The organism is Pseudonocardia zijingensis (assembly GCF_042657305.1).
In the GTDB taxonomy this organism is placed as follows: domain Bacteria; phylum Actinomycetota; class Actinomycetes; order Mycobacteriales; family Pseudonocardiaceae; genus Pseudonocardia; species Pseudonocardia zijingensis.
In genome coordinates this window covers 164,958-218,165 of sequence record NZ_JBHSKO010000001.1, presented here as the reverse complement: position 1 = coordinate 218,165, position 53,208 = coordinate 164,958, and the positions used below count along the sequence as shown (strand labels likewise).

Genomic DNA, 53,208 nt, shown 5'->3' with positions numbered 1-53,208 from the left:
TCGCGGTAGAGCCGGATGCCCGAGCTGTCGAAGATCAGTCGGTCGGGACCGGTGCCGGTCTGGAACGTCCCGGACAGGGTGACCGTGGCGGTCATCGTGCCGGCCGTCAGCTTGCCGACCTCGAGCTCTTCGACCTTCGCGCTGTTGATCGCGGCGTCGGCGATCTTGGCGCGGACGATCTCGCCGTCGATGATCTGGGCGCGGTCGATCGCGTCCGGCCCGATGTCGATGTTGACGAGCTGCTGCGCGGTGACCGGCCCGGCGATCGGGGACAGCGGGCTCGGGTTCTTCGTGCGGTCGACCGCGCGGAACGCGACGTACCAGCCGACGCCGACGGGGATGTTCGGCTGGTTCCAGGTGCCGCCGGTAGGTTGCAGGTTCGCGACGTGCTGGGGCGTGGTGAGGGCCGGGTCGAACTCGACCGGGTCCGACACCGTCGCCGGTACGGAGAACGCGGCAGTCTGGGAGAACCAGACTTCGATCGCCTCGGTGTCCTCCGGCATCGTCTCGCCGGCCGAGCCGAGGCCATCGTAGTGGGCGTCGATCGTGCGGAACCACACCGACAGCTGCGGGATCGACGGGGCCGGCGGGGCCTGGTTGTCGCCCTGTGTGGTGATGTCGACCCGGGTGGACCACTCCGACTGCAGCCCGGACCGGTCGACGGCGGCGACCTGCACGCCGATGTCCCGGCCGCCCTCGGCGTTGCCCCACAGGAGCTGCAGCTCGGTGGTCGGTGAGCCTTCCGGCTCGTACCAGGCGAGAGGTTCGCCTCCGGGGTTCGAGGAGGGGATGCCGCCGACCTGGTCGAACCCGAGGTACGCCCACCGGATCCGGTAGCCGCTGATGTCGGTGGCGGGGGTGCCGTCTGCGTTGGTGGTGACGGCCTGCCACTGCGCGGACACCTCGGCGTAGGTGAGCGGGTCGCCGGGCACCTGGTAGGCGACGTCGGAGGCGACGACGAGCCCGGTCGGCGCGGCCGGGGGCTTCCCGTCGTCGGGGTTCTCCGGGGCGGAGGTGCCGATGACGGTCGAGCCGCTCTTGAGCCGGTCGATCTGCTGCTGCAGCGACACGTCCCGCTCGTCGATCAGGTCCCGCAGGACCACTCCGCCCGAGTAGTGGTCGCTGCGCCCGGAGATGGTGAGCTGGCTGATGCGTTCCCGGTTGGCCTCGGTGAACCCGCCGCCGGTGTCGGAGTACACCCAGTCCAGGGGGTATAGCTCGATCAGCGGTGTCGGGTGGTCCGGGTCGAACGTCAGGGAGTGGGTGATCTCGTCGACGCCCCAGACGCGGCGGGCGAGCTCGACGGTGCCATACGCGGTCGCGGAGGCCTGGTCGGCGAGGCTTCCCTCCGAGACGACCTGGCCGACGTTGCGGCCGCGGCGGGCGCGCGCGGAGTCGTCGTGCAGGGTGACGTAGACGCCGTCCTTGCCGATGACGAGGAGGTCGGTGGCGGCGTCGGCGACGTTGGTGCGGCGCGGGGACTCGACGAGGTCCCGGCCCGCCCGGAGCACGATCGGCGGGTCCTTCTGGGTGTGGTCGACGCCGACGGTGTCCGGGACGTACAGGCGCACCGCGAGGTCGGTGGTGACCTCGAACTCGACGGTGCCCCACTGGCGGAGCAGCTGGGCGATCGAGTGCGGGGTCTCCCCTGGGGAGAACGTCGGGGACATCCGGTGGTCGGCCGGCCAGGGCACGCCGCGGGAGTCGACCTCGTCGGTGAACGTCCAGTGCAGGTCGGTGCAGAACCCGGCCTGCTGGGCGGCGTTGAGGACCCAGCCGAGGATCGCGCCGGCGGTGGCGGCCGTGAAGTGGGTTTCGCCGCGCTCGTCGGCCTCGTTGTAGGGCAGCCAGCCCTCGCGGAGCAGGGCGGTGAGGAAGGTGCCGGTGAACGTCCACGTCCCGGCTTCGCTGACCTCGTCGCCCTGGCGGGCGGTGAGGATCGCGCCGAGCGCGTTCTGGGCGCGGCCGTCGGTGCGGATGTGGATGAACAGGTCGCGGCTGCGGTTGATCCTGCTGTCGAGGACGTCGAAGTTGATGCCGTCGGCCGGGTACTCCAGCTGCACGGCGCCGTCCTCGCCGGGGATGAGCGAGAGGTCCCATCCGGTCGGCTGCGGCAGGGGGCACAGGATGCTGCGGTCGTCGTCGAGCGCCCAGAAGTCCACACGGAGCGGGGGGCGGATCCCGACCTCGACGGTGGGCTCGTAGACCGACGAGCCGTCCGGGACGGGCTGCGGCCGGACGATGTGCCGGATCATCGGCCCGGTCGGCGGCGGCGGAGCAGCGATCGCTGTCGGCTGCACGAACACCGGCCCAGGCACGACCGTCGAGGGCGGCGGATCGGCCGGTGCGGGGATCGCGTCGGGCGCGACCCGGAACCCGACCTCGACCTCCGGTTGCGGAGGCGCCGGAAGTGGGGGCACCGCGGTCGGGCTCACCGTCCGCGGCGGTTCGCTCGCATCGGCGGCCCGCACTCGGAGGGCGAACCCGACACCGGTGGCCGAGACGGACGTCGTGCCGGTGATCGTCGGACCGGTGCTCGACGAGCCGGCGGTGACAGGAACGTCCCATGCGGCGACGGCGAGGTCGTTCCCGGTCGCGGAGACCGCGGTGACGTCGGGACTCCTGGTGATCGCACCGAGCTCCGCGCCGCTGGCGGCGACGGCGGTGACAGACAGATCCAGCGGCGGGGTCGTCGGGCCGTCCGTCGGGCTGCCTGCGACCACCAGGACCCGGTCCTTCGCCGCGAGCTCGAGGGCAGGGCTGACCGTGCCCCCGATGGACGACGATGCGCTCGAGATCGAGTAGGAGCCGAAGTCCTCCGAGTAGGCGAGGCCCGGGCCGGGGTCGACCGCGCGGTAGGCGCGGATCTGCGCGAGGGCGACGCTGTTGCCTGAGAAGTTGATCGTTTGCGTGCCGGCGAGTCCACCTGATGGCGCGATCCGGCGGAACACCGTGACCCTCGTCGGACCGGTGTCCGCGCCGACCGCGCCACCGCCGCCGGTAGCGGTCCCGACGAGCGTCCAGTCCGCCGGGGTCGACGGCGTGATGGTGTCCGGCTTGTTGTGGACGACCGCGTAGACGACGTCGTTCTCCTCGATCCCACCGGGGTAGGCGGGCGCGGGCGCGTTCGCGCCGCTCGCCCACGCGCCCGCGCCGACGAGGAGGAGGTCGAGGTCCGCCACGGTTCCGCCCTCACCCGCTCCGGAGGGCGGCGGCGCGCCAGGAGCTGCTGCGCATCAGAGCGTCCCGATACCGGCGTCGTCCCAGTCGATGCTGATGTCGCCGCCGTTCGGGGTGACGGGCAGCCCGGTGGCCTGGTCGACGAACACCAGCAGCGGCGAGGTGGCGTCGGAGCCGGTGTTCTTCGAGACGATCAGGGCCTCGGCCTGGTCGCCCGTCACCGTGGGCAGCGTGACGTCGTCGGCGCTGAGGACCCCGTCGAGGGCATCGAGCCCCGTGAGCGTGCCGGTGGCGATCCGGGCCCCGGCGGGGATCTCGGACCGGAACTGGAACGTGGACAGGGAGAACGTCGGGACGTCGTTCATGTCGACGAGGTCGACGATGATCGTGTCGGCAGGCCAGTTCACCTGGGCGGTCGCGAAGGCCTGGCGGCCCTTCGGGAAGAACGCGTTGGCCATGGCTCACGCCTCCGGCTGGTCGAACGCCGGCCACGGCCGGGCGGTGGTGTCGCTGGTGTCGAGGTAGGCGCGCTCGCGCGGCTGGTAGTCCTGCTCGCGGCCGACGACGACGAACGCGGCGTGGCGGCGGCGTTCCTGCTCGGCGACCGCGGCAGCGATCGACGCCGGCGCGTGCCCCTCCCCCGCGTGGCGGGCAAGCCAGTCCCGGACCTGCGGCTCGACGAGCTGCACCGGGTCCTTCTGCCGCCAGATCCGGCCGCACGAACAGACGAGCTCGACGTAGACCCACTGGTCGAGGTCGGTGTGCACCGCGGGGTCGTAGAACGGCGGCCGCTCGTCGGCAGCCTGCTTCGTCGTGGCCACAGGCCCTCCTAGGCGATCTTGTACTTGCGTCGTCCGGTCACGGTCACCGAGCCGCCCGCGCCGCCGGTGTTGGTCAGCTCGACGACGGGGGTGCCGCCGCCGGGTTCGGGGCGCAGCGCGAACCACCTCGAGGTGCCGCGGCCTCCGTAGGCGAGGTCCTCGTAGAGCCCGCCCGCGACGCCGGCGGAGCCGTACACCTGCCACTCCGTGGTGTCGACGGTGATCGTCTGCCCAGCGGTGATGACCCGGTTGAGCTGCACGAAGATCTCGGTCGAGGGCTGCGCGAGCCGCGGGTTGTTCTGCGGCCCGAAGACCAGGAGCAGGTCCTCCATCGGCGCGGTCGCCCCGGCGAACTCGGCGAGCGTCACCGGGTCCCCGGCGGGCACGACCTGCGAGACCGGGTCGACGTCGGTCCAGAACGGGGACGCGCACCGCAGCGCGACGGAGAGCCGGCCGACGGTGTCGCGGCCGCGGCCGTCGACGTCCGGGGCGATCGCGTCGATGACCTCCCCGACGATCTGTCGGGCGGTGCCGTCCTCGAGGGTGAGGCGCAGGGTGACCTGCTCATCGACGGTGAACCAGGTCAGCAGCTGCCGCAGATTGCGGTGGAAGACGAGGCGCCCGTCCCCGGCCTCGGGGATGGTGCCGTCCGGGTTGACGCCGCGCACCCACGGCCGAAGCACGACGTTCGATGCGGCGTACTTCTTGCCGGGCAGGTGCAGCTCGCCGTGGGCCTGCGGGATCACGAGGTCGCGGCCGCGCTTCTCCGGCACGGCGAGCATCCCGGCGATGCCGTCGACGCTCCAGGCGACGCACTCGTCGAGGTCGTGGGCGACCCCGTCGGCGGTGATGAGCTCGATCGTGATCATCGGCGGGCGAACACCCCCAGCGCGGACAGCGTGCGGAGATCGGCGTTGACCTCGTCCGCGGTCCGCTCCGCGGTCGTGTCGATCTGCTGGTTGATGACGACGTCGCCGCCGGGCCGGGCGGCGAGCTCGGTGTGGATGGCGCGCAGCTCGGCGAGCACCGCGGCCTCGCTGGCCGAGGTGGCCGTGGGCTGCCCGGCGGTGGCTGCGGTCGCTGCGGCCGCGGTGCGCGGGTCGACCGCGGGCGCGGTGAGGTTGATGTCGCCGAGCTGGGCCGACACGACCCGGGCGATGTAGTCGCCGAGGGCGGAGCCGTCGCCGCCGCGGATGTTCGCGGGGTCGATGCTCTGGATGACGGCGTTCGCGGCGTTCACCGCGCCGGAGATGTCGACCGCGTCGACCGCCTGCTTCGACATCCGCCGGGTCGCCGCGGTGACCGTGGGGGTGATGCGGTCAACGCCCTGCACGAGGCCGCGGCCGAGGTCCCGCCCGATCGACGCGAACTCCCTCGACGGGGACGCGATGCCGAAGAAGTTCTTCACGGCGTTGAGCGCGTCGCGGGCCATGCCGAGCAGGAAGTCGGTGACGGCGCCGGCTGCGGCGCGCAGGCCTCGGACGATGCCGTCGATGACGTCGCGGCCCATCTGCACCATGTCGCCGACCCACCCGGACAGCGCGCTGATCGTGCGGGCGGGCAGCTCGACGAAGAAGTTGATCACGTCGACGATGAAGTTGTTCACCGCGGTGACGACCTGCGTGCCGAGGTCGAGGAAGAACGACACGACCTGGCTGACGAACCCGCCGACGGCGCCGACCACGGTGGACACCAGCCCGGCGAAGAACCCGACCACCGACCCAACGAACGACCCGACAGTGGCGATCACGGTCGCGGCGAGGTTCCCGAAGAACGCCACCACGGACGCGACGAGGTTCCCGACAAACGCGATCACCTGGCCGACGAAGGTCGCGACCGAGGTGACCATCCCCGTGAAGGCCGCGACCACCGTCGCGATCGCCGTGATGATCGGGGCCGCGATCGCCACGAACGCAGCGACCAGCGACGCGACGATGTTGACGATCGTCGTGATCACGGTGACCACGACCGTCGCAAGGCTCGTGAAGATCGGGATCAGGATCTGGATCGCCGCACCGATCAGCGGGAGCACCGCGGACGCGAGCTGCAGCAGCGGCGGCACCAGCGGGAGCACCGCCTGCACCAGCGCCATGAACGCGTTGACGATCAGCGGGATGAGCGGGGCAAGCGCAGTCACCGCGGTCAGCAGGACCTGACCGATCATCGTCGCCAGCTGAGTGAAGATCGGCGTCAGCTGCTGGATGATCGGCACGAGCTGCGCGAACAGCGGCGTCAGCATGCCGATGGCCTGCACGAGGACGCCGGCGATGATCGTCGCGACCTGCTGGATCACCGGCACGAGCGGCGTGATGACGGCGAGCATCGCCGCCAGCCCGGCCTGCACCAGCTGAACGATCACCGGCAGGAGCGGGGTGAGCGCCGCTACGACCTGCGCGAAGATCTGCGCGAAGGTCGTGAGGAGCGGAGCGAGCGCGGCAACGGCCTGCACGAGCGCACCGCCGAGCACCGTGGCGAGCTGCCCGAAGACGGGGGCGAGCGCGGTGATCGCCGGGGTGATCGCGGCGAAGGCCTGCACGAGGACGCCGGACAGGATCTGAGCGAGCTGCCCGATCACGGGGGCCAGCGCCTGGATCACCGGTGTGAGCACGGCAGCGAAGGCCGAGACGACTGGCCCGATCGCCGAGGCGACCGCTTGCAGGGCGGACCCGATCACCGGCAGGACCGGCGCCAGCGCACCGCCGAACGCCTGAACAAGGGCCGTGACCGCGGGGGCCACCGCAGCCATCGCCGTGCCGAGGGTGGTGCCGATGACCGAGGCGAGCTGTCCGATCAGCGGCAGCAGCGGCGCCAGGGCCTCGACGACCGTGAGGAACCCGGTCGCGAACGCGGTGATCCCAGGCGCGGCGGCCTGCAGCCCGGCGACCAGCTCGTTGAGGACCTGCCCGAGGACCGGGCCGACGGCCATGCCGATCTGCTGCAGGACCGGCCCGACTACGCCGAGGACCTGCACGAGACCGCCGACTACGGGGAGAAGAGCCTGAATCGCGGCCTGCGCTCCCTGGAAGAACGCGACGAGCGCTTGCTGGCCAGCGACGGAGTTCACGACGTTCGCGATCTCGGTCGTGACCGAGATCAGCCCGGACATCAGGCCACCGGTCGCGGTGCTCGCCGCACTGAAGACGCCGGAGACGATCGAGCCGAGGTTGCCGAGGACGAGGCCGAGCTGTTGGGCGGCGGCGACCGCGTTCTCGATCCAGACGGCGACCTGCCCGGTCTGGGCGGCGTTCGAGAGGAACGCGGCGAAGTTCCGGCCAGCGGCACCGATGGCCTCGCCAAGCCGGACGACGTACGGGGAGCCGGCGACGAACACCTCGGCGAAGGCGCGGCCGAGCGGGGCCAGCGCGGACGTGGCCGCGGTGACGCCGGCGGAAAGGTTCCCGAACGCGGATCGGACGTTGGAGACGGTGGAGGCGTCGTTAAGGAACCTGCCGAGGTCGGTGCTGGCACGGTTGAACGCGTCAGCGACGGACCCGAGGCTGGTCTGCAGGATCGGCAGGTAGTTGCTGCCGAGTTGTGAGATGACAGGGCCGAGCCCGGCGAACAGGCGCTGTTGCACGTCGAGGCGCAGCCCTTCCCATGCCGGGCGCAGACCCATGACGGCACGGGCGGCTTCCTGCGCCGCGGGAGCGAGGTCGCGGATCGCCTCGGCGAATGCCGCCGCGTCCCCTTCGGCGACCGCGGACATGGCCTCGCCGAAACCCTGGGTGCCGACGCGGAGGGCCCCGATCGCGAGCTGGACGGCGCCGATCGCGGCGGGCAGCACCGCGATGCCGCCGGCTAGCTGGGCGGCGCCAGCGGCGATGCCTGCGAGGCCGATCCCGAGCCCACCGGCAGCGGCTTGCGCGGCGACGGCGGCAAGGCCGAGCTGGGAGAGGCTGGCGCCGAGACGACCGATGCCGCTGAGCGCACCCGCGGCGCTCTGACCGATGCTCGCCAACCCGCGGCTCAGCCCGCGGTCCACGTCGACGTTCACATCGACGGTCGCGGTGCCGCGGGCGGCAGCGATCGCTGCCTGGATTCGTGCGGTGAGCCCTGCGGTGTCGACGTCGATGCCGACGTCGAACGGGGATGCGGCGGCGAGCGCCGCGCGGATCCGGTTGGCGATCTGCGAGACGTCGGCCTCGAGGTCGATGTTGAACGGCCCGGCTGAGGCGAGCGCGGCCCGGATGCGGGTGCTGATGCTGGCCGGGTCGGTGTCGAGCTGGACGTCGACCTGCCCGATCCGGCCGGCGGTAGCGCGGACGGCGTTGGCGAAGCGCCGCCCGACCCGCTCGCCGGCGCGGGCAGCGTCGGATTCCGCGCCGGCGGAGTCGAGCTCGACGCGCACGGATGCGGTGTCCAGGACGCGCGCTATGGCACGTCGTCACCTCGCATCCGGGGTCGGTGTCGCTGGGGGCGCGCCCACCATGCGCGGGCCCACGCCGGGCTCGCGACTGCCGCGAGTCCGCGACTCCACCCGCCGTCGGCTCCGCTCAGGTCGAGCGGTTGAGGCCGGCGGCCTTCGCCATCTGCGCCTGCTGGTCGGGCCGCAGCCCCCAGCTCTCCCGGTCGGGTGGCCGGATCTTCCAGATGAGCGGGTCGAACTTGCGGCGCCACTTCTCGAGCGCGTCGCTCGGGGTGTCGATGACGATCGTCATGAGGACGTCGAGGACCGTGCCGACCGGTGTGTCGGCGTCGACACCAGCGATGTGCAGGCGGCCGCGGAAGTATCCGGCGAGGTCGGACTCGCCGGTGGTCGTCGCTAGGAGCGCGACGACCTCGACGTAGGGCGCCCGTTGGCCGCCTCCGAGGTGAGGTACTCGAAGACCTGCATGATCTGCTCGAACTCGATCTCGACGTCGTCGTCGGCCTCCATCAGGTGCGCCCAGCGGCGGCGCGACGACCCGGCCTCAAACGCGGCGAACTTCTGGGCCTCGGCAAGCTCCACTTCGGTGCCGTCCGGGGCGACGACCTGCCCGTCGACGAGCTCGAGCTGCCACTTCGCCGGGGTGCCGTCGCTGTCGACAAGGCTGCGCCGGATCATGCGGTCGAGGAACGGCAGCGCGGACGCGTCCTTCTGGTTCTTGACCAGGCCGAGAGTGTCGGAGTAGGTGAAGCGGGGGCGGGCGGTGAACTCGTGGGTCTCCTCGACGCCGTCCCGGACGAACCCGACGGAGAACTCGACGGTGGGGGCCTGGGCGACCTTGCGGCTCGGCCCGATGTGCTTCTTCGATGCGCTCACGGCCGGAGAGCGTCGCGCCACCGGTGCCTGGGGCGCGATGCCCGCGAGTCCGCAAGTCGGCGACGTCGTGCTTCGTCTGCGCGAAGTAACGAGCTCGATCACCGCGTCGAGCACCGCGAGGTGATCAATGACTTCGTTGCCCAGCCGTTCCCGCTCTTCGCGATCGTCGTGGAACCAGATCGTGATGGCACTCAATCATTGATCGGGCGCGTCGTGGGATGGGAACGAACCGATGACAGCCATCACACGAGCGGTGTACTCGCTCCAGTCGTCACCGTTGGCTCGCGGACGTACGTGCCAGGGCTGCTCGACCACGTCACCTACGAGGAGTCCTGCGCGGAAGCAGAACGGCGCGCTCCCATCTTCGCCCAGGCCGTCCGCGATACCGAGAAGAAGCAGCGCAGGCGCCGCTGGTAACGCCTAACGGGCGGCGTCGAGGGCGCGGGTGAGGAAGTGCGAGCCGCGGGTGCCGGGGTGCTGCACACGGCTCGCGAAGCGGACCTGGCCGCCCGCGATGAACCGCAGCGCACGCCGGCGCCGAGGCCGGATGATGTGCGGGACGGTGCCGTCGTGCTCGTACCCGAGGTAGTCGGTGAGGCCGGGGACACCGGCGACGATGTCGATGTAGCGGCCGAGCGGGCCATAGCCCTCCTCGCGGCGGATCGACGTGAGCAGCGTGCCGGTGCGCACCCGCACGTAGGTGCGGGCTGCGGCGAGCACGCGGCGGGACCGGGCGTCGAGGTCCCGGTCCAGACCGCCGCTGCCGCGGCCGCCGACGATGTCCCGCACGATGCGGCGGGACGGGTTGTGCCCGAGGTAGCGGGCGTCGACCCGGGTGCTCACACCAGCTGCCCGACGGTGACGGCGAGGGAGCCCTCGTTGGCGGCGAACGCGCCCTCGGGGCCGAGTGTTTCGACCGCGCCGGGCGTCACCCGGGACCCGCCGGGCAGCCCGTCCTTGACCTTCGTGCAGATGTTGACCAGCGCCTGCGACAGCAGCCCGGCCTCGCGCATGAACACCAGACCGGCGTTCGTCAGGACGTCGTCGGGGGGTGGGCTGGTGCCGTCGCTGCTCTCCGGGACGCACCGCACGATCTGCACGGCGAACACGGCGTGCCGCATCCCGGTCGCGGAGATGGGGTTGCCTCGGCTGGCTGGGAGCCCTCCCTCGCCTGGGGCGGTGCCGATGCCGATGCCGGACATGGTGACGACGAGCTGCTCGCAGTCCCAGGCGATCAGCCGGGGGTTGCCGGGGGCGATGACGCGCCGCCGCGGCAGGGCGACCCGGTCGGCCGCCGCGCAGGCGGCGTTCACGGCGTCGAAGTGGTCGATGATGCCGTCGAGGATCGTGCGGGCGATGTCGGCGACGGCGAGCCCGAGCCCGTCCGCGGCCATCAGCCGGCCTCACGGATGCGGCCGATGAGGTCGGCGCGGGTCCCGCTGGTGTCGAGGCCGCGCTGCTCGGCGAGCGCGACGAGCTCGGGCTTCCGCATGGTGTCGAGCCCGGACGGCAGCCCCGCGCCGTCCTGCCGCGGGGCAGCCGCGTGGTGGTTCGGCCGGGAGTGCGGGGCGAAGGGGTCCCAGGCGCGCCGGTCGACGGTCACGGGGTCGTCCTCCTCGCTCGCGGGAGATCCGGGGACCAGACGCTCCCGGCGGCCGGGCGCGCGTACGGGTTCACCGACCGGATCCACAGGTCGACGGTGTAGAGGCCGGTCAGGCCCTCGGACAGGAACTCCATGTCGTCGAGCGCTGCGAAGGTGAGGCCCTGTCTGGTGACCGACTGGACGCGCTGCGGGAGGCGGCATGGCCGGTCGGGGTTGCTGGCGCTGGCGCGCCCGAACTCGACCGCGAGCTCGACGCAGGCCAGCCGGCCCGCCGATGGCGGGGTGCGCCCGTACAGGTAGGTGACGAGCGTCCGGTCGCGGCACGTCGGCCAGCCGCAGCCGTCAGTGCGGGTCAACCAGGACCCGTCGAGCCGCCACGCGTGGAACGCGACGTCGTCGACGGTGACGGCGACAACCTCGGTGACGTCCGGGTGCGGGAGCCGGATCCCGGTCGGCTCGACGTGGCCGCCGATCGGGTCGCGCCAGAGCAGCCCGGCGAGACCGGGGCCGCCGTAGCAGCGGCACGTCCCCCACGACCGGTGCCATGGCCACCCGCCGGCCTCCCCCGCGCGGGGAGGCTCCGGGCGCAGCAGGACCTCCGCGGCGAGGGACTGGCCTCGCCACCGACGGCCGGTGAGCGCCCAGAGGACGTCGGTGGCGAGCTCGAGGTAGGTGCACCACTCCGGTGGGGAGTGCATGCCGACTGCCGACGTGGGGATGTCGTCGACATCGGCCCACGCCGAGCAGCCGGCCGGGGTGGTCACGTCAGGACGCGTCCGCCGTCACGGGCACAAGTCCCTGGGTGAGGTCGGGGATCGCCGCGGCCCGCACGTACTGCCAGATGCGGTTGGTGGGGAAGTCGATGTCCCCGACCGGGCCGTCACCGAACATGGGGTTCTGCTCGAGGGTGGCGGTGAACGTGGGGGTGAGCGCGTCCTCGCCGTTCATCGTCATCGACTCCGACGGCCGCACCTTCGCCCGGGGCATGACCCAGTGGAAGTAGGGCAGCGTGGAGGCGAACGCGTTGTCGAGCACGGCGCGGGTCCACGCCTCGATGGCGACCCCGTTGGGGGTGGGGTCGACGTTGACCTCGGGGGCCTGGTACCCGATCACGTCCTCACCGTTCATGATCAGGTCGCCGCCGACGAGGAACTGCAGGATGTACGGGTCCGGGGTGCAGACCTGCATGTCCTCGATCGTGCCGCCGAGCAGCGTGGGCGGGGGCGCGTAGTAGACGCAGGTGACGCCGGCGCCGTTGCGCAGCTCGATCGGGTCCGGCTCCGAGTAGGTGTTGCCGAGGCCGAGGGTGACGAGGGCCTCGGTGGTGTAGCAGTTGTCGGGTCCGACGAGCGGGGCGCCGGACGGGTCGAGCTTGGTGAGGCGGAGGCCGAGCGCGAACAGCGACCCCGCACCGTCGTAAGCCATGATGTGTTTCTCCTGGTCAGAGGGTGATCTCGGTGGCGAGGTGCACGCACGGGTCGAACGTGGCGGCGAACAGGCGGGAGGCCCAGACGGTGCGGGTGTTCGTCGCGTGGTCCACCGCGGCTGCGCCGTCGATGAACGTGAGCGGCGAGGTGAGCACCGCGACCGGCGCGGTGGCGTACGCCCACACCGTCGCGCCCGCTGGCTGCCCGGCCGGGCCGCTGCCCGGGTAGCCGGCGTCGGCGACGACGACGTTCCCGGCTGCGGTGAGGAGCTGCTGCCCGACGCGGAACAGCGACGGGGCGAGCTGCCACGACACCGCGACGGGGACGTGCAGCATCACGGGCTGCCCGTGGGATGCCTCGAGCGCGGCCTGCTCGAGCTGGCCGAGCGCGACCAGCGCGGCCGCCGCACCGGTGTCGACGACCTCGGCGTCGGGGGACGCGAGGTAGGCGTTGGACTGCGGCGTACCGCCGGGTGGGGTGTACTGGTCGGTCTGGGTGAGCTCGCCGTCCCACAGCTCCCGCGCGATCACGTACGGGGTCTGCGCCTCCGCGACCCGCCGGACCCGGTCGAGGTCGACGGGGCCGTTGAGGGTGGAGCACTCGTCGGCGAACTGGGCCCCGACCGGCTGGTAGTACGCCGCCCCCGGCCGCGGGCCCGAGTAGCCGACCTCGGGCTCGTCGCACACCGGCACGAGGCGGTACTCGGTGCCGCACCGTTCGGGGATCCAGGCCAGCCCGGTTTCCCAGCGGTCCAGGTTCGGGCGCACCGCGGACGCCACCAGCCCGGAGGCCGGTGGCGCCGCGGGCACACCCGCTACGGGGGTGAACACCGTTCAGCCGTCCTGGGCCGTCAGGAGCAGGCGACTTCGACGGTGCCGGACGAGGAACCCGTCGGGCAGACGTCGAACACCGGCCGCAGCGCCTCGACCCCGCGGAACGCGACGCCCTCGAACGTCTCCGAGAACTGCTGGTAGCGGTTCCGCGAGTTGAGCTCGCTGTCGCGGACGAGGCCCAGGTCCAGGCTGCCGCCGTCGAGGAACAGGAAGGCGCCGGTGGTGAACAGCAGGCTGTCGAACGGCGTCGGGAACTGCGGGATCGTCCCGCCCGCCGCCACGTCCGCGTACACCTGCGACGGGATCGCCACCCCGTTCACGGTCTGCGCGGTCGGGTTCCCGTCGAGGAACCACACCGGGGCGATGCTGCGGCGGGAGAACCAGCCCGACAGCGTGGAGTCGGCGACGGCGAGCGCCTCGATCCAGTCGCCGGCCGCCATCTGGTAGGCGATGTCGGCGCGCATCAGGTCCCGCACCCACTGGGGGGCCAGCCAGGTCAGGGACACGTTGTCGTCGAGGCGGTGCCGGTCGCGGTAGTAGGCGATCAGCTTGTCCATCTCGCCGAGGATGTGGCGGGTGGCGCCGACGACCTGGTCGTTGGCCTGCACCAGCTTCGACAGGGCGGCCATCTGCGAGTACAGCTCGCGCTCCGCGAGGCGGGCGTGGGCGATCATGCCCTCGCGGACGTTCGCCGCGGTGGTCTCCGGGTCGAACCGCGACGAGATGTTCGAGAACTCCAGGCAGGAGTAGATCGCCTGGATCGTCGCGTCCTCGACGCCGGGGCAGTCGACGATGTAGCAGTCCTTCACGGCGCCACCCGAGCCGTCCGCGGCCTCGTCGTCGGCGACCGTCCACACCCCGGCACCGTTCACCGCCGAGGCGGCGGACAGGCCCGGACGGAACTGGATCCCGCCGCGCTCGACGGCGAACCGGGCCAGCGCGTCGCGGATCGGGCGCGCCGTGGAGCCGATGACCTCGACGTCGTACAGCGTCTCCAGCGGGGCGCACAGGCCACCGGCGGCGACGAGCGCGTTCGGCGACGTGACTTCGCGGATCTTCTCGAAGTTCGCCTCGATCGACGAGCCGAGGACCCGTGCCTCCGGGTACTCCACGTCGACCGTGAGGACCGGCATCCGCGTCCCGGGCCGGGCGGCCTGGTAGGCGCCCCGGAACTTGTCGTGGACCGCGCGGGCGACCTCGAGCTCGCTGGTCATCGGCCGGCCCTGCTCGGAGTGCGAGCCGAGGTAGACCTTCGCGGTGGCGACGTCGCGGCCCGGCTGGACAGCGGCCGGGGACACCCCCGGGCGGCCCGTTCGGCCGACCGGCTGCGCGGCGGGGGCCGGCGCGGTGGCCTGGGCGCGCAGGCCGTCGGCGATGCCGCGGGCGATCGCGTCGGCGAGACCAGACGCGGCGAGCGCCGGCTCCAGGACCTGCTCGGCCACCGGGGCCTCCTCCGTGGTGGCGGTGTCGGTGACCGCGTTGACGCCGGGACCACCGTCGGTGCCCTCGACGTTGTCGGTGTCGGTCTGCTCCGGCTCGGGGATGTCGAGGCCGTCGATCAGGTCGCGGGCCCGGTCGGCGTTCTGGGCGGCGGCCTGGACGCGGGTGTCCCGCTCGCCGACGACGACGTTGCGGACCTCGGCCAGCTCCTCGAGCTGGGCGACCAGCTCGGGGGTGGGGGCCTGCTCGCGGGCCTGGGCGACGTGCTCGCGGATCGCGGCGACGGCGCCCTGGATCTCCTCGTCGGGGACCTGGTCGGCGTTGTTCTGGAGCTTCTCGCGCAGCTGGCGGAGCTCGTCGAGCGTCATGCTCATCGCTGTGGTGCCTTCCGGCTCTCGTGGTGCGTGTCGGGGCGGGTGGGGACCCCGGCTAGGCCGGAAGACGACCGGGTGCGCTAGGCGCTGGGGCCGTTCCCCGTTCTCCTGATCACGCACATTCGGGGAGCCGGTCGAGCAGGAGGCGGGAGTCGCGTGTCGCAGATGAGCCGCTGGAAGGATCACCGTCGTGGAGAGCAGGTGGGAGTCCGACCAGCGCGTCCTGGCCGCAGTCGTGGAACGGTTCGAGCAGGACGGCCGGTTCGTGTCCCGCGAGGAGGTCCACGCCGCGGTCGATGACCTCGACCCACACACGGTCGACCAGGCGCTCCGGCGGCTTTCCACCACCGGCTACATCGCCGGGCGAGGGACGGCCCGCTCGGCCGTCGTCGCCATCGTGGGTGTGCCGGAGAAGGGGTTGCGCGCCGCTGGGTTCTGGCCCTCGCGGGACGAGGCGATCGACCGCATGCTGCGTGCACTCGAGGAGCAGGCCGAGAGCGAGACCGATCCTGCCCGGCGAACCAAGCTGCGGACGGTCCTGGCTTCGCTGCGAGAGGGAGGCCGAGAGGTCGTCATCGACGTCGCATCGGCCATGATCCAAGCTGGCGTCGGTCTCGGGTAACGGCCTCACGCCGCGACGTTCCGTGCTCCGATCCGGACGACCGGCCCGTCCCATGAGGCCGGCGCGCCGGTGCGCCAGGCGACACGGGGGACGGTGCGGGCTCGGCCAGCGAGGAGAGACGGCCCGTCGGCGTGGTCGACGAGGGACGGCCACGTGTACCGCACGGGCCGCTGCTGGTTGCGGTACCAGGCGCCGATGCGCTGGTCGTAGGGCAGCGTGCAGCGGCGCCCCCAGGCGAGCAGCGCCAGCAGGTCGGCTGCCGGGAGCACAGTGGCGACACCCCACAGGAGGGTGTTCGCCTCAAGCCAGGAGGCGCCTACCTCGTCGGCCTGGGCGACAGCGCGGGCAACCTGCTCGGGCCTCGGGCGGGTGCGGCCGACGTATAGCCCGATCGGCCCGTCCGGGTGGGCGTCGGTTGCGGCGGCGACGTGCTCGAGCAGCCCGGGCACGGGCACGGCGTCGTCCTGCACCACGAGGGCGTGCGAGGCGTCCTGCTCGGCAGCCCAGGCGAGCGCGCGGGCGTGGGTGGGCCACTCCCCCTGCTGGTGCTCGTCGACGACGAGGTGGGCGCCGAGGGTGGCGGCGAGCAGCTCGGCCGCCGCGAGGCGGGCCGGGTGGGCGACCACGGCGACGGCGAGGCTCACGCGAGGGCCTCGACCGCGCGGACGAACGCGTCGAGCTCGGGTCTCGGGTCGAGCTCGGCCGCGCGCTGCCGGGCGACGGCGGAGGCGGCCTCGTCGTCGTAGAGCTGGCGGATAGCCGCGGCCCAGGCGTCGACGTCGTCCCGGTCGAGGAAGGTGCCGGCGCCGGCGAGGGACTCGCGCAGCCCGGGTGTCGGGTGTGCGATGACGGGGATGCCGGAGTGCATGGCCTCGACGCCGACCATGCCCCACGACTCGTAGTCGGACGGCATGAGCAGCACGCGGGTGCGGGCCCACACGTCCCGGCGCATGTCCGCGGTGTGCGGCTGCCAGATGACGTTCGGGAGGTCGGGGCGGCGGATCTGCTCGTCGCGCTGGTATCCGCCCTCGACCGCGAGGAACTGGCTGTCGGGCATGCGCTCGGCGAGCGCGTAGAACGTAGCGGCGCCCTTCGCCGGGATCGGGTTGACCAGGGTGATCGCGTCGCCCCGCTGGGTGCGGTGCTGGTCGCCCCAGACGGGCGGGTGCACGACGAGGGAGCGGGCTCGGCGGCCGAGCTTCCGGTGCAGCCAATGCGTGTTGTAGACGACCAGCGCCGACCGGCTGGCTAGGAACCGGGTGGTGAGCCGGTTGGTGTTGTGCACGACCTGCACTGCGGGTCGGCGGTTGCGGTTGGCCCAGTCGAGGATCCGGCCGGTCTCCTTGTGGTGGCCGATGCCGACGTCGTAGGCCTCGGTGCGGAGCCGGTCGAGGTTCACGGCGCCCTGGTGCACGAGCACGCCGTCGAGCTGCACGGTGGGGCCGTCCTGCTCGGTGACGATCAGCTCCGCCGTGTGACCGGCGCGGGCGAGGGCGGCGAGCAGCTCGTGCAGCATCAGCTCCGACCCGCCCCGGTTGGTCGGGAGCCCGTAGTGGGCGACGGCGACGACCCGCACGTCAGCGCTCCGCGATGAGCTGCCGCATCCCGCGCGGGTTGCGGCGCAGGCCGCGATAGCGGTTCTGCCGGGCGATGTTCGTCCGGTACTGGCCGCTCCTGCGGTCCATCTCCGACGGGTGCCACAACCCGAAGAGCGTGCCGTCGTGCCGGACCGTCGGGCCGAGGAGCGCGTCGCAGGCGTGCCGGAACGCGACGTCCTCGCCGCCCCACCCGTGGAAGCCCTCGTCCTGGCCGCCGGCCTCCCAGTAGGCGTCGTGGTCGATGACGAGCACCCCGCCGACGCTGTTCGTGGTGACGAGGTCGGGCCTCCCGACGTCGTCCGGTGGCAGGTCCTGCAGCAGCACACGGAGCGTCTGCTCCCGGGTGAGCCCGGAGAAGATCGTGTAGGGCAGGTGCAGCAGCCCGTCGGCGGCCGCCTCGATCGCCGCCTCGACCGGTTCCCGCTCGGGCAGCGAGTCGGCGTCGCAGACCACGACGATCCCCTCGCCAGCCTCGCGGAGGCCGGCGTTGCGGGCGGCGGACCGGTTGAACGGCTGGTGGTCGGTGTCGGCCACGACGAGCCGAGCGGCAGGGAGGATGCGCTGCAGGTGCGCGTGGGTGTAGTCGAACGCGACGTCTCGGTCGACCTGGCCACCGCGGAACGGGACGACGACCGTCACGCGCATGCGGCGACGCTCCACAGGTAGTAGCCGAGGACGTCACCCTGCACGCTGTCGACGACACCGCGGCCGAGCTCCCGGAGCATCTCGTCGTGCTGCCAGTGGTCGCGGTGGATCTCGAACCAGTTCCCGCCGACTGCGTCCTGCGCGTGGTGCGCGAGCGGGATCGAGACCAGCAGGTTGTCGGTCCACGCCTGCAGGAGCCGCAGCACCGATCGGGCCTCCGGCTTGGCCATGTGCTCGAGGACGTCGCCGATGATGACGAGGTCGGGGGCGTACGCGATGGAGTGCAGGTCGATGTGTCGGACGTCGGCGACGATCACGTGGTCGTACTTCTGCCAGAGCCCGTGCTCGGTGATGTACGGGGCCCACGCCTCGACGGCCTTCCACGTCGCGCCCGGCGTGTGCGCGTGGGCGAGGTCGCTGTAGGTGCCGGCGCCGGGGCCGATGTCGACGACCATCTGCGGCCGTAGCTCGCGGATCTTGTCCAGGGCCCACTGCTTGTTCTCGGCGTCGGAGATCGGCACGGCGAGCAGGGTGATCGCGGTGAGCCGGTGGGCGCGCGGTAGACGCGAGTCACCGACCCTGGTGATCACCCCGTAACGCCCTTCGACTGCCCTTCGAGATCACCGGACGTGGCTTCTGGCTGTCGAGACTGCAACGCCTGCACCCGCCCTGGGATCTGGAAGTTGATGATCCTCATGTTCTGGACGTGGTGGGGGTGGATGTTCACCATGTGGCTGCGCCGCTGCCCCCAGTGCCGGCATGGCCTCGGCCGTCATGAGCGGCGCCGCGACGGCTCGTTCAAGGACTGAGCCGCGAAGTGAACAGTCCGGAGGAATGGGCGGCGATCGCCGCATGGGTGGGTGTGCTCGTAGCGGCGGTCGCAGCCGTCTACGCCGGCCTGCAGGCACGTCGAGCGAAGGAATCACTCCGATTCACCCGAGAATCGGCAGAGGCGGCGAAGGATCAAGCCCACCACGCGCGGATCAGCGCCGACGCCTCGAACAAGTCGGCACTCGCCGCCGTCGATCAAGCGGCGAGCGCCCGGGCTGCACTCGAGCTTGCTCGGCAGGAGCGTCTCCGCGCGGATCAGCCGAGCTTCGAGATCAAGTTGTCCGGGCCGAAGAACGACCGATGCCACGTCGTGGTTCGAATGGCCGACGGGCCTCCGGGGGTACACGCAACGCTCACGTGGATCAGCGAGTACTCGTGGCCCGTGAACTCCCGGGTTGCCCAGACGGAGATCGGCTTCGGTAATGGGCAAGGCCAATACGAGATGTTCAAGAACGCCGAGGTCGGCTTCGACGTCGACGTGAAGCCGAACGTCAAGAAGGTGTCCGTCCGGGTGATCGTCGAGTCGATCGATATGGCTGATCCCGAACGAACCTGGGAGTACGTCGAGATCGCGCGTTGGGAGGCTCTCCCCCCGCCACAGGTCTGGTAGCCACCCGAGGACGGAACGACCCAGCCGCTGAGGGGATAGCCGCCGGGTCGTCCCTACCTCGCGGCGCGTGTTGAAAGGGGCGTGCTCGCGCCGTGTCCGCGACGGTACGCACGAAGTGAGATCAGCGGAACGCGTTCTGTAACAGGATGCGCCGTTTGGACGAACCGTGTGTCGGCTCCGCGCGACGCGTGGAGCATCGCCGAGCAGGTCGGCGAGCGGCGGAGGACCGGCACTTCGGTCGCCCCCCGCGGGGGCCGGCCTCCGCCGCGCGACCAGCGATCAGGCGTCGGCGCCGTACGCGGAATCCCGGGCTCGACGCAGCGCCCGGATCATGCGGTTGATACCGGCCCGATCGAGGTGCACGAACCACCCCTCGAACGGCAGCGCGCTCTCACCCTCGGGCAGCGAGTCGTCGAGCTGCAGCGTGCTGTTCTCATTCACCGTGGCGACCTGCACGTAGCCGCAGTCATCGCCCGCGATGCCGCCCCACCCGACCTGCACGCGGAAACCGTCGGTGACCGCGTCGCGGATCAGCTCCTTGGGCATCACGCCCACCTCCATCACGGAGTCCAGCCGTCCCCTCGCGGGACGGACGAGACGACGCTGCACCCGGCAAGAGGTCGACAGCTGCGAGTCGCGAGTCGAGGTGTGCGCAGCTCGGTCCACAGCGACTTGAGTTGTACCTTCCTGCCATCGCCCGCTCGAGAGGGTGCGCCTTCCGCATGGCGCGCTCGCCAGGTAACGAACTCGCCCCCAGAACGACTGGGGAGATGACAGAGGTGACCCAGCCTTGGAGGCCCATTGTCTGGTCCGACGGATTCCGATTCGAACGACGATCCTGAGCAGGTCGAGAATGATGACAGTGATACCACCGACGCCGAAGCTCCCGAGGAACAGGCGATCCCGGTCGTAATCTCACCGGAATTCGCAGAGAGCGCGCGCCGAGCCTCCGAGCAGCTGGAGCGTCAACTACAGGACACGTTTGGCCGAATCGGACGGCAACTCAATCTCGATCTCCTCGATCAGCAGCTGAAGTTTCTACGCACCTCTGTCATGCCGCAGGTGGACCAGGTTTGGAAGCAGCAGGCTGAATTCGCGCGACGGTGGCATGACCAGATATTTACACGGGAATTTCAGCAAACCCTAGAGGGCCTGAGCCGCCTCCGCCGCTCCCTGCCAAAAGTCGATCTTGAGTTCTATCGTCAGGCCTACCTGAGAGCCTGCCCGCCGAACTGGATCGACCTCGGCGATGGGGCCGAGTTCGATCTCCTCCGACTCGCCGAGGCAGGACTGCCGACCGCTTGGGTTCCACGGGCCGACGTACTGCAGGAACTCCTGAAGGCACCCGAGGCCGAACGCGTGGCCATCTTCGCCGAGCGCCGGGCCGAGATCCTGACGGACTGCCGTGACGTGCTCAGCGGCGTTACCTCCACAGAGCTAACGGAGCAGGTTGAACTGCTCGAAGAGGCGCTCTTGGTCGCAGAGCAGAACAAGCTCGCGGCGGCACAGGCCCTCGCCGCGGCCATCGTGGACACCGTCATGCGGATCTCGATTGTCCCTGAGAAAATTCGGGGGTACTACAAGAAGGTCCAAGAGGAGATCGAGTCTCGACACGAGAACGCCACACTCCTTGAGTTGCGCTGGTGCGCAGTGCATCTGCCATTGACAAGAGCATTGGAGTACTTCGACCCAACCCAAGGGATCCCGATTCCTGAGAGGTTCAATCGTCACGCAAGCATTCACGCCGTTGGCCGCGTTCAGTACACGCCAGCGAACGCAATAATTGCGATCGCATTGGCCACGTCGCTCGTCAGAGAGGTCCACGAGCTAATCATCGATCAGCTCGACGAATGAGCTAGTTTCGATCACCGGGCCATAGCCCGGTCGCCGCGTGGTGGAGTTCGGCGCACATGCCGTCCCGCATCCGCGCCGGCACGCCGTGGGCGGTCGCCTGGGCGACGCACCGGCGGAAGTCCCCGGGGGTTCCCCACCGGATGCGGGCGGCAACCTCGCCGCGCAGGTAGGACTCGCGCAGCTGCGCCGGCATCTGGGAGGCGTAGTCGTCGTCCTCGTCGTCGAGGGCGACGAGCAGCTGGGCGGCGCGCTGCGGGGAGTCGTCGAGCTCGGCCAGGAGCGCGGCTGCCCGGTCGGGGCTGTCGTCGAGCTGCGCGAGGAGGGCGGCGTGGCGCGTGGACAGCTGCCCGGCCTGCTGCCGCTGCTCGAGTCTCTCGGCGATCGCGTCGGCGAGCGACGTGAGGTCGACCCGGCCGGGGTCGACTGCGGCGAGGCCCTGCATCTTGCCGACGTCGATGCTCTGGATCAGCTCGTTGCCGATCACGAGGCCGTGCGCCGCGGTCGTGGCCGACCTGAGTGCGCCGGCGGCGACCAGCGCGAGCGGTTCCCCTGATGCGACGCGGGCGCGCGGGATCGGGAAGCCGGGCACGTTCACCGCGAGGAGCGCGACGAGCTCGAGGCCGCCTCGGACGCGGCGCCAGTCCCCCGACAGCGCGGAGGCGCGGAGCCGGGCGGCGGTCTGCTCGTCGACGCTGGCGCGGAGTGCGCCGGCAACCCAGATGCCGTGGGCGTCCTCGCCGACCGCGACGTCGGCGACGACTGCACCGGTGTGGTCGTAGTGCGCGGCCGCGGCCTGGCGGGACATGCTCGTCGGGGCGTGGCCGGTGTCCATGGTGATGGACCCGACCGGCACCTGCTGGCCGTCGTCGGTGAGGACGGCGCCGGTGGTGAAGTAGGCGTAGCCGGACGTCGAGCGGGGCGCGGTGACGCACTGCTGCGGGAACCCGATGTGGCAGGCGCCCCAGGTGGCGGCGTGGCCACGGATGCGGCCGTCCTCGTCGATCGTGAGCGGGGTTGGGCCGTCGAGCTGCGGGTCGGTGAACCAGGCGGCGGGCGGTCGTGCCGCGGCGGCAGCGACGACGACCTCCTCGTCGAGGTCCTCGCCGTCGGGCTGCTCGATGTCGACGACCGCGGTGACCTCGTCGCCGTCGGCCGCGAGCCGGTCACGGGCGTCCTGCTCGTGCTCGTCGCACACCGGGGCGTAGGCGTCGCCGCCGCGGAACAGCAGCGACCGGACGGCAGGGTGGTCCCCCAGCTCGCAGGGCTGCGGCACGTCGGGCAGCCCGACCTCGTCGTCGGACTCGACCACCTGGTCGGGTATCGCGGCGGCCGCGACGATCGGTTCGTCGGGCTCGTCCTCGCCCGGCTCGTCATCGTCGGGGTCGTCGGCGCGGGGGTCGCCGAGGGGGAAGTCGTGGACCTCGTCGGCGAGCGCGACGCGGAGCCTGTCGAACTGCACCGGCCCGACGTACGACAGGTCGGCCGGGTCGAGCCCGTACCCGGCGGTGACGTGCGGGAGGAACACGGGGTGCTCGGACACGTCGAACGCGGCCGCCTCGCCCTTGAGCGCGGGCAACATGTCGCCGGTGACGAGGTAGACCGCGCACGGCTCGAAGTCGTTGGCGTCGCCGGGGTTGAACGCGGCGTGGCCCATCACCTCGGCCTCGACCCGCGGGGTGACGGCGGCGATCTGGCGGGCGCCGTCGAGCACGGCGGCGATCTGCTCGGCAGGCCAGCCGGTGACGTCGTCGCCGAGGTAGGCGAGGGTGAGGTGCAGCTCCTCGGCCGGGTCGCCGCCCTCGACGACCAGCGCGCCCGGGTCGGCGGGGACGAGCGCGATCATCCCGCCGGTGTGCGGCTCGTCGGCGGCCGCGGTGACGGCGGCGTCCGGCTCGTAACCGGGTGCAAGGACGTCGTCGGGATCTTCCTCGAGGTCGGCGGCCCAGTTGTCGGCGATGTGCTGCACGAGCGCGGTCGCGAGCTCTACGGCGTCGCGCTCCTCACCGGAGTCGATGACCTCCGTGAACTGCTCGACCGCGTCCTCCGGGATCCGGGCGACCATCCGCTCGCCGACGGCCGCGGCGAGGAGCCCGGCGAGGCACAGCCCGCATTCGTCGCCCACCTCGCTCGACCGCCAGGCGGGCACCGCGGCGGCGAGCAGCTCGTCGGGGAGGTCCTCGGGGGCGAGCGGCTCCCGCGGGCCGTCCTCGTCCTCCAGCTCCATGTAGGCGTCCCCGAACGCCGGGATGGGCACGAGGGTGGCGGCGGCGACCTCGGCGCCGTAGGTGACGAGCTGCCGCCGCGGGTTCGCCGGGGCGACGTCGAAGCCGTCCTCGCCGGCGATCTCGTAGTCCATGCCGGCCAGGTCGACGGAGACGCCGCGCAGGTAGCGGGGGCGCACGAGGTCACCGATGGTGGTGCCGCGCTCGTTGACGACGATCGTCGGGTTGAGCGCGCCGGTCGCTTGCCACACGAACGTGCCCTCGGGGAACGGCTCGCCGGTGCGGCGGGAGATCACCTCGGGGCCCGGGACGCGCTCCATGGTGTCGATGCGGCCGACCAGGATCGCGGGGCCCGGCTCGTCGCCGCCGTGCGCGGCCTCGGGCTGCGCGAGCAGCGACAGCGGCAGTGCCCGGTGGGTGAGCGCACCGGCCTCGATGAACCGTCCGTCCGAGGTGTCGAGGCCTTCGATGACGAGGACGGGGAAGCGGACGCGCATCTCCCCCGCCTGCTCGTCGACGACCTCCATGGTGGGCTCGTCCGTGACCGCCTCGACGACGGTCTCGATCGGTGCGGTCATGCCAGCGGCTCCTCTTCGACGCGCTCGGGCCAGTGCCAGGTGCCGCCGACGTTCTCGGTCTCGTCCTGCATGCACAGCTGGTTGAAGAACATCCCGGTCGGGTTCAGGACGACGAGCGACGCGAACACCTCGCCGGGCTCGTTGTCCTCCGGGTGCTCGTCAAGGCCTGCGATGATCGCCGCGCGGCACTGGGAGATGTACTCGCCGCCCGGCGTGCCATAGCTGACGTAGTGCACGATCCGGCCGATGCTCGGCTTCACGAGTCGTCCCCGTTCCTGTCGATGTACTCGCGTTCGAGGCGTTGCACGGCGTCGTGGATGCGGTCGCGGACCTCGACCTCCTGCTGCAGCGACGTTCCGACCCGGCCGGCCGCGTCGTCGTCGGCGGCGACCTGGGCGGCGAGCACGTTGCGCGGGTCGCCCTGCGCCTCGCGCAGCCGGCGGGCGACGATGCCGTCTTCCATGTCGGGGACGGCGTAGATCGGGACGGTGCGGCAGCGGCAGCCGTGGTGGTCGCCCGGGAAGTAGTACGGCCCGATCCACGCCGTCTCCGGGGCGGTGTCGAGCTTCGGGTCGGTGAAGGTGGCGAACCGGACCTTGTCCAGGCCGGTGTGCCACGGCGCGAACCGGTCCCCACGCTGGATGCCGAACCGGTACTGCCACTCCCAGCCGAGCAGCACCCCGCCCTCTTCGCCGACCAGCGCGGTGACGTCGGGGCCGGCGCCGAACCCGCCCGGCCCGGGGGTCTCCTCCAGCCGCGGCGCCCGGGTGTGGGAGGACTCCCGCCCGGGCTCGCGGATCGGCTGAGCACCACCGGCGACGCGGAGGACGTCCTCGACGTCCTGCGGGCGCAGAAGGGTGTCGACAGGCTCGCCTGGTGTCTCCTCGGGGACGAGCGGGTCGGGCCGGAACAGCGCCTCCTCCGCGGCGGCGTCGAGCCGCTCGGCGAGGGTCTGCCACGCCTGCCCGGTGCGGGCGGTGAGGCGGGTGCGGACGCGGGCGCGGAGTTCGTCGGCGCGGGGGCTGCGCGTCGGGATGCCGAGGAGGTCGAGGAGGATCTCCGCGACCTGGGCGGCGGCGTCGCCGAGCCACCGCTCGAACTGGCCCCGCAGGCGGGCGTAGCCGTCGGCGAGGAGGTCGGAGATCGAGACGAGCGCCTCGACCCGGGCCCGGCCGATCGTGGCCGGGACGAGGTGCGCGTCCAGGCCCTTGATGCTGGCGGCCAGCGCGCGGTCCTTCTGGGCCTGCGACCGGACGCGGGCGCCGGCGCGTTCGAGAACGCGGGCGAGCGCGGCGTCGGCGGCGACGAGGATGCGGTCGGCGAGCTCGGCGTCGACGTCGGCGAGTCGGCGAGGGGCGTCGATGTCGACGTGCAGCCCGTACGGGTCGGGCTCGGTGGCGGCGGCGACGATCGGCCCGGCCGGAGCGGGCGATGTGGCCGGCGCGGCACGCTCGGCGGCTGGCTGCTCCGGCGTGCCCCGGGCAGGTGTGGCCTCCCCATCCTGGATGACCGGCCGTTCCTGCTCGGCGGAGGGCAGCTCACGCGGCTCGGCGGGCTGGGCGTCGATCGTGACCGGCTGCGGCTGCTGCTGGGGGGCGAGGCCGAGCAGCGCGGCCGTCGCGTCGACGGGGAGCCGCCCGGAGAGGGCGAGGCGCCGCACGAGCTCGTCGTCGTCGGGGGCGTCTTCCTCTCCGAACCCGAGGGCCTCCCGCAGCGTCTCGTCCTTGATCGCGAACGCGGCGTGCGCGTCCCTCGCGTCCTGGCCGCGGTTGGGGTTCTCGGCGAGCGGGGACGGGTCGACGGCGATGGTGAGCTGGTCGATGTCCTCGGGCTTGTGGCCGAGGGACTCGAGCACGGGCCGCATGTAGGCCTGCATCATCGCGGCGGCGATGGTCTCCGCCGCGGGCTCGACCTGGTCCCTGATGGAGCGGGCGTCGATGATCCAGGCGCCCCAGTGGTTCATGCCGCCGACGCCTTCGACCTGCTCGGGCTGGATGTCGAGGCCCTTGAGCAGGCGCAGCAGTGCGGCGGACTGGCGGGCGATGAGCTCCTCGGAGTCGGCGCGCTGCACCGACAGATGCCGCACCTTGTCGAGGTCGTCGGGGTCGCCGCGGAGCACGATCGGGACGACGGCCTGCGCGTCTCCGTCGTCGCGGATCGGGGCGAGCATCGCCGCGGTCAGGTCGGCCATGAACGTGTCGGACATGACGGAGTCGTCGTGCTCGTCGTCCTGCCGCTGCGCGAGCATCGACAGGCCCGCGGGGATCAGCAGGAACCCGTTCGCGGCGACCCTGCTCCGGGCGGCGGCGCGCTGCTCCCGACCGGCGAGCACGACGTCCTCGCACACGTCGAGGCTGGTGCGCAGCGCCGAGTCGGCCAGCTGCCCCCACTCGGGGTGAGGCACCCAGCAGCGCAGCAGGTCCTCCCGCGCGGGGTCGATCACGCGGGTGGTGCCGGCGGTCGCGGTCGGCAGGGTCTGCAGGGTGACCCGGCCGTCCGGGGAGACAGCGATCTCGCTGACCGACCGCACGTGAAACTGCTCGGCGCCGTCGATGTGGACCCACACCTCGCCGGCGATCCCGAGGTTCTCGTCGAGGCGGGCGGTGAACCCGTCGGGCTCGTGGTCGAACGGGATGCGCTCGAAGTTGACGAGGGCGTCCGCGGCGAGCTGCGCGTCGAAGTCGTGGTCGTCGCCGTCGAGCGGGACCGGGTCCTCCGGCCACGGGCGGGCCTGGGCGATGTAGAAGCGGCAGCGGGCCACGGACTGGGCGCGCAGCCGCAGCGCGTACCGGAGCTCGCCGATCAGGTCGCGGTAGGCGTAGGCCTGGGACTGCCAGCCCTGCCTCGTTGCGACGAGCAGGGCGCCGGCGTCGCGCTTGGACAGATCGATGCGCTGCCCGTCGGCGCGGAGGACCTTGAGCTGGGCGCGCGGCGGCCGTTCGTCGGTGGTGGTGGACGCGCGACGACCCAGCACAGCCACGCGCGCACCCCTGTCCTCGGTTGACCTCGTCTGGCCAGTGACTGAGGTTCAGGGCGCCCCGGCGGCTAAGCCGACAAGTCGCGTGTCTCACGGCGCGTGGTTGACAGCTTCGGCCGACCACGCTTCGTTCCCCGCTGGGCCATGTATTCCTCGACGTTCGTTCGCGTGCTGAGCCACTGCCCAACCGGATCCTGAACAGCCTTCAACGCGCCACGCTGCGCTGCCGACCTCAGGGCAGAGTGGCTGATCTCGTCGTTGGCCAACGTCGCGATCGGAACAAGGCGAGCAGGCCCTGCCAGCTTGGGCAGCATCAGCCGGTTGAGGTTGTTCAGCACCGCTCTGGCAAGGAGCTCTGCGAGCGCACCAACATCCCCACCGTCGGCACGGCTGAGCGCGACAAGGTACCGATCCCTGTCCCTGTTGTAGATGATCGCCGGGGGCATCCCCAAGCGCACAAGGACGAGGTTCAGCAGCAGCCGCCCCGTCCTGCCGTTGCCGTCGATGAAGGGGTGGATGCGCTCGAACTCCGCATGAGAACTGGCGATCGCCTCGATGGGGTACCGGGCGTCGCACCGCAACGCGTTCACGCGGTCGAGCCAGTCCCTCATCTCGCCGTCTACGACGGTCCAGGTGGGTGGCTGCATGCCGCTGCTGAACCGCTCGATTTCCCGGCGGCGGAACTGACCTGGTCCCTCGCGCTCTGTGGCCTGTGGATGCGGGGCGACGGCCCACACCAGCGACATCGTCATGTCGTGCACGTGCCTGACGTCGGTCAAGGTCAACAGCTCACCGGTCGACCAGTCCCCGGCAGGGTCGATCCCCGTCTCGTACACCCAGTCGGCCGCGTTCGCGTAGCCCTGCACGATCAGGTACTCCGCGAGGTCCTTCCTCCGGGCGCCTGTCATACGGCGATCAAGCAGCTCGTCGACTTCACGTTGGACGAGCGTGTTCCCCTCGATGGCCGTGCTGTTGTGGACCTCTTCCCGCCAGATGTCACGCCAGATAGCCTCGGCCTCAAGGCGCGTCGGGAGGCCACCGAACCTGGCTTGCATGTCGTCGAGCGAGTGCCGGAGACGTTGATAGACCTCGGCCCTGGACGGCCGGCCTCGTCCACGCGGTGGCATGACATGAGTGTAACTAGATATCGAGCGGAGCAATTAGGTATGGCCTCTGCGCTCGACTTTCTGTTGACAAACCACCGTGCGCGTCGCCCTGACCTGCACAGACAGCACGGTGAGACCGGCTGCGTAGTCGAAGACCGCGGCGATGCAGGACGCGGGACGAGCGCACACGGGAAGACCCAGCCCGGGTCGCCGACCAAGATCGCGCCAAGCTCGGCGACGGCGCGCTGACGGATCCGGCCGCTCGAATGAGCGGGTCGATCAGCCCGGGACGCGGTCGATGCACTCCCCGCCCAGATGGTCGGCCGGTTGCCGTCTCAGGTGCGCGCCCGCGAGAGGTTGCACCGTCGGTGCGTGAGCCGCAGCTGTGCCGTCTGCCGGTGGTAGGTCTGCCAAACATCGCCGTGGTCGCGGTTCTGCAGCCGGCGTCCGGTTGCGCCGACCCACTCGATGACGAGCCGGTCCCAGCCTCCCAGGACCTCGGCGAAGCGCGAGGCGAGCTCGTCGAAGGTCGGCTCGTGGTGGTCGACGTGGACGTTGTCCGGAGTCATCAGCTGCTGACAGAGGCCGCAGGTCACGGTCCCGCCGGCGAGGTCGGCGGCGTGTACGTCGCGGAACGCGAGGATCTGGTCGTTGACCTCCCAACGCAGCGCCGCGCGCGCCTCCGCCTCGACGCTGGACTGACCGTCGAGGGCGGTGAGGTACGAGAAGTCGACGATGCTCCCGTCCCGTCGGACCAGCCAGAAGCCGCGTGTGCCGAACTCAGAGCGGCGGATCACGACGTCGACGACGCCCGGCCCGACCTTCTCGGCAGCCTCCGGGTGACGGCCCGCGTGAACCAGGAGCGAGACCAACTCAGCGTCCTCGCCACGTAGCGGGACGTTGTCGGGGTTGCTGTTCAGGATGCGCCGGAACTCGTCTCGGGCGGCCTTCTTCGATGGGTACCGGCGCGCGCCAAGCAGGTAGGGGGCCACGTCTGGAGTGTGGCGGCAGGGTCTGACACCTCGATCCGCCGCCGATCGTGACCCTCCCGTTACCTAGCTCCTTACACAATCTACTCCATTCCCGTGTTAGAGTAGTTCATGTAAGGCCAACAACTACAGAGAGGAGATCGGGTGACCGACTTCGGAGAGCAGGTCCTCGTAGCCCTGGCCGACCAGGGCTTTGGCCTGACGATCACGGAGGAGGAGGTGACCATCCTGACGCCCGACGGGCGCAGGAAGCACCGCATCCCCGCCGCCTACTTCGAGCGGAACGCGAGGGAGCACCTCGCATCGCTCATCGTGGTGGTGATTGGTCTGGAAGTGCTCGAAGGCTTCGTGCCTCCCGAGAGCTTCGATCCGGACCGCGAGTGATCGACGGGAGCCCCCTGCCAGGGAATGGCTGGCAGGGGGCTCCCCCTCCGAGGATACGGCCCGACCCTCCGCCATTACACCGAGACAAGCAATGTGACAGGATGCTCGTCATGAACTACTCCATCAACCTCGCGCTCCGGACCGACGTCCAGCTCGACGACGACCACGCGCGCGACGTCGCCGCCCGCTGGGCCCACAACGCCGGATTCGACCTCGGCATGACCTCCACGAGCCGCGACGAGCCGTGGCTACGCGTCTCCGGGCTCGTCTCCGCGCCGGCCGACCTCGACCCGGCCCAGCTCGTCGGCACAGCGGTGCGCAACCTGCAGATCGAGCTCAGCGAGGTCGGGGCGGTCGTCCGTGAGTGGGAGGCAATCGAGATCGTCAGCGAGGCCGAGCTGCGCCGGCGCGCCCAGCGGCCCGTCATTCCGCCGATGGTCAACGCCGAGCAGTTCGGCGAGCTGACCGGGCTCACCCGCCAGCGGATCTACCAGTACCTGAGCGACCGCCGGGCCGGGAAGCGCGACAACTTCCCCGACCAGGTCATCGACGGCTACTGGCTGCGCTCGACCGCCGAGCACTGGGCCCGCACCCGGCGGACGAACCCAGGGCCTGCGCCACGCAAGGCTGAGAACGGATCCGGAGGGACCAACCGTTGACCGCTCTCCCTGCCCTCCCGACGTTCCTGTACCGGCTGCGCGACTCGACCGGCAGGCTGCTCTACGTCGGCATCACAGACAACGTCCGCGCCCGAATGACCGCGCATGCCCGCACGCAGCCCTGGTGGTCGGACGTCGCCGACGTGGCGGTCGAGACGCACCCGTCGCGGCAGGCAGCCCTGCGCGCGGAAGCCGAGGCGATCCGCGACGAGGCCCCGCTCTGGAACATCGCCCGCGGACAGCGGGTGCCGATCGAGTATGACCTCGACGACCCGCGCGACTTCGCGGCCGCGCATGGGATGCGCCTCATGACCGACGAGGCCGGACTGACTCGCCTCTACGACGAGCACGGCAAGCTGGTGATGCTCACCGACGGCCGGAACCAGGAACGTCTGACCCGCACCGTCCGGCGGTGGGTGGTGCAGGCGTCAGCCTGAGAGTTGCGCGAGGTGCCCGGCCACCGCGGAGCCGGCGAGCACCCGTGCCACCCACGGCCACGCCCGCGGGAAGAGGAGCCGGGCCGCCACGACCCCACCCGCGATCCACACGCTGAGGCACCACGGGCACGAGGCGAGGTCAGCCCACCGGCTCTCGCCGACCCGGCGCAGGTAGGCCTCGCGCAGCTCGGGCATGGGCCACACCTCGTCGTCCTGCACGAGCCGGGTGAGCCGGTGCACGGCGAGCGCGTCGACCGTGGCCTCGACGGCGCTGCTCGGGCGCTCCGGCCTCACCGTGAGCCCCCACCGGCGAGGAGGCGGCCGAGCTGCGGCGAGTGCGTGGCTGCTGCGCCCTCGGTGGCCTGGCGGAGCATCTCGGCCAGCCGCGGTGTGCTCGGGGTGCCCTCGCAGGCGACCGTGCCGGAGTAGCGCATGCCGTCGGGCATGTGGATCGACACGAACACCATCGTCTCCGGGGTGTCCTCGTCGCCATCGTCGTCGAGGTCGGTGTGATCGATGTCGGTCTCGACCTTCACGCTGCGTCCTCCGGCTTGCTCCCGTCGGCCGGGTGCCAGCCGAACATGTAGGCGACGATGGCGCGGGCCTGCTCCTCGGTGAAGCCGTTGCGGCGGGTCGCGGCGACGAACCCCTTCGATCGTCTCCAGGAACGGGGCGATGCCATCGAGCGCCTCGTGACCGGCGAGCGCGGCCCGGCGCATCTGCTCCTCACTCACGGCCGCACCGCGACGTTCGTAGCCCAGGACGGTCCGGCCCAGCGGCCGAGCTGCCCGCACTTGCACTCGGTGCCGGGGGTGATGACGGCGACGGTGCCGTCGGTGAGTTGCACGTCGACCCCGGCCCGTGCTCGGCGGCCGGTGGGGATCTCGGCCTGCTGCAGCCAGTTGATGGGCGCGTGGAACTCAACCTGGTCGGGGCGCGTGTACACCCACATGCCGGCGTGCTCGCCGCCTTCGGCGAGGATCACGCGGGTCTTGCGGAGGGTGCGGCCGTCGGGGAGGACGACGCTGGCGGGGAACCAGCGGCCGCGGACCACGGTCGTGCTCATGGGGTGGGCTCCAGGGGGTCGAAGATGGCGGTGATGTCGGCGCGCCAGCTGGTGATCTGGCCGTCGAAGGTGGCGGTGTGCGGGTAGGCGTTGACGTCGAACCGGTAGGTGCGGCCGCCTGCGAAGGCGTCGAGGGTCTCGACGGCGCGCGCCCGGAGGGCGGTGAGGTCGCCGCCGGTGACCTCGAACTCCAGCCGGCTCGTCGGCTCGGGCACCGGCTCCAGCTCCGCAGCAACGGTCACCGTCGCTGGCGCAGCGGCGAGGCCGTGGAGCAGCGTCGCGGCGCGCGCCAGGGTGCGCGACGCCAGGGTCCACAGCTGGGTGCCGTCGCGGCTGCCGGACGCCATCTGCTGGATCAGCTCGTCACACTCGACGGCCGCCTGCCGGATCTGCTTGCGGTTCATCCGCGCCCCGTGCGGCTCGCGGGCGCGCGCGGCAGCGCCGACCCCTCCGCTGGCTGCTCGGCGCCTGTGACGTGCCGCGTGTTGTCACCCCACGGCAACACCAGCCCGTCACCTGCGGCTCTGGGGAGGTAATGGGCGTGCAGGTGCGTCACCGACTGCGTGGCCTCCGGCCCGGCGCTCGTGATCAGGTTGAAGGGGCGGCGCTGCTCGCGCGCGTACCGGGCGGCGAACCCGAACGTGATCGCGGTGACCGCCGGGTTCGTGGCGGCGTCCTCGACGTGCACGCGGGGGATCACGAGGACGTGGCCGTCGACGACCGGGCCGAGCGGCACGATCGCGAGCGCCTCGGGCCACTCGGCGACGACCGTGGCGGGCGCGCGGCCGGCGAGGATCTCGCAGAACACGCAGGCGGGTGGGCTGGTCACGGTCTCCTCCATTGGTGGTCGAGCAGGCTGATGGCGCGGGCGACGAGCGCCCCGAACACGGCGCCGACGACGAGCGCGGCGAACACGAACACCGTCATCGGGCCGGCCAGAGGCTGATCAGCAGGAAGGCGACAGCGGCGATGGTCGCGGTGTAGCCGAGCACCACGAGGCCGTCGCGGGTGTGGCGGTTCACGCTGACCTCTCCCCTCGGTCGGCGTGGTGCTCGACGTGCCGCGCGGTCATCGACGTGACCGTCGCGGGCTGTGGGTCGGGCTGTACTGGGTCCGGCCGGGCGGGGAGGCCCATGTCGATGCGGGCCTTCATCACGCGCTGTACGGCCTGCCGGTCTTCCGGGTACTTGTGGCCCTTCGGGGAGATCCACTTCGTGGAGTCGTCGGGGTCGAGGCGCCACTCGGTGGGGTCGTACACGTCGCAGCGGCGACGGGATCGGGCGGCGGGGCGGGAGCGGCGGTACGTCGGTACGGCAGCGTCGTACACGTGGCCGCGCCACTGGGAGTGCGCAGCCACCTGCGCCTCGACGAACCCGCGGCGCATCGCGGCGGCGAGCTCCCCGGGGGTGGAGGCGGCGGCGGCCCAGCCGGGTACGCGGGGTTGGGTGAGGCGCCAGCGGCCGTCGTCGAGCTGCGTGATGGTGACGGTGATCGCGCGGACCTGGCGGGGCACCCCGGGCGGCGGGCCCTGCAGGTCCCCGCCGGGGCGGCGGGCCTTCGTGGGGCCGTGGGCGCGGCGGCTGCTGGTGGAACGGGTGATCTGGGCGTTCAGCGTCTCGTGCTCCTCGTGATCCTCGATGCCCCGCTGTTGCGGGTGCCGGTCGAGCTGGTGGGGACCCGGTCCGTGGCGCGGCCGAGTCCGGGGTTGCCGCCGGTTGTGGCGAGGAGCTGCACGGCGTGCACGAGGGCGTCGACTCGGTCCGGGGAGTCCTGGCCCGGTGACCAGGTGGTGGCCTGGTGCTCGACGACCTGGTGTCGGCCGACCATGACGGCGCGGCCGGTTTCGAACGCGGGCGCGGCGAGTTGCATGCGCAGCTGCTTGGACCCGCGCGCCACGATGGGGCGCAGCCGCGGCCCGGCTGTGCCGAACGCGAGGATGTCGGCGACGTCGCCGGCGATTTCGGCGAGCCCGGCGGCGATCTGCTCCCGCGCCTCCGGGCTGTCGTCGCGACGGGCGAGGCGTTCGACCGCGGCCTGCTGGTCGCCTCCGGTCCGGTGGAGCGCGACCGCTTCGCGGTGCAGCTGCGCCCACGCTTCCCGGATCCGCTTCGGCAGCTGGGAGAGGGACTTCTCGTAGGCGAGGCTCGGCGCGGCCCGCCGAACGCAGGTGAGCAACGCGAGCCGCGCCCACCTGGCCACGGTCATCGCCGCGGACAGGTCGTCGAGGATGTACACCCGCCCGGTCTCGGCGTGGCTGGTGGCGAGGATGACCCCGGCCTCGTCACCGTCGCCCTCGTTGTCCGCCGGGTCCACCACGACCGTCGGGGGCAGGCAACCGGCCGGGGCCTCCTGCACCCGCCAGGTGTCGAACCACGCAGCCTTGAACACACCGCCCTCGAGCGGTGCCGGGCGGCCCTGGTACAGCGCGGCCCAGGTACGTTCGCCGACGGCCTTCCGCTTCTCGGCCCAGTCCGCATCGGTGCGGCCCCGCGCCGAGACGAGGTACTCCCCCACCGGGCGGTCGAGCGCGTCCGGGGTCTGACCGTCGGCCTGGGCGGGGATGTTCACGACAGGCCAGCCCTCGGCCTCCATGCGGCCGGCGAGGTCGTCCTCGTGCCATCTGGTCTGGACGACGATGATCGGCGCGCCCGGCGCGAGACGGGTCAGCGCGACCGACGACCACCACTCGTGCAGGTTGTCCCGGATCGTCGCGGAGTCCGCCTCCGCCTGCCCCTTCAACGGGTCGTCGACGACGAGCACATCGGACGGCTGCCCGGTCAGGCCCCCACCAACGCCGACCGCGCGGAGCCCACCGGCGTGGCCGGCGAGCTGCCAGTCCGACGCGTCAGCGTGGGAGCGGTCGACGGTGAGGCCAAGGTCGGCCCCGTAGGACTCGATGAGGCTCCGCACGATCCGCCCCGACGTCCGGGCCAGCGACGCCGCGTAGGAGGCGACGACGATCCGCCGCTCCGGGTCGTTGGCGAGCAACCACAACACCGCCCACCGCAACGTGCTGGAGTTGTGGGTGGCCACGAGGTCGCGGCCGGCCAGGAACAAGCCGTCTTCCCGATCGACGGTGATGCAGCGGACCGGCCGTGACTCCACAGGCTCGATCGAGGCGATGGACACCGCGCGCAGCTCGCCGCCGCGGGACTGCGGCGCCTGCATCCGGGCCGCCTTGCGGGGCAGCCGGAACGGGACGTGGCCGCCCTGCTCGGGAGTGAAACAGACCCTCCACCGCCGGCCCACCTCGCGACCGTCGAGCGTCGCCGCCGACTCGCGGATCGTGGCCCGCCAGCCCAGCGACCGAACCAGCTGCAGCACGCCCTCGGCCAACACCCGGCGACAGGCGGTGAACTCGACCCGGCTGGAGGTCTCGGTGCGGAAGATCGACCCGTCGGTGTCGAGGAGACCCTGCAGCAGCGCCAGCCGCTGCTCGGTGCCAGCAGCGAGGTACAGGTCTGGGATGTGCTTCTTGCCCCACAGGTTGAGAGCCGTGAGGGCCGTACGGAAGCTGGAGGTCTTCCGCCGGCGGCTGTCGAGGCTGAACCGGACTCGCCAGGCCGTGTGCGAGGGGCTGACCGATACTAGGCGCGCGCCGGATGCGTGGACCTGGCCGAGTATCTCGTCGAGGTCGCGGGCGCCGACGGTGAGCTGCGAACCGGTGCTGTCGCCGTCGCCGAGCCACGCTCCGAGCAGGTAGGGCTCGACGGGCAGGTCGACCGGCTTCGACACGATGGTGTGCTGAGCAGGGAGCATGAACCGGTAGGCGCGGTGCGCTGCACCGTTGGTTCGTCGCCCGTTCTCGGCGAGCAGGCCGCGTGCGAGGAGCTGCTCGGTCGTGAGGGTTTCCCACGGCGCCGGACGCCCGGTGCGGCCACCGCCGCGGCGACCACGGTCGCGGACGGTCCAGAGGTGCTCGGCGTCGGCGACGACGCTGCGCCCGTCGGTGGTGGTGACGCGGTAGCAGCGGCGATCGTGCATGACGGCGGAGACGCCGAGGACACGCGTCGGGTGGCCGTCGGGGTGGAACACCTCGTCGCCCTGCTGCAGCTCACCCATCGTCGACCAGCCCGCTGTCGTGAGGATCGGGGTGGCCGTGTCCAAGGCCTTCCCCTCCTGCGGGGGCAGCGACAGCACGAGCCGGCCGTCCCGCGACGTGGCGGCCTCGACGACTCGGCGGGCGATCAGTTCCAGCGCGGGGGTGCGGACGGTGCGGCGGTCGAATCTTGCCGCGAGGTCGAGCGGGGTGGGGCACTGGGCGAGCAGGCGGGCGCGCCGGTCGGCGAGCTCGCGCCGTCGGGCGGCCTCGCCGCGGTCCCCGATGCCTTCGAGCCGGTCGGCGGCGAGCGCGAGCGCCCGGTCGAGCACCGCGGTCACGCCGGCGCCTTCCGCAGCTCCCGTGCACCGGCGGCGCGCGCCTCGTCTGCGGCGGCCCCGGTGACGCCGGCGGTCGAGAGCGCGACGTCGATGGCGCGGAGCACGGCCTGCGCCTGCAGGTCGGTGATGCGGGCGAGGCGCTCGTCGATGTTGAGCTTGGCCATCGCGGTCAGCACGTGTGCGCACCGGTCCATGGCCCGCTCGAACAGCGATACCTCGGAGCGGAGCTGCTCGGCGCCGGTGGCGAACGACTCGTAGCGCAGCCGTCCCCCGGTGGCGCCGCACTGCTCGCAGGGGGCGTCCTCGACGAGCCGGTTCACGAGGTCGGCGAGCGCGTCCTTCCACGCGACGACCTGGCCGGCGACCTTCGCGAGCTCGGTGAAGGGGTCCTCGACGGCGGGCACCTCGAGGTCGGCGAGGAGCCGGCGCACCTGCTGTTCGACGACGCGCTGCGCTGCGGCGGCCCGCACCTGCGGGGCTGCGCCTCCGTGGAAGCGGCACACCTCGGCGCCGGGCACCGCGGGCTGGGTGCAGCGGTTGCCGGTGCTCTTCGCGGTGGCCTTGCACTGTGGGTTCGCCATGAGGTCGGCTACCTGGCCTGCCCGCCATCGGGTGACGAGGACGGGTTCTCCTGGCTGCGGGTGATGTGGGCTCCGTGGCAGCGTCGGCAGTGGTAGGCGTAGCGGCGGATGGTGTGGGGGCTGCCGGAGAGTGCTGCGCGGGCGCGGCGTTGGGCGAGGGTGGCTTGGGCGTCGCCGAGGCTTTCGAACCTCTCCTGGGGGCAGGTGGTCACCAGGGCATTCGGCACCTCGCGTCCGGGGTCGTGCGGTCTTGCGGAGACTCGCGTGTCTCGTGTCTTGCGAGACGATAGACGATCAACGGGGTCAGGCCCGGCAGCAGGTGTTGCTGCCGGGCCTGTGTCGTCTACGCGGTGGCGAGCTCGTTCGGCTGGGCGTCGGGCTGCGGGGTGGGGGGGTCGGCGGCGGCCGGGTTGTGGATGGCGTCGAGGAGGTCGGTGATGGGGATGGGGTGGGTGCGGAGTTCGGGTGGCGGCGGGCGCTGCTCGGGGGTGGGGGCGCCCCAGGTGTAGGCCATCAGCTGTCCTGGCGGGTGGGCCTGCGCCGCCGAGTGGCGCCGTGCGGGTGGCTGGTTTGGTCGCTGGCGGCTGTTTGGAGGTTGTCGAGGGTGGCCACCCGTGGCGTCTTGCGTCTCGCGGGTTGTGAGACGTTCTGGGCGCGCGAAGGGCGGCGAGGGCGGACGGTGCGGCGCCCCGGTGCGGGTGGGAGTGGCTGCAGGGCGAGCTCGATGCGGGGGTCGGGGTCGCCGAGCACGATCGCTGTGGTGGTGGAGGTGACGATGCCGGCGTGGTCGTCGTTGAGGATCCCGGCGCCGAGCTTCGCTGCCTTCGTCCGCTTCCGCGGGGTGCCGGCCTTCGTCGGTGCGCCTTTCGGGATCGCCGGCGCTGGTGGGGTGAGGGCGTCGATGACGGCCTTGGCCATCGGGTAGAGGCTGTCGCTGTCGCGGGTGCCGTGGTCGGGGGCGTACCAGGTGAGGGTGATCGCGACGCGGTCGAGGTGCGGGATGCGGGCATGCTTGACGATGGCGACGACGGCGTGGGCGACCTGGCGTTTCGCGATGTTCTGGTTGGACCAGTGCGCGGTAGAGCGGGCCTCGTTCGCGGTGATCGGCGGGCGGGTGAAGGGCAGCCGCAGCACGATCGCGGGCTCGGGGCGGGCGAGCGCGCGGACGGCGCGGAGGACGTCGTCGGTGTGCGCGTCGTCGGGGAGCCCGACGGCCTGGGCGATGTCGGCGAGGGTGGCCTCGGCCGGCGCGGTGGCAGGGCGGGCGACGATGGCGCTGGCGTCCGTCATCGCAGGTACTCCACGGCTGGGAACACGCCGCGGCGGCCGGGCTGGTCGCGCCGGCACTCCCAGCCCCAACCCTCCGCCTCGGCGTACGAGCCGGGCAGCGCGTTGATGATCCGCACCCACCTCTGCAGCGGATCGGGGAGGCAGATCTCCGCCCGTTCCTCGTCGGTCGCCTCGCCGAACAGCTCGTGCTCCACGATCGCCTCGCGGGCGAGTCGGTCGGCGAGCTCGACGTCGTGGGTGTGCTTCACCAGCACGCTGCCGCCGTCGAGGTACATCGCCTCCGGCTGCCGCTTCCTCACGCCGACCGCCCGGTCCCGGTCGGGGTGGTGTGGCCGAGGAGTCCGAGTTCCCAGCCTCGCTGCACGGCGGCCGCGCGGGTCGGTACTTCGAGGCGGGCGAGGAGGCGCCGGACGTGGGTCTTCACGGTGTCCTCGGTGAGGTGCAGTTCGGCGCCGATCTCGGCGTTGGACAGGCCGCGGGCGATCAGGGTGAGGACCTCGTGCAACCGGCCGTCGACCGCGGACAGGCGGACGATCGCCTTGTCGGGGGCGGGCCGGCCGCCGACAGCTGCGATGAACTGCCGCCACTCCTCGACGCTGAATCGCAGCGGCGGCTGCTGGGGGTTCTTGGAGTCGCGGAGCCGGACCCCGGTCGGGGTGAAGGCGACCTCGACGCAGTCGGCGCCGGAGCAGAAGCTGGAGCGGGTCCAGCTGGTCATGGGGTTCTCCTGGGTGGTGTTCGGGGTGAGGGCGGTGGCTACGCGGCCGAGCTGCGGCGGCGTGTCGGCCAGCCGGAGCGGTAGGCGCGGGCGACAGCGGCCTCGTGGCGGGCGCGCATCTCCTGCGGGCTGCGCGGCAGGATGGGGCGCTTCCGGCACGTGCAGTCGTCGAGGTAGGCGCCGCAGACGGACGTGGCGGGCGTCGGGGCGGGCTGGGTCATCGACGGCCACCGGTGATGATCAGGGCGGCGACGAGCAGGCAGGCGTGGTGGAGCGCCTGGTCGGCGAGGTACGGGCCGTGCAGCGGGAGCGGGGCCGGCGAGTGGTGCGTGAACTGCTCACCGAAGATCGCGCCGGGACGCACCATGCCGGACGGGATCTGCACGGTCTTCGACGCGGCGAACGCCCGGGAGCCCGTGTGCTCGAGGATCCAGGTGACCGGCCAGCGGCGGTCGATCAGGGCGTGGGTCGCGGCGGAGAAGGCGTGGCCCGCGATCACGCGCCGCCAGGACGGGCGCGAGCCGGTGAGGGCGTGCACCGCGGCGAGCGTGGCGGCGCAGGTGGCCTGGTAGCCGGCGACGTGCCCGGCCATCGCCCGCCAGCTGGCCGCCTTCCGGGCGGCCTGGTGGTCGGTCTGCACGAGGTGGTCGCCGACGGTGTGGCCGACGAGCAGCGCGGCGAGGGTGGCGGCGAAGGTGGCGGCGCGGTCAGGCACGGGGGCCCTCCTCGAAGTCGATCTCGATGCCGTGCTCGTCGAGGACCTCGACGAGTTGGGTGCGCTCGATGTCGATGCGGAGCCGGCCGTGGTAGTCGCGGATCGCGTCCGCGAGCACGGTGAGGCTCTCCTCGGCGCCGGTGTCAGCGCGCAGGCCAGACGCGAGGATGTGCTCGCACACGGCGGTCATGAGCGCGCGGTTGTTCGCGGGCACTTGCTCCCACGGCACCGCGGACTCGCGGCGGGTCTCGTAGCCGTGCTCGGGGGCGAGGCGCTCGTAGGTTTCGTGGAACAGCCGGGCGAGCCGCTCGGCGTCGGGGCTGGGCATGGTCGGGTCTCCGTTCAGTGGGTGGTGCGGGTGGGTCGGTCGGGGTCGGCGGCGAGTTCGCGCGGGTCGAGCGGGGCGTGGCGGACGCCGGCGGCGCGGAGGCGGGCGAGGTGCGCGGGCAGGTGCCGCAGCGGCTCGCCGGTGGAGAGGTTCCGGCAGAGCCGCCCGGCGATCTCGCCGCAGCCGTGCTCGTCGGCGGGTGGGCAGTCGACGCGGAGGGCGGCGTCCTGGTCGGCCTGGTCCTCGAGGTTCACGTGGTGTCCTTCCGGGCGCGCCGCTGGCCGAGGGCGTCGTGGCCGTCGGCCCAGTCGGCGGCGGCGAGGAGCGCCATCGCGAAGGAGCGGGCGGGTCCGCTGGCGAGTGCCTGCCAGTCGCCGTGGTAGGAGAAGTCGGCGCCCTCGATGAACACGGCCCCGGGCTCGCTGTCGACGGCGCGGACCGGCAAAGGGCTGCCTGGGACGAGCCAGATCGGGCCGGCGGCGTCCTCGCGGGCGCTGTCGAACCGGTCGGGCTTCGGCGGCGGCGCGTACCCGGTGACGGACTCGGCGAGCTCCTGCAGCTCGGCGCGGAGCTGCGCGATCGTGAACCGCGGGTTGCTCACGACGCCCGCTCCCGGCCCGTTTCCAGCCTGCTCGGGTGCACCTTGGCGAGGCGCACCCGGCCGGAGAGGCCCTGCCGGGTGCACGGCTCCGAGGGCTTCGCGCCGCAGTAGTCGCAGGCGTGTTGGAGCGCGGCGCGGCGGGCAGCGTCGCTGGGGTCGTCGGGGTCGTCGGTGATGGCTTGGAAGGCACCGTCGATGAGTTCGCGGAGCCGCTGCTGTCCGATCGGGTCGGGCACCGGCTGCGGCTGGCGCATGGCGCGGTCCTGCCGCTCGGCGCGGATGGCGCGGGTGACGTCTGCTGGCTGCAGGAAGTCGTTGGGGCCGCGGTTGGCGCCCCAGAGGTGGATCGCGCGGGCGGCCTCGGAGTAGGTCCAGCGGCCGAGGAGTGACTGGGCGGCCCAGATCTCGACGAGGGTCTTGTCGGGCTCGCGGCCGGTGTAGCCGACGACGAGGTCGAGCAGCCCGCCGATCTCGGCGGGGGTGAGCGGCGGGGGCGGTGCCGGGCGTTCTGGGCGGATGCGTTCGACGGGGTGGCCGTACCGGTCGATCTCGGTCACGCGTTCCCTCCGGTGATGGCTCGCAGGTCGGGGCGGAGAGCGGTGGCGCCGTCGGTGCCGAGGACTTGGGCTACGAGGCCGGGGACGGCGGCGCGCTTGTCGTCGGTGGTGCGGCGGCTGGGGCGGTGCGCGTGGGTCTGCTCCCACTCGCGGCGGGCCTTGAGGCGCAGCTGGGTGAACTTCTCGCGGAACGTCGGCATCGACAGGACGTTGGTGCGCCAGAACTCGTCGTTGGTGGCCCAGTCGGCGAGGCGCGTAGCGAGGCCGAGCGCGTCGGGTTCGCGGGCGAGGTCCTTGTCGAGGAGGAGCCGGGCGGAGTCGCGCCACCGCTGCGTGATGGTGGGGCGCTTGCCGGTGTTCGCCTCGACGCGGTCGGCGAGGTGAGAGCAGAGCTGCTCGACGTCCTCGCGGGGCGGCTGCTCGGCCCGGGTTGGGCGCTTCTTCGTGACCGCTGGGGCGGGGGCGGGATCGCCGTCGGGGATCGCGTCAGCGATCTCGGACGAAGAGAACTCCTTAGGTGAGTTACTCCCTACGTAAGACTCTCCCCTTCCCCTACCCCTACCCCATGGGGTTCCAGGAAGGGTCGTTGGAAGGGTTCCAAATGGGAGGGTTTCCGAAGGGTTGTTGGAAGGGTTCAAAGAAGGGTTCGAGCTGACGTCGGTGGACCCTTCGATCGGGAGGCCGGACGGGGGCGGCGGCAGCGCCGGATCGATCTCGTCGGCGACCGCGTGCGGGTCCGGGTAGACGAACATCCGCTTCGATCCGCCCTTCCCGGCGATCTCCCGCGGCGGGGGCGCAAGGGGCAGCTTCCGCAGCTCGGCGGCGAGCGCGCGCCGGATCGTCGGGGAGCGGATCTGGCGGGCCAGCTCGAGCGCGTTCCGCAGCACGTTCGGCTGGTCGGCCACGCCGTCGTTCCGGATGAACGTGCGCACCAGCAGCTCGTGGCGGTCGACGACGACGAACCGGCGCTCGACCAGCTCGCGGAGCGCCTCGCGCGCCTCCTCGGAGGTCATGCCGGCGTCGTCGGCCCACAGATCGATGCTGAGCCGGACCATCCCCGCCTGGTTCAGGGTCTCGTCCGACAGGATCGTCACGTACAGCCAGCGGGCGTCCTTCGACGTATCGTCGTGCCCTTCCTTGCGCCACATCCCGAACTGCAGCCGCACGTGTGATCGGGCCATTAGGCGACTCCTTCTTGCTGGCCCGGCCGGGGGTTGGGGAGCAAGCCGAGCTGCCCGCGGATGCGGGCTGTCGTGTAGGTGGTCTGGCGGGTGTGGCGGGCGATCCGTTCGTCGTCCCAGCCGAGGTCGTGGAGATCCATGACGAGGCGGCGCCGGTCGTCCGGGGTGAGGGCCTCGGCGGGCTCGTCGCCGTCCCAGGCGGCCCGGTACTGGATCGGGTGGTCGGCGAAGGACCGGAGGCGCGGCTGCGTGCGGGTGCGACGGTGGGCCCGCCAGTTCGCCATCTCGACGGCGTGGGCGTCGCAGCAGGCACCGCAGGGGACAGTGCCCTCGGCGATATGGCGTCGGTAGCCGGCCTCGGTGGCGAAGTCGACGTGTTGGCGGTGCATCACCGGGCCCCGTTCCGGCAGGCGCGGCAGCGGCCGTCGCGGATGTCGCGAGAGGCGCGAGTGCAGCGCGGGCAGCGGCGGGGCCGGTGCATGGGCGGCTCGATGGGGTCGAGGTCCGGGTCCCGGTGGCCCCGGCGAGGTTCCGGTGCGGTCACCTGGGCCTCCTGTCTTATGTCTTGCGGGACGTTAGACGTGATCATCAAAGCGAAGCGCCTGACGTGTCGGCCGAGCAGCTCCGGATGCTGTGGATGTGCCGGATCAGGTCGACGTAGCGGTCGTATCCGCTGGTTCGGAGCCACTGCTCGTGCCATGCCTTGTAGGCCGCCTTGCGGCGGATGACGGCCCGATGGCGGAGGTCGGTGTTGTCAGTCGTCCATCCGGCGGCACGCGCGGCTCGGATCTCCTCCGTCTGGTACTCGGCGATCAGCAGTGACTGCAGCGTCTTGACTGGGACCATGAGGGGTGGCCGACGGTCTGAGTACGGCGATGCCAGGAAGGCCGCCGTGAGTTCGTCCATGGAGGTTCGGCCGCACTCGATCTGGCCGAGGCGGGTGTTGCAGGGTGAGCAGAGGAGGCCGCGCACCCCCCAGTCGCCCAGCCTGTGGTCGTGGTCGATACAGAACTTCTCAACCGGCTCACCGCAGCGTTGGCACGCGAACCTTGCCGCCACGAGCAGGTCCTCGAACTGCTCGCAGGTCAGGTTGTAGCTCCGGTGCGTGCAGGTGGCGTGCCAGAGCGACATCTGGCCGGCCGAGGCTCGTGGAAGGGCCACGCGGTAGCGCTGGTGCTTGGCCAGTCGCTCGGCGATGTCGTCCGGCACTGCAACGCCGGGGATCGGGTCCCAGTGGCGGACCACAGTCACGTCGTCTCCTCCTGCCCGTGATTCGTCGGTACCGATGGTACCATCGGTACTGCACGTACCATTGAGGCCATGAAGGTGGGGAAACAGGTGACTGTTCGTGAGGCGCGGGACAATCTCGGCCGACTGCTCGACGCAGCCCACTACGCAGGCGAGGTCACCGTCGTGACCCGCCAAGGAAAACCCTGGGCGATCATCGGGCCGCTCACGCCCGAGCACCTCGCGGCGTTTGAGGCCGCCCAGCGAGATGAGGAAACGCCCGACTGAGTCCCCATGCACGCCGAAACCGCCGGCCTCTCTCTGGAGGCCGGCGGTTCGCTGTGTGCGGGCCGAGGTCACGACGCTCTCGGCCTGGTGTTGGGGGTTGGCGGGAACCCGGCGGGTCGCCACACCGGCAGCTCGGGCTGCGTGGCGATGGCGGCCCGGATGGGTGGCGTCTTCTTCGCTGGTGGCTTGCGTGGGCGGGTGGGGCGCTGGCCTCGTTCGCGTTCCTGCCGGCACTCGTTGCAGGCGCGGGGCCCGTCGGTGTCGGGGAGCTTGTGGCGGCCGGAGCGGCAGTGTGTGCGGCGTCCTTGGCCGGGGCGGTCGATGCCGGCGGCGGCGCAGGTTCTGGAGCAGAACCGGCGCTTCGCGAACGTGGAGCGGGCCTGCCCGATCATGCGGTGGTAGAGCTGCCCGCAGTGCTCGCAGGTGCGTGACTCGGCCGGCAGCCCGGACCGGGGGCCACGGGTGCCGGGCCGTGGGATGCCGCGGTGGGCGCACGCCTCGGAGCAGAACCTGCGCTTCGCGAACGCGGCCCGCGACCGGCGGGTGGAGCGGTGGAACTCGGCGCCGCAGTGGTCGCAGGTCTTCGTGTCGGGGTCGAGGCCGGGGATCGGGTCGGGCTGGTCGCCCTGCTCGGCCAGCTTGCGGGCGAGGTCGGGGGCGACGGTCACGCCGCTACCCCGCTCTCGCCCGCTGCTTCGGCTTCGCGCTTCTCGCGGCGTCGGAGGGCCTGCTGGATGGAATCGACCTTCACGCCGAGCCTCTCGGCGATCGCCTCCAGGGACAGGCCGAACGACAGGAGGTGGTCGACGTCGTCGAGGTACACCCGGCCAGCCGGGCGCTTCGGGACGGTCATGCCGTCACCGCCGCGCCCGTGATCCAGTGCTGGTCGTCGACCCAGTAGGCGGTACTCGGCTCGTCGCGGTGCACGAGCAGGAGGGGCCGAGCGTGGGTGATCCAGGCGGGATCGACGGGCTCGTTCGTCGTGGCCAGCGCGCCGACGAACACGAACAGTGGCCGCTCGGATCCAGTCACGTGCTCGGGCAGCGTGATCGCCAGGCACTCGGTGAAGGAGTGCTTCCCGCCGGGGTACTCGCCCGTGATCTCCCAGAGCGATTCCGGCTCGGCCGCCTCCCACGGGCGGGCCATCAGCATCTGCTGCTCGACGTGCTTGAGGTCGCGGTCCGTCGTCGGGCTCACCGGTCAGCCCTTCACACAGACGACGGTGCGGAGGCGGTGCACGACGTCGACGAGGTCGGTCTGCTGCGCCATCACGGACTCGAGGTCCTTGTAGGCGCCGGGGATCTCGTCGATCACCCCGGCGTCCTTGCGGCACTCGACGCCCTCGGTCTGGGCCTGCAGGTCCTCGATCGAGAACTGGCGCTTCGCTGCGCCGCGGGACATCCTGCGGCCGGCGCCGTGGGAGGCGGACCGGAACGCGGCCTCGTTGGCGAGCCCGCGGACGATGTAGGAGCCGGTGCCCATGGAGCCGGGGATGATCCCGAGCCTGCCGCTCTCGGTGGAGATCGCGCCCTTGCGGGTGACGATCAGGTCCAGGTCGTCGTAGGTCTCCTCGGACACGTAGTTGTGGTGGCAGGAGATCTCGGGCTGGTAGGCGACGTGGCGGCCGAGCGCCTTGGAGAATGCGGCCTTGACGAGGCCCATCATCACGGTGCGGTTCAGGCGGGCGTACTCCTGCGCCCAGTACAGGTCGGCGCGGTAGGCGTCCATCTCCGGGGTGCCGGCGAGGAACACGGCGAGGTCGCGGTCGGGGAGGTCCTGGTTGTGGTCGAGGGCCTGTGCGGCGGCGATGTGCTGGTCGGCGAGGACCTTGCCGATGTTGCGGCTGCCGGAGTGCAGCATCAGCCAGACGCGGTCGGTCTCGTCGAGGCACACCTCGATGAAGTGGTTGCCGCCGCCGAGGCTGCCGATCTGGTTGTGGGCGCGGGTGCGGAGCCGGTCGATGCTCGTCCATGTGATCTTGTCGTTCATGGCGTGGAGCTGGTCGAAGCGGGCCCAGAAGCCGTCCCAGTTGATCGTGCGGTCGAGGCCGATGCGGGTGAGGTTCGCGCCGTGCTGGTGCAGGTCCTTCCCGACGGGCACGTCCCGCTCGATCTGCGCGCGCGCCGGGGCGAGGCTGTCGGGCAGGTCGTTGGCGGTGAGGTCGGTTTTGACGGCGCTCATGCCGCAGCCGATGTCGACGCCGACGGCCGCGGGTGAGACGGCGTCGCGCATGGCGATGACGGAGCCGACGGTGGCGCCCTTGCCGTAGTGGACGTCCGGCATGACGGCCACGCCGTGGGTCCAGGGGAGGTTGGCGACGTTGCGGAGCTGGTCGAGGGCGGCGCTTTCGACGGTGGCCGGGTCGGCCCACATGCGGACGGGCGCGCGGGTGGACGTGAACGGCTGGCTGTAGGTGGTCATGCCGTGGCTGCCTTTCAGGGGTGTGGTTGGGTGCTGTGCCGGCCGGGCTGCCGTGGAGGACGGCGTGCCCGGCCGGCGCGGAACCGGCGGGTCAGTCCTCGACGAGGAACAGGCCGGGGCGGCCGGCCGGCTTCGGCGGTTCGGGCTGCTGCGGCTTCTGCAGGGCCTCGAGGACCTCGAGGTCGGGGGTGTGCACCTCGGCGTCGGGGCGACGCTCGTCGCCGTCGGGCTCGTACCGGGAGGGGACCATGACGCCGCGGTAGGTGCCGCCGATCTGCACGAGGATCGCTTCGGCCTGGTGGGTGCGGTACAGCTGCAGTGGGGCCTTGCGGGCGGTGGCGACCTTGAGGAACGCGTCGAGCTTCGAGGAGGGGTAGTCGGTGCGCGGGAGAGCCTCGACGAGTCGCCCGGCCTGGTTCTCGACGCGGTCGGCGGTCTCGCGGTTGAGGTTGCGGTACACGCCGGCGGCCGGGTAGTCGTCGACCGGCATCTGCGCGAACTGCAGCTTGAGCCCGTCGTCGAACAGGTTCGGGTCCTCGGCGATCGTGACGAGCGGGCCGTCGCGGGTGATGTCGACGGCGTGCATCTCGTCGGCCTTCGCGGAGGCCTTGAACACCGCGATCACCGACTTGACGTCGCGCAGCGCCCACAGCGTGGGCGTGCCGGAGAGCTGCCCGGCGCAGGCGGTGTAGGTGTGGCCGGCGATGAATCGGTCAGTGGAGGCGCCGACGAGGAGGTCAGTGCGGCCCGGCTCGTCGCCGATCTCGCCGCGGCCGGTGTGGAGCAGGATCCCGCCGATCGCGCCAGCATCGGGGTCCTTCGACGCGGTGTGGGCGAGATCGGCGAGCAGGGCGAGGAAGGAGCGGGTCTGGACACGGACGGGCATCGAGGTGGTCTTCCTGGTCGAGGGAGGTTCGTGACCGGGCCCGGCGGCGCGGCAGGCGCTGCCGCCGGGCCCGGTGGTCTGGGTCAGAAGGGCGGCTCGTCGTCGGCAGCCGGCCCGGATCCGGGCGGCGGCGCGGAGCCCCACGGGTCGTCGGCGGGGGCGCCGCGCCGGGGCGCCCCGGCGCTGTCGCGGGAGACCTTGGTGACCTTCGCGGTGGCGTAGCGGAGGCTCGGGCCAATCTCGTCGACCTCGAGCTCGACGACGGTGCGCTGCTGGCCGTCCTTCTCGTAGGACCGCTGCCGCAGCCGCCCGGACACCATCACGCGCATGCCGCGCGTGAGGGACTCGGCTACGTTCTCCGCGGCCTGCCGCCAGATGCTGCAGCGCAGGAACAGCGCGTCCCCGTCACGCCACTCCCCCGTCTGCCGGTCGAAGGTGCGCGGCGTGCTCGCGACGGTGAAGTTCGCGACGGCCGCGCCGGACGGGGTGAAACGCAGCTCCGGATCGGCGGTCAGGTTGCCGATCACGGTGATGACGGTCTCTCCGGCCATGCCGGTGTCTCCTTCGGTCAGGTGCCCGGCAGGAAGCGCAGGCGGGGGTCGTTGAGGTTGGGGCGTCCGCCGGGGCGGTGGGGCTCGTCGTGGCCGATGTGGAAGCCGGAGCCGGTGCAGGCGGGGTACGCGCGGAGGACGCCGGCGTTGCCGTGGCGGTCCCGCATCTGGCGAAGGACCTTCCGGGCGTTCCGCTTGGAGAACCAGCCGCGTTTCCCGCACTCGGCGCAGGTGAAGTCGGGGAGGACGTGGCTGCTCACCGCGCACCTCCGGAGAGCGCCGGGGCGGTGATCGCCGCCCCGGCATGCGCCCGGCTTGTCACTGCTCGCCGCGCAGCTTGTCGAGGTAGGCCCGCATGTCCGGCGCGCCCGCGACGTCGGCCGGGGTTCCGGCGAACTGCGCGAACTCGTGCTCGACCTTCTCGCTCGTCCAGTCCGCGGGGACGGTGCGCAGGATCTGTGCCCACAGGTCGTCCGGGTCGTCGGACGCGGCAGGTGCAGGCTCGCTCCGCGAGGTCGCCATCTCGGTGACGGCGTCCTGCTCCGTCTGCGGGGTGAGCTCGGCGGCGCGGGCCTGCAGCGCCTTGGCGACCGGACTGGCGACCGGCATGTGGAACCGGGCGGCAAGGTCGGTCCACATCGCGCGGACGGAGTCGATGTCGTCGGTGTCCTTGATCTGCGTGAGCAGCGTCTCCTCCTGCTCGGCGGTGAACGCCGGCTTGCCGCTGGGCTCCTCGGGCGCCCGAGCGGGCGCGGCCTCGATCGCGGCCGCGGCGGGTCCGCTTGCGCCGAGGGCTTCGCGCTGGGCCTGCGCGGCGAGCTGCTGGCCGCCCATGACGGATGCGCCGAGGACCTGCCCGGTGGTGATGCCGCGGAGCTCGATGACGATGACGGGGTACTGCTTCGTCTTGCCCTGCGCCTTCCGGGTGCGGTTCTCGATGCGCAGCCGGATCGGGATGACGGCGTCGGGGCCGACGGCGGAGCGGATGAGGTCGACGGCGCCGGCCATCTCCTGCGCGGCGTAGAACGAGTGGGTCTCGACCCGCCACACGCCGACGTCGGGCATCTCGGGGAGGAAGACGTTGAGGCGGGTGGTGGCGGAGCAGACGCTGCCCTTGGGCTGGGCGTGGAAGTCGTCGCCGTGCTCCGCGCGGCAGATGCAGGGCCGGTCGGAGAGGGTCTCGGTGATGCCGTCGCAGCGGCGTGCGCAGCCGCCGCCGGACCACAGCTCGTAGGCCTGCGACAGCGGGTCCCCGGGCGGAAGGATCGCGTCGAGTGCGGCCGCCTCGGTGATGGCGCGGTACTGCGGGGCTCCGCCGCCAAGGGGGTTCCAGCGCTCGACGGTGCCGCCCCATGCTTCGGCGGCGGCTGCGACGTAGCCCTCGCTGTGGCTGGTGATGACCCAGGTCTCGGACTTGACGGGGCGGGGCTTGCGGCCGCTGGTGTCGGTGTAGCCGGTGCGGAGCCGACCGAGTTCGCGGGCCTGGCGCTGCAGGGACAGGATTCGTCCGGCCATGAGGTGTGGTCCTTCCTGGTCAGGCTGCGCCGGCGAGCGGCGGGAGGTTGAGGACTGTGATGGCGCGCTTCGCGCGGCGGCGGGTCCAGCCGTAGGCGACGTCGCGGGCGGCGAGGAACGAGGCGTAGACGTCGTCAGAGGTGTCGGCCTGGTAGAGCCGGTAGCCGCCGGTCTTCTCGTGCACGTCGGGGCGGATGTGGACGACGACGGCGGCCTCGGTGGTGAGGGGCTCGACCTGGGTGCCGTCCTTGAGCCATCCGACGGTTGCGCGGCGGTAGGCGGACAGCTGGAGCGCGGCCTCGTCGTAGACCTTGCGGCCGGTCTTCCAGTCGCCCAGCAGAATCGCGGGCCCGAGCCGGGGGAGCTGCAGGCAGACGTCCAACTTGCCGGCCCACCCGTCGTCGGGATTCCCGACGACCATCTCTGCGGCGTGGAACTCGGGCTGGTGCTCGTCGCAGAACCTGTGGAATGCGTCGAGGAACGGGCGCTGCTCGTCGGTGGGGAGCGGTGCAGGGGCGCCGAGGACATGTGCCTCGACGGCGTCGTGGACGGCGGAGCCGAGGTCGGCGGCCTCGTCGCGCTTGCGCTCGGCGGCGCGGCGCAGCCACTGGTAGGCGTCCTCGCGGGCGGCTTCGCCGCGAAGCCGGGCGAGCTTCGGGATGGCGCTGATCGCGCAGCGGGCAACCTCGATCGCGGCCCAGTGGACAAGACCGGGCTTCGGGATGCCGTGCTCGATGATCGTGGTGACCGACATCAGGTGGGTGTCGTCGGGGAGCACGTAGTAGCCGTCGTCGTTGCGCTGCGGCGCGCGCGCGGCGACGGCGGCCGCTTCGGGGATGGTCGTCGATGCGCTCATGAGGCGCCCCGCATCGGCCAGTCGCGCTGCACGTCGTCGGGCTTGCCCTTGCTAGCGAGGTAGGCGCCGAAGCCGTCGGCCCACTCGCGGTGCCACCCGATCTGCCGGGTGTGCAGGTCGGCGAGCGGGACGCCGCCGATCTCGTCGGGGTAGGCGCGGGCGATCTTCCAGGCGAGCCGGGCGGCGGCGAGCGCGTCGGCGTCGGCGGAGTGGGCGTCCTCGTCGGTGAGGACGACGCCGTAGTGGCGGCAGACGTCGACGAGCTTCCGCGACCCGCGCCGGTACTTGTCGACCTTCCGGTCGATGACGAGCGGGTCCACGACCGGGCCAGTCATCGGCAGCGCGGTGCCGTGGTGGCGGTGCAGCTCCGCGGCGAGGATCGACAGGTCGAACCCGACGTTGTAGCCGATGAGCGGGCACCCGGCCGCCCAGTGCTCCAGCAGGATGCGGGTGACCTCGGCGACCACCTCGGCGGCCGGGCGGCCGTGCTCGCGTGCCTGCTCGGTGGTGATGCCGTGCACCGCCGCTGCGCCGTCGGGGATCTCGACGCCGGGGTCAGCGAGCCAGGACCGAACCTGCAGGTCGTGGCCGGGCGTCCAGATGATGACGGTGGCGGTGACGATGCGGTCGTTGTCGGTGTCGACGCCGGTGGTTTCGGTGTCGAACGCAACCCAGGGGCCGTCGGCCCAGGTACTCGGCGGCCGCGGGGTCTTGCCCTGCTCATCGCGGCAGTTGCAGCGGGTGGGGTCGTTGCTGCGCCACTGGGTGCAGCGTGTGTCGTGGTCGAGGCGGGGCGCGTCGGTCGTCATGCCGGGCCGCCGGCGTAGTCGACGATGTGGCGGGCGAGGGCGTGGATCTGGTCCCAGCCGAGGAGCGCGGCCGCCTCGGGCTGGTCGGCGGCGACCCGGCGGGCGAGGAGCCCGGCCGGGAGCGCGGCGGCGATCCGCTCGGCCGCCTTGTGCGTGAGCCAGCAGTCGCCGCGGTCCTCCCCTGCGGCGTTGTCGTAGGTGACGAACCGGCGGGCGGAGTGGAAGTCCGGGCTGTCGCCGCCGTCGTCACCGTCGTCGGGCGGGAGGAGTTCGGCGTCGACGGCGGCCGGGGGGACGCACAGGTGCGCGGCGAGCGTCACGATGGACCAGCGGGAGTCGCCGTCGGGCGGCGTGGGCAGCACCCCGGACGGCCGCGGGTGGCGGGCGGGCTCGCCGGTGATGGGGTCGAGGCCGCGGAGCGCGCGGGCGACCACCACGTAGGAGTCGTCCGGGAGGCTGCGGTCAGCGGCGGCAGCGTGGATCGCGGCGTCGCGGACGATCCGGTCGGGGGTGCTCACCGGGCACCACCCGTCGCACCGGTGACGGCCTTGATCACGGCGCCGTGCTTGTTCGCGCCGAGCTTGGTGCGGACGCGGACGACGGTGTCGCCGGGGATGCCCTGGGTGAGCATCTCGGCGAGCCGGGTGTGCAGTTCCTGCACGGTCATGCCGGCGCTGTCTTCGGCCTGGTAGGTGACGGTGATCTGCGAGCTCACGAGGTCGTTCCTCCGTGTCGGGGGCAGTGGGTGTGGCCGGGTGCCGGGGGGTCGGGGCATGGGGTGCGGCAGCCGCCGGCGCGGGAGACGAAGGCGCAGCGGGGCCGCGGTGCGCTGGTGGAGAGGGCGACGGCGAGGGCGTGCTCGTCGGCGGTGATCGCGCGGGCGGCCGGGAGCGACGGGGCGAGGAACCAGCGCCCGTCCGGGTCGTCCGGCGTGACGGTGGTGAGGTCGGTGACCCGCCAGGCGGTGCCGGAGCCTTCCTGCCGCTCGTAGTCGAACCGGCCGTCGGCGGAGCGCGCGTTCCACTGCTCGGTCTTCTGGGAGACGAGGTGGCGGCGCCGGACGGTGGCCGCGGTGGCGAGCGCGGTGCGCGGGGTGCCCATCACACGGCCGCCGTGGCGGGCAGGAGCGGGATGGGGATCTCGATGCGCAGCTCGGTGAGCGGCTGCGGGTAGGTGAGCAGCTGGGCGAGCTGGGCGCCGGCGCAGCAGCGGGCCACGGGGATGCGGTAGGTCCACGCGGACCCGGCGTGCCGGTAGGCGATCTCGGCTTCGGCGTCGTTCGGGGTGCCCTGGGTGTCGGGGCAGCCGTGGCAGCTGTCGAGCTGGGTGGGCTCGACGAACACGGTCTGGATCGCGGGGCGCTGGTGGGCGTCGTAGATGTCGCGAACCGCGGCCCAGTCGACGTGGGAACTGCCTACTGTCTCGCGAGTCGCGAGACAGGGTGGTGTCGGTGGGGTGCCGTAGAATGGCAACAGGTGGCCGTCCTTCCGAGGTGTGGCGGCTTGGAGCTTGGGCGCTCCCGACGTCCCGTTGAGTTGGCAGCTCGCGGGGCGTCGCCGTTTCTTGCGTCCACCCTACCGCTAGTTGCCTGAACTTTCCATCCGGGTTGCCTGATCGCGCCCACCGGGTTCTACCACCAGGCCACCCCGAAACGGCGACTGCCGCGCCCGCGAGTCACGGACACGGCAGTCGAGGGTCACGCGTGCGGGATCTGGCCGTCACGGATCCGAACCGTCCGGCCGACCAGCACAGCGACCAGCACGGCAACCCCGATCCACGCGGCGAGCGCCGACAAGACCATCACAACGTCGGCACCGCCACAGCAGCGCTGCGCTGCTCGTCGAGAACGTGCGCGAGGGCGCTCTCCCGCTCGCGCACTCGCCCGACCGCGGCCAGCGCCCGAGGGTGGCTGAGCTCGATGCCGCGAACCGCCTTGCCCGGCATCCGCACCTGGTAGTGCCACAGCCACCGGCGGCCGTCGTCGACCTTCTCGCTCCAGATCTTGACCTTCATCTCGCCGGTGCTCACTTCCACGCACCTCCTCGCCACCGCGCGCGCCGGATGGCGTGCCACAGCTTCTCGACCTGCTCGCTGAACCGGAGCAGCTGCTGCGGTGTCATCTCGCCGAGCAGGTCCTGCACCCGGTCCTCGTCGCTGCTCATTACGGCAAGGAGCGCGTCGGTCTCAACATGCGTCGTCTGGCTCACCGGTCCCGCCCTCTCGGCGGCGGCGCGGAACCGGGCCGCAACGTCGACCGGGGCGGGCGACTCGGGATGAAGGAGGTCGTCGGCAGTGCACGGCGCCGGGCAGTCCAGCCGGGAGCAGGTGACGTGCCCGCCCGCCCCGAGGAACAGCGACGTGCCGTGGCAGGACGGGCAGCGGCCAGCGACCCGCGGGCGGCGGCCCGCGTCCACGCGGGCGACTTCACGTGCGAGCTGCTCGCGGTGCGCGAGCATGAGCCCTCGCCCCGGGCAGCCCTCCGGCGTTCTGGCGAGCACCGCGTCGTACCGCGCGAGGTCCGCGGCCGGGTCGACCGGCTCACCGGGGCGCCGCTCGCGGGTGTGTCGATAGGTCGGCTCGGTGGCCGCGTCCACGCCCTCGGGGGCGGCGGCCTCCAGCTCGGCGGCACGCTGGTCGAGGTGATGTGCGGCCCCACGCTTAGAGCGCGACCGCCACGACGACCGGATCACCTGAGCGGCACGCCGCAGCTCAGAAGCCGCTAGCTGCGTGGTGGCCACGTCCGCGGTCGGGACGCCGGCCAGGGCGCGCATCCGCAGCACCTCGCGGGCGAGCACGCTCCCCTCCT

The 53,208-nt window shown here is 72.0% G+C and carries 70 protein-coding genes (2 of these 70 running past the window's edge); 8 read left to right on the top strand and 62 right to left on the bottom strand.

Annotation, left to right across the window (positions count from 1 at the left end; translation table 11 throughout):
* The 7 genes from ACFPL3_RS01220 to ACFPL3_RS01190 form a co-directional block, all read right to left on the bottom strand.
* Positions 1-3,182, bottom strand: the 5' portion of a protein-coding gene (locus tag ACFPL3_RS01220) for a hypothetical protein (protein WP_343944901.1). The gene continues 1,213 nt to the left of window position 1, outside the view; only the first 3,182 of its 4,395 coding nucleotides appear in the window; it begins with the start codon at positions 3,180-3,182; its stop codon lies off the left edge, out of view.
* A 54-nt stretch (positions 3,183-3,236) separates the two neighbouring features.
* Positions 3,237-3,638, bottom strand: coding sequence for a hypothetical protein (locus ACFPL3_RS01215; RefSeq protein WP_343944902.1), 402 nt, complete (start codon positions 3,636-3,638; stop codon positions 3,237-3,239).
* A gap of 3 nt (positions 3,639-3,641) precedes the next feature.
* The gene (locus tag ACFPL3_RS01210) at positions 3,642-4,001 is read right to left on the bottom strand and encodes a hypothetical protein (RefSeq protein ID WP_343944903.1); all 360 of its coding nucleotides are present in this window, start codon (positions 3,999-4,001) and stop codon (positions 3,642-3,644) included.
* An 8-nt stretch (positions 4,002-4,009) separates the two neighbouring features.
* Positions 4,010-4,870, bottom strand: coding sequence for a hypothetical protein (locus ACFPL3_RS01205; RefSeq protein WP_343944904.1), 861 nt, complete (start codon positions 4,868-4,870; stop codon positions 4,010-4,012).
* Positions 4,867-8,349, bottom strand: coding sequence for a phage tail protein (locus ACFPL3_RS01200; protein ID WP_343944905.1), 3,483 nt, complete (start codon positions 8,347-8,349; stop codon positions 4,867-4,869). The genes ACFPL3_RS01205 and ACFPL3_RS01200 overlap by 4 nt, the downstream gene beginning before the upstream one ends.
* Before the next feature lie 145 nt (positions 8,350-8,494).
* A complete protein-coding gene (locus ACFPL3_RS01195) occupies positions 8,495-8,659 on the bottom strand; it encodes a hypothetical protein (RefSeq protein WP_343944906.1) in 165 nt (54 codons plus the stop codon).
* Between the two features lie 104 nt (positions 8,660-8,763).
* Entirely contained in the window at positions 8,764-9,438 is a 675-nt protein-coding gene (locus ACFPL3_RS01190) for a hypothetical protein (RefSeq protein ID WP_343944907.1), read from the bottom strand.
* A gap of 99 nt (positions 9,439-9,537) precedes the next feature.
* Here ACFPL3_RS01190 and ACFPL3_RS01185 point away from each other — a divergent pair, with 99 nt between their 5' ends.
* The gene (locus tag ACFPL3_RS01185; protein ID WP_343944908.1) at positions 9,538-9,660 is read left to right on the top strand and encodes a hypothetical protein; all 123 of its coding nucleotides are present in this window, start codon (positions 9,538-9,540) and stop codon (positions 9,658-9,660) included.
* Positions 9,661-9,663: 3 nt separating this feature from the next.
* On the opposite strand, the gene ACFPL3_RS01180 is transcribed toward ACFPL3_RS01185, so the two are convergent.
* The 7 genes from ACFPL3_RS01180 to ACFPL3_RS01150 are packed head-to-tail and all read right to left on the bottom strand — an operon-like array spanning position 9,664 to position 14,914.
* Complete coding sequence (locus ACFPL3_RS01180) at positions 9,664-10,086, bottom strand: hypothetical protein (RefSeq protein WP_343944909.1); 423 nt, start codon at positions 10,084-10,086, stop codon at positions 9,664-9,666.
* Entirely contained in the window at positions 10,083-10,637 is a 555-nt protein-coding gene (locus ACFPL3_RS01175; RefSeq protein ID WP_343944910.1) for a hypothetical protein, read from the bottom strand. The genes ACFPL3_RS01180 and ACFPL3_RS01175 overlap by 4 nt, the downstream gene beginning before the upstream one ends.
* The gene (locus ACFPL3_RS01170; protein WP_343944911.1) at positions 10,637-10,846 is read right to left on the bottom strand and encodes an SAP domain-containing protein; all 210 of its coding nucleotides are present in this window, start codon (positions 10,844-10,846) and stop codon (positions 10,637-10,639) included. Before ACFPL3_RS01170 ends, ACFPL3_RS01175 begins: the two co-directional genes overlap by 1 nt.
* Entirely contained in the window at positions 10,843-11,610 is a 768-nt protein-coding gene (locus ACFPL3_RS01165; RefSeq protein ID WP_343944912.1) for a hypothetical protein, read from the bottom strand. The genes ACFPL3_RS01170 and ACFPL3_RS01165 overlap by 4 nt, the downstream gene beginning before the upstream one ends.
* A gap of 1 nt (position 11,611) precedes the next feature.
* Positions 11,612-12,271 (bottom strand): hypothetical protein, encoded by a 660-nt coding sequence (locus tag ACFPL3_RS01160; RefSeq protein ID WP_343944913.1) that lies wholly within the window; start codon positions 12,269-12,271, stop codon positions 11,612-11,614.
* Between the two features lie 16 nt (positions 12,272-12,287).
* Positions 12,288-13,103 carry a hypothetical protein gene (locus tag ACFPL3_RS01155; RefSeq protein ID WP_343944914.1) on the bottom strand — a complete coding sequence of 272 codons (816 nt, stop codon included), beginning with the start codon at positions 13,101-13,103 and terminating at the stop codon, positions 12,288-12,290.
* Between the two features lie 20 nt (positions 13,104-13,123).
* Positions 13,124-14,914: a major capsid protein gene (locus ACFPL3_RS01150; RefSeq protein WP_343944915.1), complete on the bottom strand. Its 1,791-nt coding sequence runs from the start codon at positions 14,912-14,914 to the stop codon at positions 13,124-13,126.
* 241 nt (positions 14,915-15,155) lie between these two features.
* On the opposite strand from ACFPL3_RS01150, the gene ACFPL3_RS01145 reads away from it, so the two are divergent.
* Positions 15,156-15,542 carry a hypothetical protein gene (locus ACFPL3_RS01145; protein ID WP_343944916.1) on the top strand — a complete coding sequence of 129 codons (387 nt, stop codon included), beginning with the start codon at positions 15,156-15,158 and terminating at the stop codon, positions 15,540-15,542.
* Between the two features lie 5 nt (positions 15,543-15,547).
* Here ACFPL3_RS01145 and ACFPL3_RS01140 read toward each other — a convergent pair whose 3' ends face one another.
* Genes ACFPL3_RS01140 through ACFPL3_RS01125 form a run of 4 tightly spaced genes read right to left on the bottom strand, consistent with a single transcriptional unit; the run spans position 15,548 to position 18,375 of the window.
* Positions 15,548-16,186: a hypothetical protein gene (locus tag ACFPL3_RS01140; RefSeq protein ID WP_379588343.1), complete on the bottom strand. Its 639-nt coding sequence runs from the start codon at positions 16,184-16,186 to the stop codon at positions 15,548-15,550.
* Entirely contained in the window at positions 16,183-17,118 is a 936-nt protein-coding gene (locus ACFPL3_RS01135; RefSeq protein WP_343944919.1) for a glycosyltransferase family 4 protein, read from the bottom strand. Before ACFPL3_RS01135 ends, ACFPL3_RS01140 begins: the two co-directional genes overlap by 4 nt.
* Before the next feature lies 1 nt (position 17,119).
* Complete coding sequence (locus ACFPL3_RS01130) at positions 17,120-17,785, bottom strand: galactosyltransferase-related protein (protein WP_343944920.1); 666 nt, start codon at positions 17,783-17,785, stop codon at positions 17,120-17,122.
* Positions 17,776-18,375, bottom strand: coding sequence for a class I SAM-dependent methyltransferase (locus tag ACFPL3_RS01125; RefSeq protein WP_343944921.1), 600 nt, complete (start codon positions 18,373-18,375; stop codon positions 17,776-17,778). Before ACFPL3_RS01125 ends, ACFPL3_RS01130 begins: the two co-directional genes overlap by 10 nt.
* Positions 18,376-18,602: 227 nt before the next feature.
* On the opposite strand from ACFPL3_RS01125, the gene ACFPL3_RS01120 reads away from it, so the two are divergent.
* On the top strand, positions 18,603-19,226 hold the full coding sequence (locus ACFPL3_RS01120) for a hypothetical protein (protein ID WP_343944922.1): 624 nt from the start codon (positions 18,603-18,605) through the stop codon (positions 19,224-19,226).
* 279 nt (positions 19,227-19,505) lie between these two features.
* Here ACFPL3_RS01120 and ACFPL3_RS01115 read toward each other — a convergent pair whose 3' ends face one another.
* Positions 19,506-19,772, bottom strand: a complete 267-nt coding sequence (locus ACFPL3_RS01115) for a hypothetical protein (protein WP_343944923.1) — start codon at positions 19,770-19,772, stop codon at positions 19,506-19,508.
* 255 nt (positions 19,773-20,027) lie between these two features.
* On the opposite strand from ACFPL3_RS01115, the gene ACFPL3_RS01110 reads away from it, so the two are divergent.
* Positions 20,028-21,080, top strand: a complete 1,053-nt coding sequence (locus ACFPL3_RS01110; protein ID WP_343944924.1) for a hypothetical protein — start codon at positions 20,028-20,030, stop codon at positions 21,078-21,080.
* A gap of 1 nt (position 21,081) precedes the next feature.
* Here ACFPL3_RS01110 and ACFPL3_RS01105 read toward each other — a convergent pair whose 3' ends face one another.
* The 5 genes from ACFPL3_RS01105 to ACFPL3_RS01085 form a co-directional block, all read right to left on the bottom strand.
* On the bottom strand, positions 21,082-23,880 hold the full coding sequence (locus tag ACFPL3_RS01105) for a hypothetical protein (protein WP_343944925.1): 2,799 nt from the start codon (positions 23,878-23,880) through the stop codon (positions 21,082-21,084).
* The gene (locus ACFPL3_RS01100) at positions 23,877-24,140 is read right to left on the bottom strand and encodes a hypothetical protein (RefSeq protein WP_343944926.1); all 264 of its coding nucleotides are present in this window, start codon (positions 24,138-24,140) and stop codon (positions 23,877-23,879) included. Before ACFPL3_RS01100 ends, ACFPL3_RS01105 begins: the two co-directional genes overlap by 4 nt.
* Positions 24,137-26,860, bottom strand: coding sequence for a hypothetical protein (locus ACFPL3_RS01095; RefSeq protein ID WP_343944927.1), 2,724 nt, complete (start codon positions 26,858-26,860; stop codon positions 24,137-24,139). Before ACFPL3_RS01095 ends, ACFPL3_RS01100 begins: the two co-directional genes overlap by 4 nt.
* Before the next feature lie 65 nt (positions 26,861-26,925).
* Positions 26,926-27,912: a Fic family protein gene (locus ACFPL3_RS01090; protein ID WP_343944928.1), complete on the bottom strand. Its 987-nt coding sequence runs from the start codon at positions 27,910-27,912 to the stop codon at positions 26,926-26,928.
* Positions 27,913-28,298: 386 nt separating this feature from the next.
* Positions 28,299-28,955: a DCL family protein gene (locus ACFPL3_RS01085; RefSeq protein WP_343944929.1), complete on the bottom strand. Its 657-nt coding sequence runs from the start codon at positions 28,953-28,955 to the stop codon at positions 28,299-28,301.
* A gap of 141 nt (positions 28,956-29,096) precedes the next feature.
* On the opposite strand from ACFPL3_RS01085, the gene ACFPL3_RS01080 reads away from it, so the two are divergent.
* The 3 genes from ACFPL3_RS01080 (at position 29,097) to ACFPL3_RS01070 (ending at position 30,432) form a co-directional block, all read left to right on the top strand.
* Positions 29,097-29,336 (top strand): hypothetical protein, encoded by a 240-nt coding sequence (locus ACFPL3_RS01080; protein ID WP_343944930.1) that lies wholly within the window; start codon positions 29,097-29,099, stop codon positions 29,334-29,336.
* 110 nt (positions 29,337-29,446) lie between these two features.
* Entirely contained in the window at positions 29,447-29,995 is a 549-nt protein-coding gene (locus ACFPL3_RS01075) for a hypothetical protein (protein ID WP_343944931.1), read from the top strand.
* Positions 29,992-30,432, top strand: coding sequence for a GIY-YIG nuclease family protein (locus tag ACFPL3_RS01070; protein ID WP_343944932.1), 441 nt, complete (start codon positions 29,992-29,994; stop codon positions 30,430-30,432). Before ACFPL3_RS01075 ends, ACFPL3_RS01070 begins: the two co-directional genes overlap by 4 nt.
* Here ACFPL3_RS01070 and ACFPL3_RS01065 read toward each other — a convergent pair.
* From ACFPL3_RS01065 to ACFPL3_RS00960, 22 genes are all read right to left on the bottom strand, one after another.
* The gene (locus ACFPL3_RS01065) at positions 30,424-30,726 is read right to left on the bottom strand and encodes a DUF1360 domain-containing protein (RefSeq protein ID WP_343944933.1); all 303 of its coding nucleotides are present in this window, start codon (positions 30,724-30,726) and stop codon (positions 30,424-30,426) included. The genes ACFPL3_RS01070 and ACFPL3_RS01065 overlap by 9 nt on opposite strands.
* Complete coding sequence (locus tag ACFPL3_RS01060) at positions 30,723-30,968, bottom strand: hypothetical protein (protein ID WP_343944934.1); 246 nt, start codon at positions 30,966-30,968, stop codon at positions 30,723-30,725. Before ACFPL3_RS01060 ends, ACFPL3_RS01065 begins: the two co-directional genes overlap by 4 nt.
* The gene (locus ACFPL3_RS01055) at positions 30,965-31,114 is read right to left on the bottom strand and encodes a hypothetical protein (protein ID WP_343944935.1); all 150 of its coding nucleotides are present in this window, start codon (positions 31,112-31,114) and stop codon (positions 30,965-30,967) included. Before ACFPL3_RS01055 ends, ACFPL3_RS01060 begins: the two co-directional genes overlap by 4 nt.
* A gap of 48 nt (positions 31,115-31,162) precedes the next feature.
* Positions 31,163-31,498 carry a hypothetical protein gene (locus ACFPL3_RS01050; protein ID WP_343944936.1) on the bottom strand — a complete coding sequence of 112 codons (336 nt, stop codon included), beginning with the start codon at positions 31,496-31,498 and terminating at the stop codon, positions 31,163-31,165.
* On the bottom strand, positions 31,495-31,902 hold the full coding sequence (locus tag ACFPL3_RS01045; protein WP_343944937.1) for a hypothetical protein: 408 nt from the start codon (positions 31,900-31,902) through the stop codon (positions 31,495-31,497). Before ACFPL3_RS01045 ends, ACFPL3_RS01050 begins: the two co-directional genes overlap by 4 nt.
* Positions 31,899-32,327, bottom strand: a complete 429-nt coding sequence (locus tag ACFPL3_RS01040) for an HIT family protein (RefSeq protein ID WP_343944938.1) — start codon at positions 32,325-32,327, stop codon at positions 31,899-31,901. The genes ACFPL3_RS01045 and ACFPL3_RS01040 overlap by 4 nt, the downstream gene beginning before the upstream one ends.
* 189 nt (positions 32,328-32,516) lie before the next feature.
* Positions 32,517-33,011: a hypothetical protein gene (locus ACFPL3_RS01035; protein WP_343944939.1), complete on the bottom strand. Its 495-nt coding sequence runs from the start codon at positions 33,009-33,011 to the stop codon at positions 32,517-32,519.
* Positions 33,012-33,106: 95 nt separating this feature from the next.
* The gene (locus ACFPL3_RS01030) at positions 33,107-35,878 is read right to left on the bottom strand and encodes an LAGLIDADG family homing endonuclease (protein WP_343944940.1); all 2,772 of its coding nucleotides are present in this window, start codon (positions 35,876-35,878) and stop codon (positions 33,107-33,109) included.
* On the bottom strand, positions 35,875-36,459 hold the full coding sequence (locus ACFPL3_RS01025; RefSeq protein ID WP_343944941.1) for a hypothetical protein: 585 nt from the start codon (positions 36,457-36,459) through the stop codon (positions 35,875-35,877). Before ACFPL3_RS01025 ends, ACFPL3_RS01030 begins: the two co-directional genes overlap by 4 nt.
* A 343-nt stretch (positions 36,460-36,802) precedes the next feature.
* Positions 36,803-36,973: a hypothetical protein gene (locus ACFPL3_RS01020; protein WP_343944942.1), complete on the bottom strand. Its 171-nt coding sequence runs from the start codon at positions 36,971-36,973 to the stop codon at positions 36,803-36,805.
* Positions 36,973-37,749: a hypothetical protein gene (locus ACFPL3_RS01015; RefSeq protein ID WP_343944943.1), complete on the bottom strand. Its 777-nt coding sequence runs from the start codon at positions 37,747-37,749 to the stop codon at positions 36,973-36,975. The genes ACFPL3_RS01020 and ACFPL3_RS01015 overlap by 1 nt, the downstream gene beginning before the upstream one ends.
* Complete coding sequence (locus ACFPL3_RS01010) at positions 37,746-38,048, bottom strand: hypothetical protein (protein WP_343944944.1); 303 nt, start codon at positions 38,046-38,048, stop codon at positions 37,746-37,748. The genes ACFPL3_RS01015 and ACFPL3_RS01010 overlap by 4 nt, the downstream gene beginning before the upstream one ends.
* Positions 38,045-38,467 carry a DUF397 domain-containing protein gene (locus tag ACFPL3_RS01005; protein WP_343944945.1) on the bottom strand — a complete coding sequence of 141 codons (423 nt, stop codon included), beginning with the start codon at positions 38,465-38,467 and terminating at the stop codon, positions 38,045-38,047. The genes ACFPL3_RS01010 and ACFPL3_RS01005 overlap by 4 nt, the downstream gene beginning before the upstream one ends.
* 38 nt (positions 38,468-38,505) lie before the next feature.
* Complete coding sequence (locus tag ACFPL3_RS01000) at positions 38,506-38,688, bottom strand: hypothetical protein (RefSeq protein ID WP_343944946.1); 183 nt, start codon at positions 38,686-38,688, stop codon at positions 38,506-38,508.
* Positions 38,685-39,182, bottom strand: a complete 498-nt coding sequence (locus ACFPL3_RS00995; protein WP_343944947.1) for a hypothetical protein — start codon at positions 39,180-39,182, stop codon at positions 38,685-38,687. The genes ACFPL3_RS01000 and ACFPL3_RS00995 overlap by 4 nt, the downstream gene beginning before the upstream one ends.
* On the bottom strand, positions 39,175-39,510 hold the full coding sequence (locus ACFPL3_RS00990; RefSeq protein ID WP_343944948.1) for a hypothetical protein: 336 nt from the start codon (positions 39,508-39,510) through the stop codon (positions 39,175-39,177). The genes ACFPL3_RS00995 and ACFPL3_RS00990 overlap by 8 nt, the downstream gene beginning before the upstream one ends.
* A gap of 14 nt (positions 39,511-39,524) precedes the next feature.
* Positions 39,525-39,764: a hypothetical protein gene (locus ACFPL3_RS00985; protein ID WP_343944949.1), complete on the bottom strand. Its 240-nt coding sequence runs from the start codon at positions 39,762-39,764 to the stop codon at positions 39,525-39,527.
* Positions 39,761-40,111: a hypothetical protein gene (locus tag ACFPL3_RS00980; RefSeq protein ID WP_343944950.1), complete on the bottom strand. Its 351-nt coding sequence runs from the start codon at positions 40,109-40,111 to the stop codon at positions 39,761-39,763. Before ACFPL3_RS00980 ends, ACFPL3_RS00985 begins: the two co-directional genes overlap by 4 nt.
* Positions 40,108-40,668 (bottom strand): zinc finger domain-containing protein, encoded by a 561-nt coding sequence (locus tag ACFPL3_RS00975; protein ID WP_343944951.1) that lies wholly within the window; start codon positions 40,666-40,668, stop codon positions 40,108-40,110. The genes ACFPL3_RS00980 and ACFPL3_RS00975 overlap by 4 nt, the downstream gene beginning before the upstream one ends.
* Positions 40,665-41,849: a hypothetical protein gene (locus tag ACFPL3_RS00970; protein WP_343944952.1), complete on the bottom strand. Its 1,185-nt coding sequence runs from the start codon at positions 41,847-41,849 to the stop codon at positions 40,665-40,667. Before ACFPL3_RS00970 ends, ACFPL3_RS00975 begins: the two co-directional genes overlap by 4 nt.
* A complete protein-coding gene (locus tag ACFPL3_RS00965; protein WP_343944953.1) occupies positions 41,849-42,238 on the bottom strand; it encodes a hypothetical protein in 390 nt (129 codons plus the stop codon). The genes ACFPL3_RS00970 and ACFPL3_RS00965 overlap by 1 nt, the downstream gene beginning before the upstream one ends.
* A 199-nt stretch (positions 42,239-42,437) precedes the next feature.
* A complete protein-coding gene (locus ACFPL3_RS00960) occupies positions 42,438-43,100 on the bottom strand; it encodes an endonuclease domain-containing protein (protein ID WP_343944954.1) in 663 nt (220 codons plus the stop codon).
* Positions 43,101-43,169: 69 nt separating this feature from the next.
* Here ACFPL3_RS00960 and ACFPL3_RS00955 point away from each other — a divergent pair, with 69 nt between their 5' ends.
* Complete coding sequence (locus ACFPL3_RS00955; protein WP_343944955.1) at positions 43,170-43,364, top strand: type II toxin-antitoxin system Phd/YefM family antitoxin; 195 nt, start codon at positions 43,170-43,172, stop codon at positions 43,362-43,364.
* Positions 43,365-43,432: 68 nt separating this feature from the next.
* Here the strand turns inward: ACFPL3_RS00955 and ACFPL3_RS00950 are convergent, their stop codons facing one another.
* The 16 genes from ACFPL3_RS00950 to ACFPL3_RS00875 form a co-directional block, all read right to left on the bottom strand.
* Entirely contained in the window at positions 43,433-44,032 is a 600-nt protein-coding gene (locus ACFPL3_RS00950; protein WP_343944956.1) for a hypothetical protein, read from the bottom strand.
* Positions 44,029-44,217 carry a hypothetical protein gene (locus ACFPL3_RS00945; RefSeq protein WP_343944957.1) on the bottom strand — a complete coding sequence of 63 codons (189 nt, stop codon included), beginning with the start codon at positions 44,215-44,217 and terminating at the stop codon, positions 44,029-44,031. The genes ACFPL3_RS00950 and ACFPL3_RS00945 overlap by 4 nt, the downstream gene beginning before the upstream one ends.
* Positions 44,214-44,561, bottom strand: coding sequence for a hypothetical protein (locus ACFPL3_RS00940; protein WP_343944958.1), 348 nt, complete (start codon positions 44,559-44,561; stop codon positions 44,214-44,216). The genes ACFPL3_RS00945 and ACFPL3_RS00940 overlap by 4 nt, the downstream gene beginning before the upstream one ends.
* A gap of 3 nt (positions 44,562-44,564) precedes the next feature.
* Positions 44,565-45,785, bottom strand: a complete 1,221-nt coding sequence (locus ACFPL3_RS00935; protein ID WP_343944959.1) for an RtcB family protein — start codon at positions 45,783-45,785, stop codon at positions 44,565-44,567.
* 91 nt (positions 45,786-45,876) lie between these two features.
* Positions 45,877-46,671 carry a hypothetical protein gene (locus tag ACFPL3_RS00930; RefSeq protein WP_343944960.1) on the bottom strand — a complete coding sequence of 265 codons (795 nt, stop codon included), beginning with the start codon at positions 46,669-46,671 and terminating at the stop codon, positions 45,877-45,879.
* 83 nt (positions 46,672-46,754) lie between these two features.
* The gene (locus ACFPL3_RS00925) at positions 46,755-47,222 is read right to left on the bottom strand and encodes a single-stranded DNA-binding protein (RefSeq protein ID WP_343944961.1); all 468 of its coding nucleotides are present in this window, start codon (positions 47,220-47,222) and stop codon (positions 46,755-46,757) included.
* A 17-nt stretch (positions 47,223-47,239) separates the two neighbouring features.
* A complete protein-coding gene (locus tag ACFPL3_RS00920) occupies positions 47,240-47,482 on the bottom strand; it encodes a hypothetical protein (RefSeq protein ID WP_343944962.1) in 243 nt (80 codons plus the stop codon).
* Positions 47,483-47,540: 58 nt separating this feature from the next.
* Positions 47,541-48,737: a recombination directionality factor gene (locus tag ACFPL3_RS00915; RefSeq protein WP_343944963.1), complete on the bottom strand. Its 1,197-nt coding sequence runs from the start codon at positions 48,735-48,737 to the stop codon at positions 47,541-47,543.
* A gap of 19 nt (positions 48,738-48,756) precedes the next feature.
* Entirely contained in the window at positions 48,757-49,593 is an 837-nt protein-coding gene (locus tag ACFPL3_RS00910; RefSeq protein WP_343944964.1) for a hypothetical protein, read from the bottom strand.
* Positions 49,590-50,402, bottom strand: a complete 813-nt coding sequence (locus ACFPL3_RS00905; protein ID WP_343944965.1) for an exonuclease domain-containing protein — start codon at positions 50,400-50,402, stop codon at positions 49,590-49,592. Before ACFPL3_RS00905 ends, ACFPL3_RS00910 begins: the two co-directional genes overlap by 4 nt.
* Positions 50,399-50,920: a hypothetical protein gene (locus tag ACFPL3_RS00900; RefSeq protein ID WP_343944966.1), complete on the bottom strand. Its 522-nt coding sequence runs from the start codon at positions 50,918-50,920 to the stop codon at positions 50,399-50,401. The genes ACFPL3_RS00905 and ACFPL3_RS00900 overlap by 4 nt, the downstream gene beginning before the upstream one ends.
* Positions 50,917-51,117 (bottom strand): hypothetical protein, encoded by a 201-nt coding sequence (locus ACFPL3_RS00895; RefSeq protein ID WP_343944967.1) that lies wholly within the window; start codon positions 51,115-51,117, stop codon positions 50,917-50,919. Before ACFPL3_RS00895 ends, ACFPL3_RS00900 begins: the two co-directional genes overlap by 4 nt.
* Positions 51,114-51,503, bottom strand: coding sequence for a hypothetical protein (locus ACFPL3_RS00890; protein ID WP_343944968.1), 390 nt, complete (start codon positions 51,501-51,503; stop codon positions 51,114-51,116). Before ACFPL3_RS00890 ends, ACFPL3_RS00895 begins: the two co-directional genes overlap by 4 nt.
* Entirely contained in the window at positions 51,503-51,745 is a 243-nt protein-coding gene (locus tag ACFPL3_RS00885) for a hypothetical protein (RefSeq protein ID WP_343944969.1), read from the bottom strand. Before ACFPL3_RS00885 ends, ACFPL3_RS00890 begins: the two co-directional genes overlap by 1 nt.
* A 457-nt stretch (positions 51,746-52,202) precedes the next feature.
* Positions 52,203-52,430: a hypothetical protein gene (locus tag ACFPL3_RS00880; RefSeq protein WP_379588342.1), complete on the bottom strand. Its 228-nt coding sequence runs from the start codon at positions 52,428-52,430 to the stop codon at positions 52,203-52,205.
* Positions 52,427-53,208, bottom strand: the 3' portion of a protein-coding gene (locus tag ACFPL3_RS00875) for a hypothetical protein (RefSeq protein WP_343944971.1). It continues 61 nt past the right edge of the window; 782 of the gene's 843 nt are visible here — the last part of the coding sequence; its start codon lies beyond the right edge, outside the window; the stop codon is at positions 52,427-52,429. The genes ACFPL3_RS00880 and ACFPL3_RS00875 overlap by 4 nt, the downstream gene beginning before the upstream one ends.

What these genes read in the sequence shown, in the direction of transcription:
- ACFPL3_RS00915 (WP_343944963.1), bottom strand. Translation starts at nt 48,737, where the DNA reads ATGGCCGGACGAATCCTGTCCCTGCAGCGCCAGGCCCGCGAACTCGGT.
- ACFPL3_RS01175 (WP_343944910.1), bottom strand. Translation starts at nt 10,637, where the DNA reads ATGGCCGCGGACGGGCTCGGGCTCGCCGTCGCCGACATCGCCCGCACG.
- ACFPL3_RS00935 (WP_343944959.1), bottom strand. Translation starts at nt 45,785, where the DNA reads ATGACCACCTACAGCCAGCCGTTCACGTCCACCCGCGCGCCCGTCCGC.
- ACFPL3_RS00955 (WP_343944955.1), top strand. Translation starts at nt 43,170, where the DNA reads ATGAAGGTGGGGAAACAGGTGACTGTTCGTGAGGCGCGGGACAATCTC.
- ACFPL3_RS01090 (WP_343944928.1), bottom strand. Translation starts at nt 27,912, where the DNA reads ATGCAAGCCAGGTTCGGTGGCCTCCCGACGCGCCTTGAGGCCGAGGCT.
- ACFPL3_RS01000 (WP_343944946.1), bottom strand. Translation starts at nt 38,688, where the DNA reads ATGACCCAGCCCGCCCCGACGCCCGCCACGTCCGTCTGCGGCGCCTAC.
- ACFPL3_RS01215 (WP_343944902.1), bottom strand. Translation starts at nt 3,638, where the DNA reads ATGGCCAACGCGTTCTTCCCGAAGGGCCGCCAGGCCTTCGCGACCGCC.
- ACFPL3_RS00905 (WP_343944965.1), bottom strand. Translation starts at nt 50,402, where the DNA reads ATGACGACCGACGCGCCCCGCCTCGACCACGACACACGCTGCACCCAG.
- ACFPL3_RS00925 (WP_343944961.1), bottom strand. Translation starts at nt 47,222, where the DNA reads ATGGCCGGAGAGACCGTCATCACCGTGATCGGCAACCTGACCGCCGAT.
- ACFPL3_RS00970 (WP_343944952.1), bottom strand. Translation starts at nt 41,849, where the DNA reads ATGGCCCGATCACACGTGCGGCTGCAGTTCGGGATGTGGCGCAAGGAA.
- ACFPL3_RS01160 (WP_343944913.1), bottom strand. Translation starts at nt 12,271, where the DNA reads ATGGCTTACGACGGTGCGGGGTCGCTGTTCGCGCTCGGCCTCCGCCTC.
- ACFPL3_RS01025 (WP_343944941.1), bottom strand. Translation starts at nt 36,459, where the DNA reads ATGGCGAACCCACAGTGCAAGGCCACCGCGAAGAGCACCGGCAACCGC.
- ACFPL3_RS01020 (WP_343944942.1), bottom strand. Translation starts at nt 36,973, where the DNA reads ATGGCCTACACCTGGGGCGCCCCCACCCCCGAGCAGCGCCCGCCGCCA.
- ACFPL3_RS00965 (WP_343944953.1), bottom strand. Translation starts at nt 42,238, where the DNA reads ATGCACCGCCAACACGTCGACTTCGCCACCGAGGCCGGCTACCGACGC.
- ACFPL3_RS00890 (WP_343944968.1), bottom strand. Translation starts at nt 51,503, where the DNA reads ATGGGCACCCCGCGCACCGCGCTCGCCACCGCGGCCACCGTCCGGCGC.
- ACFPL3_RS01055 (WP_343944935.1), bottom strand. Translation starts at nt 31,114, where the DNA reads ATGGCATCGCCCCGTTCCTGGAGACGATCGAAGGGGTTCGTCGCCGCG.
- ACFPL3_RS01130 (WP_343944920.1), bottom strand. Translation starts at nt 17,785, where the DNA reads ATGCGCGTGACGGTCGTCGTCCCGTTCCGCGGTGGCCAGGTCGACCGA.
- ACFPL3_RS01005 (WP_343944945.1), bottom strand. Translation starts at nt 38,467, where the DNA reads ATGACCAGCTGGACCCGCTCCAGCTTCTGCTCCGGCGCCGACTGCGTC.
- ACFPL3_RS01115 (WP_343944923.1), bottom strand. Translation starts at nt 19,772, where the DNA reads ATGCCCAAGGAGCTGATCCGCGACGCGGTCACCGACGGTTTCCGCGTG.
- ACFPL3_RS01015 (WP_343944943.1), bottom strand. Translation starts at nt 37,749, where the DNA reads ATGACGGACGCCAGCGCCATCGTCGCCCGCCCTGCCACCGCGCCGGCC.
- ACFPL3_RS01050 (WP_343944936.1), bottom strand. Translation starts at nt 31,498, where the DNA reads ATGAGCACGACCGTGGTCCGCGGCCGCTGGTTCCCCGCCAGCGTCGTC.
- ACFPL3_RS01045 (WP_343944937.1), bottom strand. Translation starts at nt 31,902, where the DNA reads ATGAACCGCAAGCAGATCCGGCAGGCGGCCGTCGAGTGTGACGAGCTG.
- ACFPL3_RS01150 (WP_343944915.1), bottom strand. Translation starts at nt 14,914, where the DNA reads ATGACGCTCGACGAGCTCCGCCAGCTGCGCGAGAAGCTCCAGAACAAC.
- ACFPL3_RS01195 (WP_343944906.1), bottom strand. Translation starts at nt 8,659, where the DNA reads ATGACGATCGTCATCGACACCCCGAGCGACGCGCTCGAGAAGTGGCGC.
- ACFPL3_RS00990 (WP_343944948.1), bottom strand. Translation starts at nt 39,510, where the DNA reads ATGCCCAGCCCCGACGCCGAGCGGCTCGCCCGGCTGTTCCACGAAACC.
- ACFPL3_RS01205 (WP_343944904.1), bottom strand. Translation starts at nt 4,870, where the DNA reads ATGATCACGATCGAGCTCATCACCGCCGACGGGGTCGCCCACGACCTC.
- ACFPL3_RS00945 (WP_343944957.1), bottom strand. Translation starts at nt 44,217, where the DNA reads ATGACCGTCCCGAAGCGCCCGGCTGGCCGGGTGTACCTCGACGACGTC.
- ACFPL3_RS01075 (WP_343944931.1), top strand. Translation starts at nt 29,447, where the DNA reads ATGAACTACTCCATCAACCTCGCGCTCCGGACCGACGTCCAGCTCGAC.
- ACFPL3_RS00930 (WP_343944960.1), bottom strand. Translation starts at nt 46,671, where the DNA reads ATGCCCGTCCGTGTCCAGACCCGCTCCTTCCTCGCCCTGCTCGCCGAT.
- ACFPL3_RS01105 (WP_343944925.1), bottom strand. Translation starts at nt 23,880, where the DNA reads ATGACCGCACCGATCGAGACCGTCGTCGAGGCGGTCACGGACGAGCCC.
- ACFPL3_RS00910 (WP_343944964.1), bottom strand. Translation starts at nt 49,593, where the DNA reads ATGAGCGCATCGACGACCATCCCCGAAGCGGCCGCCGTCGCCGCGCGC.